The 57671-nt window shown below is 43.2% G+C and carries 57 protein-coding genes, 2 pseudogenes and 1 other annotated feature (1 of these 60 running past the window's edge); of the genes and pseudogenes, 15 read left to right on the top strand and 44 right to left on the bottom strand.

What is annotated here, in order from left to right; all coding sequences use genetic code 11:
- The 21 genes from leuB to polA form a co-directional block, all read right to left on the bottom strand.
- Positions 1-499, bottom strand: partial view of a 3-isopropylmalate dehydrogenase gene (gene leuB / locus BEP19_RS06470; protein WP_120189039.1) — the 5' end (the start) only. 581 nt of this gene lie to the left of the window's left edge; 499 of the gene's 1080 nt are visible here — the first part of the coding sequence; its start codon is at positions 497-499; the stop codon falls past the left edge of the window.
- A gap of 24 nt (positions 500-523) precedes the next feature.
- Positions 524-2083, bottom strand: a complete 1560-nt coding sequence (locus BEP19_RS06465; protein ID WP_120189038.1) for a 2-isopropylmalate synthase — start codon at positions 2081-2083, stop codon at positions 524-526.
- Between the two features lie 27 nt (positions 2084-2110).
- Positions 2111-3100, bottom strand: a complete 990-nt coding sequence (gene ilvC, locus BEP19_RS06460; protein ID WP_120189037.1) for a ketol-acid reductoisomerase — start codon at positions 3098-3100, stop codon at positions 2111-2113.
- Positions 3101-3165: 65 nt separating this feature from the next.
- On the bottom strand, positions 3166-3669 hold the full coding sequence (ilvN, locus tag BEP19_RS06455) for an acetolactate synthase small subunit (protein WP_120189036.1): 504 nt from the start codon (positions 3667-3669) through the stop codon (positions 3166-3168).
- Position 3670: 1 nt separating this feature from the next.
- Positions 3671-5407, bottom strand: a complete 1737-nt coding sequence (gene ilvB, locus BEP19_RS06450) for a biosynthetic-type acetolactate synthase large subunit (RefSeq protein WP_120189035.1) — start codon at positions 5405-5407, stop codon at positions 3671-3673.
- A 520-nt stretch (positions 5408-5927) separates the two neighbouring features.
- Positions 5928-7079 (bottom strand): sulfate adenylyltransferase, encoded by a 1152-nt coding sequence (gene sat / locus BEP19_RS06445; RefSeq protein ID WP_281269285.1) that lies wholly within the window; start codon positions 7077-7079, stop codon positions 5928-5930.
- Positions 7076-7792 carry a phosphoadenylyl-sulfate reductase gene (locus tag BEP19_RS06440; RefSeq protein ID WP_245983408.1) on the bottom strand — a complete coding sequence of 239 codons (717 nt, stop codon included), beginning with the start codon at positions 7790-7792 and terminating at the stop codon, positions 7076-7078. Before BEP19_RS06440 ends, sat begins: the two co-directional genes overlap by 4 nt.
- Positions 7793-8025: 233 nt before the next feature.
- Positions 8026-8385: a 50S ribosomal protein L20 gene (gene rplT, locus BEP19_RS06435; protein ID WP_120189032.1), complete on the bottom strand. Its 360-nt coding sequence runs from the start codon at positions 8383-8385 to the stop codon at positions 8026-8028.
- A 35-nt stretch (positions 8386-8420) separates the two neighbouring features.
- Positions 8421-8621 carry a 50S ribosomal protein L35 gene (rpmI, locus tag BEP19_RS06430; RefSeq protein ID WP_120189031.1) on the bottom strand — a complete coding sequence of 67 codons (201 nt, stop codon included), beginning with the start codon at positions 8619-8621 and terminating at the stop codon, positions 8421-8423.
- Between the two features lie 71 nt (positions 8622-8692).
- The gene (gene infC, locus BEP19_RS06425; RefSeq protein ID WP_211329339.1) at positions 8693-9226 is read right to left on the bottom strand and encodes a translation initiation factor IF-3; all 534 of its coding nucleotides are present in this window, start codon (positions 9224-9226) and stop codon (positions 8693-8695) included.
- 58 nt (positions 9227-9284) lie between these two features.
- Positions 9285-9414, bottom strand: a sequence feature (ribosomal protein L20 leader region).
- A 77-nt stretch (positions 9415-9491) separates the two neighbouring features.
- Positions 9492-10376, bottom strand: a complete 885-nt coding sequence (ytxC, locus tag BEP19_RS06420; protein WP_120189029.1) for a putative sporulation protein YtxC — start codon at positions 10374-10376, stop codon at positions 9492-9494.
- Positions 10377-10842: 466 nt separating this feature from the next.
- Positions 10843-11952: a cyclic dehypoxanthinyl futalosine synthase gene (gene mqnC, locus BEP19_RS06415; protein WP_120189028.1), complete on the bottom strand. Its 1110-nt coding sequence runs from the start codon at positions 11950-11952 to the stop codon at positions 10843-10845.
- Positions 11939-12907, bottom strand: a complete 969-nt coding sequence (dnaI, locus tag BEP19_RS06410; RefSeq protein ID WP_120189027.1) for a primosomal protein DnaI — start codon at positions 12905-12907, stop codon at positions 11939-11941. Before dnaI ends, mqnC begins: the two co-directional genes overlap by 14 nt.
- 16 nt (positions 12908-12923) lie before the next feature.
- Complete coding sequence (locus BEP19_RS06405) at positions 12924-14375, bottom strand: replication initiation and membrane attachment family protein (RefSeq protein WP_120189026.1); 1452 nt, start codon at positions 14373-14375, stop codon at positions 12924-12926.
- Between the two features lie 93 nt (positions 14376-14468).
- Complete coding sequence (nrdR, locus tag BEP19_RS06400) at positions 14469-14942, bottom strand: transcriptional regulator NrdR (RefSeq protein ID WP_120189025.1); 474 nt, start codon at positions 14940-14942, stop codon at positions 14469-14471.
- A 138-nt stretch (positions 14943-15080) separates the two neighbouring features.
- The gene (locus tag BEP19_RS06395; RefSeq protein WP_245983405.1) at positions 15081-16112 is read right to left on the bottom strand and encodes a glyceraldehyde-3-phosphate dehydrogenase; all 1032 of its coding nucleotides are present in this window, start codon (positions 16110-16112) and stop codon (positions 15081-15083) included.
- A gap of 150 nt (positions 16113-16262) precedes the next feature.
- Positions 16263-16817, bottom strand: a complete 555-nt coding sequence (locus tag BEP19_RS06390) for a lytic transglycosylase domain-containing protein (protein WP_120189023.1) — start codon at positions 16815-16817, stop codon at positions 16263-16265.
- Positions 16795-17418 (bottom strand): dephospho-CoA kinase, encoded by a 624-nt coding sequence (gene coaE, locus BEP19_RS06385; protein WP_120189022.1) that lies wholly within the window; start codon positions 17416-17418, stop codon positions 16795-16797. Before coaE ends, BEP19_RS06390 begins: the two co-directional genes overlap by 23 nt.
- A gap of 29 nt (positions 17419-17447) precedes the next feature.
- Positions 17448-18113: a sporulation membrane protein YtaF gene (ytaF, locus tag BEP19_RS06380; RefSeq protein ID WP_120189021.1), complete on the bottom strand. Its 666-nt coding sequence runs from the start codon at positions 18111-18113 to the stop codon at positions 17448-17450.
- A 77-nt stretch (positions 18114-18190) separates the two neighbouring features.
- Complete coding sequence (gene mutM, locus BEP19_RS06375; RefSeq protein ID WP_120189020.1) at positions 18191-19024, bottom strand: DNA-formamidopyrimidine glycosylase; 834 nt, start codon at positions 19022-19024, stop codon at positions 18191-18193.
- A 12-nt stretch (positions 19025-19036) separates the two neighbouring features.
- Positions 19037-21679, bottom strand: coding sequence for a DNA polymerase I (polA, locus tag BEP19_RS06370; RefSeq protein ID WP_120189019.1), 2643 nt, complete (start codon positions 21677-21679; stop codon positions 19037-19039).
- Positions 21680-21825: 146 nt separating this feature from the next.
- Here polA and BEP19_RS06365 point away from each other — a divergent pair, with 146 nt between their 5' ends.
- The gene (locus tag BEP19_RS06365) at positions 21826-22665 is read left to right on the top strand and encodes a prohibitin family protein (RefSeq protein ID WP_120189018.1); all 840 of its coding nucleotides are present in this window, start codon (positions 21826-21828) and stop codon (positions 22663-22665) included.
- Between the two features lie 48 nt (positions 22666-22713).
- Here the strand turns inward: BEP19_RS06365 and pnpS are convergent, their stop codons facing one another.
- The 6 genes from pnpS to citZ all read right to left on the bottom strand — a co-directional run bounded on the left by pnpS (position 22714) and on the right by citZ (position 29264).
- Positions 22714-24486: a two-component system histidine kinase PnpS gene (gene pnpS, locus BEP19_RS06360; protein ID WP_120189017.1), complete on the bottom strand. Its 1773-nt coding sequence runs from the start codon at positions 24484-24486 to the stop codon at positions 22714-22716.
- Between the two features lies 1 nt (position 24487).
- Entirely contained in the window at positions 24488-25183 is a 696-nt protein-coding gene (locus BEP19_RS06355) for a response regulator transcription factor (RefSeq protein WP_120189016.1), read from the bottom strand.
- Between the two features lie 11 nt (positions 25184-25194).
- Positions 25195-25731, bottom strand: a complete 537-nt coding sequence (locus BEP19_RS06350) for a hypothetical protein (protein ID WP_120189015.1) — start codon at positions 25729-25731, stop codon at positions 25195-25197.
- 66 nt (positions 25732-25797) lie between these two features.
- Positions 25798-26736 carry a malate dehydrogenase gene (mdh, locus tag BEP19_RS06345; RefSeq protein WP_120189014.1) on the bottom strand — a complete coding sequence of 313 codons (939 nt, stop codon included), beginning with the start codon at positions 26734-26736 and terminating at the stop codon, positions 25798-25800.
- A gap of 33 nt (positions 26737-26769) precedes the next feature.
- A complete protein-coding gene (gene icd / locus BEP19_RS06340) occupies positions 26770-28041 on the bottom strand; it encodes an NADP-dependent isocitrate dehydrogenase (RefSeq protein ID WP_120189948.1) in 1272 nt (423 codons plus the stop codon).
- Between the two features lie 113 nt (positions 28042-28154).
- On the bottom strand, positions 28155-29264 hold the full coding sequence (gene citZ / locus BEP19_RS06335; RefSeq protein ID WP_120189013.1) for a citrate synthase: 1110 nt from the start codon (positions 29262-29264) through the stop codon (positions 28155-28157).
- 281 nt (positions 29265-29545) lie between these two features.
- Between citZ and ytvI the strand changes: the two genes are divergently transcribed.
- Positions 29546-30679 (top strand): sporulation integral membrane protein YtvI, encoded by a 1134-nt coding sequence (gene ytvI / locus BEP19_RS06330; RefSeq protein WP_120189012.1) that lies wholly within the window; start codon positions 29546-29548, stop codon positions 30677-30679.
- A gap of 79 nt (positions 30680-30758) precedes the next feature.
- Positions 30759-30965: a DUF1657 domain-containing protein gene (locus tag BEP19_RS06325; protein WP_120189011.1), complete on the top strand. Its 207-nt coding sequence runs from the start codon at positions 30759-30761 to the stop codon at positions 30963-30965.
- Between the two features lie 34 nt (positions 30966-30999).
- Here BEP19_RS06325 and BEP19_RS06320 read toward each other — a convergent pair whose 3' ends face one another.
- From BEP19_RS06320 to BEP19_RS06290, 7 genes are all read right to left on the bottom strand, one after another.
- Positions 31000-31431 carry an acyl-CoA thioesterase gene (locus BEP19_RS06320; RefSeq protein WP_120189010.1) on the bottom strand — a complete coding sequence of 144 codons (432 nt, stop codon included), beginning with the start codon at positions 31429-31431 and terminating at the stop codon, positions 31000-31002.
- Positions 31432-31452: 21 nt separating this feature from the next.
- Complete coding sequence (gene accA / locus BEP19_RS06315; protein WP_120189009.1) at positions 31453-32475, bottom strand: acetyl-CoA carboxylase carboxyl transferase subunit alpha; 1023 nt, start codon at positions 32473-32475, stop codon at positions 31453-31455.
- 2 nt (positions 32476-32477) lie between these two features.
- Positions 32478-33353: an acetyl-CoA carboxylase, carboxyltransferase subunit beta gene (gene accD, locus BEP19_RS06310; RefSeq protein WP_120189008.1), complete on the bottom strand. Its 876-nt coding sequence runs from the start codon at positions 33351-33353 to the stop codon at positions 32478-32480.
- Between the two features lie 63 nt (positions 33354-33416).
- The gene (locus tag BEP19_RS06305) at positions 33417-33602 is read right to left on the bottom strand and encodes a glutamate decarboxylase (RefSeq protein ID WP_120189007.1); all 186 of its coding nucleotides are present in this window, start codon (positions 33600-33602) and stop codon (positions 33417-33419) included.
- Between the two features lie 47 nt (positions 33603-33649).
- Complete coding sequence (locus BEP19_RS06300) at positions 33650-34327, bottom strand: FadR/GntR family transcriptional regulator (RefSeq protein ID WP_120189006.1); 678 nt, start codon at positions 34325-34327, stop codon at positions 33650-33652.
- Positions 34328-34388: 61 nt separating this feature from the next.
- Positions 34389-35621 carry an NAD(P)-dependent malic enzyme gene (locus BEP19_RS06295; protein WP_120189005.1) on the bottom strand — a complete coding sequence of 411 codons (1233 nt, stop codon included), beginning with the start codon at positions 35619-35621 and terminating at the stop codon, positions 34389-34391.
- A gap of 125 nt (positions 35622-35746) precedes the next feature.
- Positions 35747-39169, bottom strand: coding sequence for a DNA polymerase III subunit alpha (locus tag BEP19_RS06290; RefSeq protein WP_120189004.1), 3423 nt, complete (start codon positions 39167-39169; stop codon positions 35747-35749).
- 137 nt (positions 39170-39306) lie between these two features.
- Here BEP19_RS06290 and BEP19_RS06285 point away from each other — a divergent pair, with 137 nt between their 5' ends.
- The 5 genes from BEP19_RS06285 to BEP19_RS06265 all read left to right on the top strand — a co-directional run bounded on the left by BEP19_RS06285 (position 39307) and on the right by BEP19_RS06265 (position 41073).
- Entirely contained in the window at positions 39307-39630 is a 324-nt protein-coding gene (locus BEP19_RS06285) for a YtrH family sporulation protein (RefSeq protein WP_120189003.1), read from the top strand.
- Positions 39631-39704: 74 nt separating this feature from the next.
- The gene (locus BEP19_RS06280) at positions 39705-40124 is read left to right on the top strand and encodes a sporulation membrane protein YtrI (RefSeq protein WP_120189002.1); all 420 of its coding nucleotides are present in this window, start codon (positions 39705-39707) and stop codon (positions 40122-40124) included.
- Positions 40125-40223: 99 nt separating this feature from the next.
- Entirely contained in the window at positions 40224-40505 is a 282-nt protein-coding gene (locus BEP19_RS06275; protein WP_120189001.1) for a YtpI family protein, read from the top strand.
- A 14-nt stretch (positions 40506-40519) separates the two neighbouring features.
- The gene (locus BEP19_RS06270; RefSeq protein ID WP_120189000.1) at positions 40520-40843 is read left to right on the top strand and encodes a YbjQ family protein; all 324 of its coding nucleotides are present in this window, start codon (positions 40520-40522) and stop codon (positions 40841-40843) included.
- The gene (locus BEP19_RS06265; protein WP_120188999.1) at positions 40840-41073 is read left to right on the top strand and encodes a hypothetical protein; all 234 of its coding nucleotides are present in this window, start codon (positions 40840-40842) and stop codon (positions 41071-41073) included. The genes BEP19_RS06270 and BEP19_RS06265 overlap by 4 nt, the downstream gene beginning before the upstream one ends.
- 45 nt (positions 41074-41118) lie before the next feature.
- Here BEP19_RS06265 and BEP19_RS06260 read toward each other — a convergent pair whose 3' ends face one another.
- From BEP19_RS06260 to BEP19_RS06235, 6 genes are all read right to left on the bottom strand, one after another.
- The gene (locus BEP19_RS06260) at positions 41119-42432 is read right to left on the bottom strand and encodes a DRTGG domain-containing protein (RefSeq protein ID WP_120188998.1); all 1314 of its coding nucleotides are present in this window, start codon (positions 42430-42432) and stop codon (positions 41119-41121) included.
- A 139-nt stretch (positions 42433-42571) separates the two neighbouring features.
- Positions 42572-42847 (bottom strand): hypothetical protein, encoded by a 276-nt coding sequence (locus tag BEP19_RS06255; RefSeq protein ID WP_120188997.1) that lies wholly within the window; start codon positions 42845-42847, stop codon positions 42572-42574.
- 85 nt (positions 42848-42932) lie between these two features.
- On the bottom strand, positions 42933-43574 hold the full coding sequence (gene trmB, locus BEP19_RS06250) for a tRNA (guanosine(46)-N7)-methyltransferase TrmB (protein ID WP_120188996.1): 642 nt from the start codon (positions 43572-43574) through the stop codon (positions 42933-42935).
- Positions 43575-43614: 40 nt separating this feature from the next.
- Positions 43615-44871, bottom strand: coding sequence for a M48 family metallopeptidase (locus BEP19_RS06245; RefSeq protein ID WP_170145291.1), 1257 nt, complete (start codon positions 44869-44871; stop codon positions 43615-43617).
- A gap of 228 nt (positions 44872-45099) precedes the next feature.
- Positions 45100-45792, bottom strand: a complete 693-nt coding sequence (locus BEP19_RS06240) for a metal-dependent hydrolase (RefSeq protein WP_120188994.1) — start codon at positions 45790-45792, stop codon at positions 45100-45102.
- 75 nt (positions 45793-45867) lie between these two features.
- Positions 45868-46998: a DUF445 family protein gene (locus BEP19_RS06235; RefSeq protein ID WP_120188993.1), complete on the bottom strand. Its 1131-nt coding sequence runs from the start codon at positions 46996-46998 to the stop codon at positions 45868-45870.
- A 125-nt stretch (positions 46999-47123) separates the two neighbouring features.
- Between BEP19_RS06235 and BEP19_RS06230 the strand changes: the two genes are divergently transcribed.
- From BEP19_RS06230 to BEP19_RS06205, 6 genes are read left to right on the top strand one after another with little or no spacing between them, the layout of a single operon-like run.
- Positions 47124-48569, top strand: coding sequence for a YheC/YheD family endospore coat-associated protein (locus BEP19_RS06230; RefSeq protein ID WP_170145290.1), 1446 nt, complete (start codon positions 47124-47126; stop codon positions 48567-48569).
- Between the two features lie 10 nt (positions 48570-48579).
- Positions 48580-49746 (top strand): YheC/YheD family endospore coat-associated protein, encoded by a 1167-nt coding sequence (locus BEP19_RS06225; RefSeq protein ID WP_120188991.1) that lies wholly within the window; start codon positions 48580-48582, stop codon positions 49744-49746.
- Between the two features lie 40 nt (positions 49747-49786).
- Entirely contained in the window at positions 49787-51154 is a 1368-nt protein-coding gene (locus tag BEP19_RS06220; RefSeq protein ID WP_120188990.1) for a YheC/YheD family endospore coat-associated protein, read from the top strand.
- A gap of 20 nt (positions 51155-51174) precedes the next feature.
- A complete protein-coding gene (locus tag BEP19_RS06215; RefSeq protein ID WP_120188989.1) occupies positions 51175-52506 on the top strand; it encodes a YheC/YheD family endospore coat-associated protein in 1332 nt (443 codons plus the stop codon).
- On the top strand, positions 52481-52939 hold the full coding sequence (locus BEP19_RS06210) for a GNAT family N-acetyltransferase (RefSeq protein ID WP_120188988.1): 459 nt from the start codon (positions 52481-52483) through the stop codon (positions 52937-52939). Before BEP19_RS06215 ends, BEP19_RS06210 begins: the two co-directional genes overlap by 26 nt.
- Position 52940: 1 nt before the next feature.
- Positions 52941-54020, top strand: a complete 1080-nt coding sequence (locus BEP19_RS06205) for a YheC/YheD family endospore coat-associated protein (protein ID WP_120188987.1) — start codon at positions 52941-52943, stop codon at positions 54018-54020.
- Positions 54021-54032: 12 nt separating this feature from the next.
- On the opposite strand, the gene BEP19_RS06200 is transcribed toward BEP19_RS06205, so the two are convergent.
- The 3 genes and pseudogenes from BEP19_RS06200 to BEP19_RS17945 form a co-directional block, all read right to left on the bottom strand.
- On the bottom strand, positions 54033-54620 hold the full coding sequence (locus BEP19_RS06200; RefSeq protein ID WP_147393774.1) for a hypothetical protein: 588 nt from the start codon (positions 54618-54620) through the stop codon (positions 54033-54035).
- A 76-nt stretch (positions 54621-54696) separates the two neighbouring features.
- Complete coding sequence (locus BEP19_RS06195; RefSeq protein WP_120189947.1) at positions 54697-56127, bottom strand: SpoVR family protein; 1431 nt, start codon at positions 56125-56127, stop codon at positions 54697-54699.
- A gap of 166 nt (positions 56128-56293) precedes the next feature.
- Positions 56294-56446, bottom strand: a pseudogene (locus BEP19_RS17945) (sporulation protein YhbH); the annotation flags it as partial.
- 186 nt (positions 56447-56632) lie between these two features.
- On the opposite strand from BEP19_RS17945, the pseudogene BEP19_RS06185 reads away from it, so the two are divergent.
- Positions 56633-56854 (top strand): annotated as a pseudogene (locus tag BEP19_RS06185) (AbrB/MazE/SpoVT family DNA-binding domain-containing protein); the annotation flags it as partial.
- 283 nt (positions 56855-57137) lie between these two features.
- Here the strand turns inward: BEP19_RS06185 and BEP19_RS06175 are convergent.
- The coding region (locus BEP19_RS06175; protein WP_281269281.1) for an exosporium glycoprotein BclB-related protein at positions 57138-57671 on the bottom strand (534 nt) is incomplete at its 5' end.

The following is a 57671-nucleotide window of genomic DNA, read 5'->3' as shown; positions in this document are numbered from 1 at the left end:
CTTCATGGTAAAGCAATGTATCGACGGCGACTTCCTTGCCATTTTGGTCTTCATATCGTTTCTTTTCCCCGAAGTAGATTCCACCCGTCAGTTCGCGCACGACCATGATATCTACTCCCGCAACCAGCTCTTCTTTTAAAGAGGAAGCTTTGGCCATGCATTCGTACATTTGCGCCGGACGTAAGTTTGCATATAGGTCGAGCTCTTTTCGAAGAGCCAATAACCCTGCTTCCGGTCTAAGATGGTTCGGATTCTGATCCCACTTTGGTCCGCCAACCGCTCCTAACAAGATCGCATCCGCGTTTTTCGTAATTTCTAACGTTTGTTCTGGAAGCGGCGTTCCATCCGCATCAATCGCGCAGCCGCCAAGTAATCCATATTCAAAATTGAATTTCACTTTTTCTTGGTGCTCAATGACTTTCAGTATTTTTACGGCCTGTTCCATAACTTCGGGGCCGATTCCATCCCCGGGTAAAACGGCGATTTTAAATTCCTTCATTTGTATTCCATCCTCTTTACATTTCTAGTTCATCGTTGAGGTTAACGGAAGCGGCTCTACCGCATTAGAAGAATCTCTTCTTCTAGCAATTATTTTATTAATCGCCTGGATATAAGCTTTGGCGCTAGCTTCCAATACATCCGTGCTTACGTCGCGTCCTTGCACCGAAATACCATTTTGACTTAGACGAACATAAACTTCTCCTAATGCGTCCTTTCCATGGGTGACAGACACAATCTTATAATCGTCTAATGTGACTTCTTCTTCTGTCACGCGATCAATCGCTTTATAAATCGAGTCAACAGATCCATTCCCCACAGCGGCCTCTTCCACCATCTCGCCGTTTGCTAACGCGATCCGCACGCTCGCTGTCGGAACGGACAAGTTACCATATGCTAACTGAAGCGATTCGAGCACAAATGCTTCTGGCATTTCTAGAATCTTCGAATCGAGCAACGCGACGATATCATCATCCGTTACTTCCTTTTTCCGATCGCACAAGTCTTTAAAGCGAACAAAAGCCTCATTGACTTGCTCTCGCTCAAGACGGTAACCTAATTCCTCCAGCTTATCTTTGAATGCGTGACGACCCGAGTGTTTACCCATCACGAGTTTATTCGATTTAAAGCCGACTGTTTCTGGACGAATGATTTCGTATGTCGTAATTTCCTTCAAGACACCATCCTGGTGAATTCCGGATTCATGGGCAAACGCATTCGCTCCGACAATCGCCTTGTTACCAGGCACAAACATCCCTGTTAAGCGACTGACGAGTTTACTTGTGCGCGCAATCTCGTCAAGCTTAATATCTGTCTTTGCTTGATAAATGCCTTTTCGCGTATCAAGGGCAAGCGCCACTTCTTCTAGAGCCGCATTCCCCGCGCGTTCGCCAATTCCATTCACCGTACATTCAACCTGTGTCGCTCCGCCTTCAATCGCCGCAAGCGAATTCGCTACCGCCATTCCCAAATCATCATGGCAATGACTACTTAGCTTCACATTTTCGATTCCCGGCACACGCTCACGCAACTGTCTGAATATGTTTCCATATTCAACCGGCGTCATATACCCCACCGTATCAGGTAAGTTGATTACCTTGGCTCCTGCTTTTACGACAGCCGCAACCACTTCTGACAAAAAGTCAATTTCTGTTCTAGCCGCGTCTTCACACGAAAACTGAATTTCAGAAAAGTACTTTTTTGCATAGGTCACCGCCGCTACCGCCTGCTCGACAACTTGTTCCTTCGTCATTTGAAGCTTGTGTTGCCGATGAATCGGAGAAGTCGCTAAAAAGACATGCACGCAAGCATTTTCCGCGTTTTTTAGCGCTTCCCATGATTTATCGATATCCCCTTCTAAAGAACGAGACAGGCTGACAACGGTTGTGTTTTTCACACGTTTTGCTACTTCTTGAATGGCTCTAATTTCACCAGGAGAAGCAGCAGCAAACCCAACCTCCATCCTTGTCACACCGAGTCTCTCTAACTGTAAGGCAATCTCGATCTTTTCATCGATGGTTAGATTCACTCCCGGTGACTGTTCACCGTCACGCAGCGTTGTATCAAAGATCTCAATTTTCCTCATCAGCTGCCACCTCCTGATTAATCTGCCTTACTTTTTGATCCAAGCCATCATTTCGCGTAGTTGCTTTCCTACTGTCTCTAACTGATGTTCCTTTTCTAAGCGACGACGAGCTGTGAAGCCCGCGCGACCAGATTGGTTCTCCAAGATAAAGTTGCGAGCAAAAGTCCCATCTTGAATTTCGCCAAGAATCTTTTTCATTTCTACTTTTGTATCATCATTAATAATTCGATTTCCTGAGCTATAATCACCGTACTCGGCTGTATCACTGATTGAATATCTCATATAATCCAATCCGCCTTCATACATCAAGTCAACGATCAATTTTAATTCATGCAAGCACTCGAAATAAGCAATTTCAGGCTTATATCCCGCTTCAACCAGCGTTTCAAAACCAGCCTTTACAAGCTCAGATGTTCCGCCGCACAATACTGCCTGCTCACCAAACAGGTCAGTTTCCGTTTCTTCACGGAATGTTGTCTCAATAACACCCGCGCGCGTCGCTCCCACGCCACTTGCGTAAGCCAATCCGATTTCCATCGCTTTTCCAGTCGCGTTTTGCTCGATTGCAATTAGACCCGGAACTCCGAATCCTTCAACATACACGCGACGAACTAAGTGGCCAGGCCCTTTTGGCGCAACCATTACAACGTCTACATTCGCTGGCGGTTGGATTTGTCCATAGTGAATATTAAAACCATGCGAGAAGAATAGAGCCGCTCCGTCCTTCAAGTTCGGTTCAATTTCTTCCTCATAAACTTTACGTTGCAACTCATCAGGAAGCAAAATTTGCACGACATCCGCTTGAGCTGTCGCTTCTGCAACACTGTAAACAGTGAAACCATCTTCTTCAGCTTGGTTCCAAGATCCACCTTTACGAAGTCCAATAATGACATTGAATCCACTGTCTCGTAAGTTTTGAGCTTGTGAATGTCCCTGACTTCCATACCCGATTACTGCAATTGTTTTCCCCTCTAGAGCTGCGCGATTTACGTCTTTTTCGTAATACATAGTTACCATTGACTTGTTTCCTCCTAGTCGTTATCCATAGATATTTTATATTTTATATTTTATAGAAAAATGGTTTAGGCTTGTAGTTTTAAAGCGGGAACCATCCCTCTGGACATCGCTGTTACACCTGTGCGGGACAATTCTCTAATCCCATAAGGACGAAGCAGTTCGATTAACGCTTCAATTTTTTCGGAATCGCCTGTCGACTGGACAATCACTGACGATGGCCCGACGTCTACGATTGTTGCTCGAAACGGCTCGATAACACCTGTAATTTCAGAACGAACCGCAGGCGCCGCGTCAACTTTCATCAAGACGATTTCTCTTGAAACCATCGGAGCGTCGCTAAGCTGATGAACTTTGATCACGTCGATCAATTTGTGCAACTGCTTAGTCACCTGCTCCAACGTTTTTTCATCTCCCTCGGTGACAATAATCATTCGAGAGAGTCCTTTTTCTTCCGAATTACCTACGGAAATACTATCGATGTTAAAACCTCGTCGACCAAATAGATTTGCAACTCTTGCAAGCACACCGGGCTGATCATTAACTAATACAGATATCGTATGCTTCTGCATTTTATTTCTCATCCCCCATTACCATCTCATCTAAAGTAGAGCCTGACGCAACCATTGGATAGACATTCTCATTCTTATCGATAACAAATTCAACGACAACAGGTCCATCATGCGCCAACGCCTCCGCCCAAACTTGTTGAGCTTCCTCGTCTGTTTCCGCTCGCAATCCTTTAACACCATACGCTTCCGCTAATTTCACGAAGTCAGGACTATGCGTTAAATCAATTTCACTCAAGCGGTTCTCATAGAACAATTCTTGCCACTGTCTAACCATACCGAGACTCTTATTATTGATGATCACGACTTTCACTGGGATGTTCATACCCGATAAAATCGCTAGTTCCTGCGAGTTCATCTGGAACCCGCCATCACCATTGACGGAAATAACAGTCCGATCAGGGAAAGCTAACTGAGCGCCCATCGCCGCTGGCAATCCAAAGCCCATCGTGCCCAATCCACCTGAGGAGATGAGTGAACGCGGTTGATTAAACTTGTAATATTGGGTCACCCACATTTGGTGTTGCCCAACATCCGTCGTCACAATCGCATCGCCGTTTGTTGTCTCGTAAAACATTTCAATAACAGCTTGCGGCTTTAATTTTCCATTTTGTTGATAAGCAAAAGGATATTCTTCTTGCCAAGCGTCGATCTGTTCAATCCATTCCTTGCTCTTGGCTGGTTGCGCTTTCGGCAAAGCCGCCTCAAGCGACAATTTCACATCGCCAACGATAGGAATGAAGGTGTCCACATTCTTGCCAATTTCGGCAGGATCGATATCAATATGAACAATCTTTGCATTTGGAGCAAATTCTTTCGTTCGACCCATCGTAATCCGGTCATCGAATCGATTTCCAATTCCAATTAATAAGTCACATTGCATCAAGGCTTGGTTCGAGGCATAGTTACCGTGCATTCCTGGCCAACCAACAGCTAATGGATGCGTTCCAGGAAATCCACCTAACCCCATAAACGTGCAAACCACTGGGATCTGTGTTTTTTCAGCAAATTCTAACAGCTCTTTCTCGGCCCCTGAGGCAATGACACCGCCTCCTGCAATAATGACAGGTTTCTCAGCTTCAGAAATGGCCTTGATCAAACGCTCAACCTGCATTTTGTTCGGTCGAACCGTTGGGTTATATCCACGCAAGCTCACTGTTTCAGGATAATAAAACGGTGATAAAGCAATGTTTACATCCTTCGGGATATCAACAAGCACCGGTCCTGGTCTGCCTGTCGTCGCAATGTAGAAAGCTTCCTTCATGACACGCGGTAGTTCTTCCGCGCTACGCACGAAGAAGTTATGCTTCGTGATCGGCAACGTAATTCCTGTGATGTCCGCTTCTTGGAAAGCGTCTGTTCCGATCATATCTTGCGAAACGTTACCAGTGATAACGACCATAGGGATGGAGTCCATTTGAGCTGTGGCAATCCCTGTCACTAAGTTTGTCGCGCCAGGTCCTGAAGTGGCGATAACGACGCCCGGTTTGCCAGTCGCTCGAGCATATCCGTCTGCCGCATGGATTGCTCCTTGCTCGTGTCTTGTTAAAACGTGCTGAAGATGGCTGCCATAAATCGAGTCATAAATCGGAAGAACTGCCCCTCCAGGGTATCCGAATATAAACTCAACCTCTTCTAAAAGCAAACATCTTAGCAAAGCATCCGCACCTGATATTACTTCACCTTGAACGATCGGTGGCACCTCTGGTTTGCCAGCAACCAAAGCCGAATCTCTGCTCATTTTCTCTCCTCCAATTTATTAAGTATTTACATTAAGTAAATTTAGTCTTGCGCCTAAATAAAAAAAGAAAGCCTTTTCACCCCACACATAGATCTATGCGCTGATTGGGGCGAAAAGGTTCGCGTACCACCCAAATTCACAATCGCCTCACGACGATTGCCTCGGTAGGTGCTGATTGCACCTTAACACGTAACGCGTGTCAAACGTCCAAACTTACTCAGCCATAGTCCTTTCAGTCGGAAGCTCAGAGGTGAGTCGACTAAGGGCCTGTTATTCGGTTTCCACCATCCCGAACTCTCTAAAAACAGAAATCCTTCTTCTTGGTCCTCTTCAAAGCCACTCTATTATAAAAATTATCTAAATACTCAAAACCAATTATTGATGTTAGCTGTTATTATAGATTAGCGTGACGAATTTCGTCAACCGTTTTCGGTGTTATTATCTGTTATTTCTTTGCCAGTTATTCTCTAGAACTAAAAAACCCGCGTTTTTAACAATTTTCGCAGGTTTTTAACAATTTTTAACTGTCCCGTGAGCGTAATGCATCAATTAAAATATCCGCCACTTCAGGTCTGGAGAATTCAGCGGGAGGCTTGATCCCCTCTCTTAACATTTTTCTCACTTTCGTTCCTGATAAGACGACATGCTCGCTTGACGAATGCGGACATGTTTTATAAGAGGCCATGCCCGAACAACGGTTACAATAGAAACTATTTTCAAAAAACAGTAATGAAATCCCTAATTGCTCCGCGTTAAATTGATTAAATATTTCTTGCGCTTCGTATGTCCCGTAGTAATCTCCAACTCCCGCATGGTCCCTGCCAACGATAAAGTGACTGCAACCGTAGTTCTTCCTGACAAGGGCATGAAAAACAGCTTCCCTTGGACCCGCGTAACGCATTGCAGCTGGAAACACACCCATTAACACCCGTTCCTGTGGATAATAATGTTTCAACAATGTCTTGTAACTATCCATTCTGACTTGCGCGGGCACATCGTCCGCTTTCGTTTCCCCTACGAGGGGATGTAAAAACAAACCGTCCACCATCTCTAGAGCCGTCTTTTGAATGTATTCATGAGCTCGATGAATCGGGTTCCTCGTTTGAAAACCTACAATCGTTTTCCATCCTTGCTTATGAAAAAAGGCTCTCGCTTGTCTAGGAGTATAATAGTCGGCGTTAAAAGGGCCGCCACGCGGTTCCTCCACAATTGAGATCGGTCCGCCTAAATAAAACGCGCCTCGTTCATACAGCTTTTGAACGCCAGGATGGGCGATCTCTGTTGTTTTATACACTTGTTGGGCTTCAATCCTTTTATTCGGCCTATAAACACTTTCGACCCGCATCACGGCGCGAGCCACCCCTTCTGCGCAACACAAAGCGATTCGTTCGCCTAATCGGACACGCGCAGCCTCCTCCTCAGAAACAGCCAGCGTGATCGGCAGACTCCAAATCGTCCCATCCGCTAGTTTCATGTTAGATACTACAGATTCATAGTCCGCTTCATTCATAAAACCAGTCAAAGGCGAAAAGGCGCCAATGCCGATGCACTGAATATCCGCGTATGCCCATGCATCAAGCGTCACAGTCGGTAGTCTTTCTGCTTGCAGCCTGTTTTTCTCGGCTTCTGTCATCAATTGGTTAACAAGTAAGCCCCCGTGTGGAGTGATCAATCCGAACCCTCCTTCGCGCCTTTGTGCAATCCACATTCTGTTTTCATAGAGCCGGCCCATCTGCCCGCTCGTTGATCCTCTCCTGGCTGGACAGGTCGGGTGCAAACATCGCAGCCGATGCTTGGATAATTTTGATCATGTAGTGGATTATACGGGATTTGATTGTCTTTAATGTAGTTCCACACGTCAGTAGATGTCCAAGAGACGAGCGGATTTATTTTAAATAGACCAAACTGATTATCCCATTCAATTCGTTGAGCATTTGCTCTTGTATGCGATTGGTCGCGACGAATCCCTGTTATCCAAGCTTTTGCTTGACGCAAAACGCCTTGCAACGGTTCAACTTTGCGAATAAAACAACACTGATTTGGATCGGTTTCCCACAGTCGATCCCCATATCGCTCAGCCTGCTCATCTAAACTTATTTCGGGCTTGACTTGAATAAAGCGGACACCGTACTTTTCAGTCAATTGATCCCTCGTGTCGTAAGTCTCTTGAAAATGTTTATCGGTGTCTAAATAGAAAATTTGTGGAGTTATCGTCGAGCGACTGTACATCTCAACGAGCGCTACATCCTCCGCTCCAAAACTGCATGCTAACAACAGCTCTCTTCCGAATTTTTCATGGGCCCAACGCAACACCTGTTCCGCTGACTGATTTTCAAAGCGCTTATTTAGCTCGCCCACATTTAAACCAACCGCAGTTTCTTTCAAAGCAAGAATCCTCCTTTTAAAAATCCCTTACAAAGCCCCTTATCGAACGCCTTTTCGCTTTCAGTTTATGCGCGAGCATTGGTAGGTTGATACCTAGATTTAATGTGAACGCCGTCTAAATAAGCCCAATTTAAGCGATCTGCGCTCGTTTACTTGATAATTTGAAGCAACAGAATTGAAACAACAAAAAAGGACGAGAGCCCTGCTGGGTCTCTCGTCCTTGCCGCTTACAACTATGCGTTTACTTTTTGTTTAGCTACATTCGCTAATTCAGCAAACGCGGCTTTATCATTAACAGCTAAATCAGCTAACATCTTACGGTTGACATCAATGCCAGCCTCTTTTAAACCAAACATAAATTTGCTGTATGACAAACCATTGATACGCGCAGCCGCATTAATACGCGTGATCCACAATTTGCGGAAATCGCGCTTGCGCTGACGACGGTCACGGTATGCATAAAGCAATGACTTCATGACCTGATTTTTTGCAGTTCTAAATAAACGGTGTTTTGAACCGAAATAACCTTTAGCTAATTTTAATACCTTTTTACGGCGCTTACGCGTAACGCTGCTACCCTTAACTCTTGGCATAATATTTCCCTCCTAAAATCTGTTGCAGTTGCTGCTTATTTCATGTAAGTTAATAATTGTTCCATACGCTTCTGATCGCCTTTGCTAACCATGCCGCCCTTGCGAAGCTTGCGTTTACGCTTTGCGCTTTTACCTTCTAATAAGTGGCTCGTATATGCGTGATGACGCTTTAGTTTACCGCTTGCGGTCCTCTTAAAACGTTTCTGAGCTCCTTTATGGGTCTTCATTTTTGCCATTGCTCGTTTCCTCCTAACAAGCCATCCTTATGTATCGCAGGATCGCCAATTAAATTGATATTTTTCAACCCTTATTTTTCGGTTTTCGGGGCTAAAATCATAAACATACTTCTGCCTTCCATCCGCGGATGTCGTTCAACGACACACTGGTCTTTCACTTCTTCGCCCACTTTTTCGAGCACTTTTCTTCCGATATCCGAGTGAGTGATCGCCCGACCTCGAAAGCGAATAGACAATTTTACTTTATCACCTTGTTCTAAAAACTTTTGAACATGGCGCAATTTAGTTTGAAGGTCATGCTCCTCAATCGTTGGCGATAAGCGCACTTCTTTGATGCTGATCACCTTCTGGTTTTTACGGGCTTCCTTTTCCCTTTTGCTTTGCTCATACCTGTACTTTCCATAATCCATAATCCGACAAACAGGCGGCTTCGCCGTTGGCGCGACCGCAACTAAATCCAAGTTAGCCTCCTGTGCCTTCTGCAAAGCTTCCCTAATCGGGAGAATACCTTCTTGTTCACCGCCAGCACCAACCACACGCACTTCTTTCGCTCGAATCGCCTCATTGATTAAATGTTCCTTACTAATTGCCTGCCACCTCCATATTTTTTACAACAAGCGCCACAAAACCAGTGTCTACACAAACAACAGCTACTTAACAGAGCCAACACAAAAAATGCAGACACCATGGGCATCCGCATTAGATTCTCAGTTCATATTTAAACGAGATTCATAACCTGGCAACAGCTCACAGCGTCAACACAGGTGAGAAGCGGATGCTTCTACTTTAATAGCCGTTATTTTAACCTAACATCCTTTATTATAAGCGAGCTGCAAGCAATTGTCAAGCTAGCTGACTCTTGGAAAATCATTATTTCGCTGTTTTTTTTACCCCGCATTCTTTACACCCCGAGCAAACATCAGCTCGCGAAGCAAAGACCCTTTTGATTGTATATACGATGTGATGACTTTCCTGATTCGTATGGATCTTCACATGATTAGGGGCTAAAGAGATGATCACATTAACGACGACATCTTCGTATTTCACCTTGCGCCCAGCCAATTCTATGCTAATTCCATTGACAAGGTACGGGTATAATCGATTCCAGTCTTCATCGTACAAGTAAAGATTGCGATCATCAAAGTGAATAATGTGTAATCGATTGAGCTTTATTTCTTGTTTTAAAGCAAATCTTTTTAGCGTCTCGATCTGAGCGCTCAGCTCTTTTTCAATCAAATATTCATCCCATGCGTAATCAATTAAACGCAGCAGATCATCTTTATATTTCTTCAAACGAAAACGAACAAATCCATCTAAATCCAATTGATCTTGAACAAGCAGGTACTTTTTGGCTTGACTAGCAATCCACTTCACCTTTTCTCGCTTACTCCGCTCATCACTACTCTCTATCAGCATAGAAATGTGTTCCATCAAATTGGATAATTGCTCTTCTATAAAAAAACCTGGCTCACACCTAAGCGCTTCTTCACAAATCTCTTTTTCTTTATAATCAATGATATATTCAGCAATTGAGAGACTAACCGCATCTATAATTTTGTCCGTTCGAACCGAGTTTAATGGTTGGTCAGACCAGAATAAACAATCGACTGCATGACGCTTCGTTTCCTGATTAAAATATGTATGAAGATTAACCTTAATATTAGATATTGATTTGGTCTTTTCGTATAAGATGCGGTTAAATTCTTGAAGATTTTCTTGGTTCGCTTGTTTCAAACAAATTGTTAATGATCCCATCCCACACCTCCTTTACCGCGCTAACAGACCTTGTACTACCCTATTATATGAATGGTATAACCCTTTATACATAACAGGCGTTAAATGAGACTTGCGAAAAAAGAAAAAAGCTATTCTTTAAGAAGAACAGCTTCATCGTTTAACGTCCCGGCGGAATCACTGCTAGATTTCTGCGAGCGGGTCTGGAAGACTCTCTAAAAATCAACATTATCCGCCAAAGACGAAGGGAGGGAGAAGACATTCAGGTGAACCATAAAACATCTTAACTTTATAATTACCTGCTCCCACCTTGTTTAAACATTATTTTTTTTGCATCTGCATAATCACTGCTCGGACGATGACGTAAACGGACCACCCGGCTAAACCGACGATGGTGATCGCTAAAACAATTTGTGTAAAAACCATAAAGCCCCAGTTCATTCTTACACCTACCTCCCGTCCAATTCAAGCCGTTCTAAATCAGTTTTTAATTTTGCATCACAAAATCATTTTCCGCAGTTTCTCCGGCTTTAAAGACACGTAACATATCGTAATTCGTATTCCGTTGCGCGGGAATTTTACCCGCCTCACGTATCAACTGTAAGATCTGGTTTGTGTTTACTTTATGAGTGCATGCGGCAGCTGAAACGACGTTCTCCTCCATCATCGTTGAGCCAAAGTCGTTGCAACCGTAACTTAAAGATTGCTTGCCAACTTCCGGCCCCATCGTAACCCAGGAGGATTGGAAGTTGGCAATATTATCAAGCATCAGACGGCTAATCGCAACCGTTTTTAAATATTCTTCAGCGGTCACGGGTTCCGCTTTTAAATTTGTGTTGTCAGACTGAAAAGTCCACGAAATAAACGCCTTAAAGCCTTTTGTCTCGTCTTGAGCCTCGCGAATTCTTAACATGTGTAAGATGCGCTCTTCATAGCTTTCTCCAAAACCGATTACCATCGTTGCCGTCGTTGACATCCCGACACGGTTCGCCATTTTCATGACATCAATCCACTCTTGCCAAGATCCCTTTAAACGGCTAATTTTCTGCCTCGTGCGGTCATCCAGAATCTCAGCGCCAGCCCCGGGTAAAGAGTCTAAGCCCGCTTGGTGCAATTCCTCTAAAACGGTTTGAACAGGTAATTCGGACACCTCGGCAATCTTCACGATCTCCGCGACAGACAGTGAATGCATATGGATTTGTGGAAAATGACGCTTAATTTTTCGCAGCAGATTCGTGTAGTAATCGAGTTTCAAACCCGGATGCGTTCCGCCTTGCATCAAAATCTCAGTCCCGCTGACATCGACCGTCTCTTGAATCTTTTGCAAGATCTCATCATCGGACAGAACGTATCCTTCTTCATGTCCAGGTGGTCGGTAAAAGGCGCAGAAGCGACAATACGTGTCACATACATTTGTATAATTTACATTCCGTCCAATCACAAAGGATGTGATTGGTTCCGGGTGCCACTTTTTCGTAATCTCATTTGCCGCCTGACCTATTTTCTCGGTTTCATCGCTTTCATATAGTTGAATACCATCTTCTAAGTTAAGACGTTCGCCTCGTAAAGCTCGGTCTAAAATATTATCGATGCTCATCGGTATTCTCCCCTCCACTCTCTCTGCGGTTTATCCCATCAACAAAAAAGCATTCTGAATAATGGACGATTCTCTCCATTATTCTTTTCGCTTTCATTTCTTCAATCCCTCCTCTGGAGGAATGCGATAAGTGTTCTTCTAGCATTTTGTAATCGTAATTCGATGTAAATAAAGTCGGTAAATTCTCAGAAATGCGATATTGCAAAATCGCTCCAAGTATTTCATCGCGAGCCCATGGGGATAGTGTCTCAGCCCCGATATCGTCTAAGCAGAGCACCGGCACTTTCTTTAATGTATCCACTTTTTGTTGAAGCGTATTATCCTGTAACGACTCTTTAATTTCTCTGAAGAAATCTGGAGTATAAACCAGTAACGACGAGATGTTTCGATCTGCCAATTTACGGGCGGTCGCAGCCATCAGATAACTCTTTCCGACGCCAAGCGGACCGTACAGATAGATCCCTTTCATCCTTTTCTTTTTGCTGCCCGGTTCAACTGCTAGGCAAAAATCCATTAGCGCGTGGAAGGCCCGAAACCTGGACGGTTCCTGTTTAAAATCTTGAAACGTCGCCGCCATCACATCACGCGGAATGTAATGCGATCGGATCAGTTGTTCGCGACCTCTTTGCTCTTGATCGTGTTTCCATTTCGAACATGGGGTGATCACCGTCTCGATATAAGACATAGACCAAGTTAATTCCGCTTTATGTCCTTGAACCAGGTTTGGACAAGTGTCTAACGAAGCGCACTTTGCGCAATTTTTCTCTTCTTGGATCGCTTGATCCAATTTTACAAGAGATCGTTCAAGCGTGTCATCCGTTATTTCTGGATATTGCGCTCGAAACTGTTCGATGAGCGGATCGAGCATCACGCGCTGTTGTAACTCCTCTAAAGACGGCATGCCTGCGGGCTTTCTGAATTTCAGTTCAGACAAAGCTTGATTGATCGATTGCATGACGATATCCCCCTTTCTATGACTTTAATTCTCCAAGCGCCCGCAACAGTTCTTCCGCCTGTCTTTTTTGCTCTTCCGTTAGTTCCTCATTATTGGCGGGTGTCGAACCTTGTCGCGCGACCCATTCTGGAACATCTGTCTTTGTCGTCGCTGGTCTTCTTGGGTTCGATCTTTGTTGTCGGGCTGGATTTGCTTTATTTGCCTTTGGTTGATTTGTTTCTTGGTACAATTGCTTCGCTTGCCCCAACGCCTGTTCAACGTCTTCAATCTTTAATCGTTTCCAATGTGATGCGATTTTAAATATTAAAGCCCTTGGCAACTGCTTATTATTTGTCATCATGACATACTCAAGCAGAACATTGATGACGCCAGAGGGTAGCCTATAAGATTGCGTCAGTTCCTCCACAATTTTAACATCTGCGGGGGAAACTTTACTTCCCGCCTGATACTGTTCAATTAAGGTCAGCGGCGATACCGTTGCCAGCGCTTGCTTATGCGCGTCCTCTTTTGTTAATGAAGCCTCAGCAATGGGTTGTGACTTTTCTTTAGGCGGCGGAGTAGGTTCCGATATCATTGGGTTTCCCTGGTGTTCTCGTTGATACCAATCATAGACGACTTTTTTCAAACGTCCGGGATGAATTTCATTATCATCCCCGCAAATATACGGATCCTGAAGAAAGTAGGAAAGCTGTAGATCATTCAAATTATATAAGAAAGCCAATTTCTGAATCACTTGCCTAATTTCTAAAGAAAGTTTCCGATCCTTAATCCATGTCTTTGGAAGAGCCGCCTCTAAAAAGGAAAAATCCGGATTTGTCTCAGTTAAACGCAAGCGCTTGTCCCCATCCACAACAGGAAGAGGGGCTGGATCCGTCGGGAATTGCCCCTCCACCTCAGCTAAAAATTGATCCGTTTCCGATCCAGGCGTAATGAGTAATTCAGAAGGGATAATCGCGCGGAAAATTTGATCAAAACTTTTCGTTAAGTCTGTTCGCTCTCCATCAGGTAAGGCGGCTTTGCTCTTACCTAACAACCTTTCACGCAGTTGGCGATATTTTTGTTTCCCGACTCGATTAAGTAACATAATATTCAACATATCATCATCAAAAAACTGAGATGGCGGCATGGGGGAAAGCAGCTCATATTCATAGTAGTGATTGCCGGCTTCTACACCTTCTACTTTGATCGTTTTTAGTAGCCCCACAGCCTCAAGCTTCTCGCGAGCATCAATAATTTTATGAAGCGAAGTTCCCATCATACTCATTAAGCCACGATGATTCCCCATCGATGATTCCGATATTTCTAAACGACATTCGTGATAAAAAGTAACGTATAAGCTTGTCGACAGCGGACCAATCAACGGTTGATAAAGTTGCGTAATGTAGATGAGTTCTGATGAATTCATTTTTTCCGCCGCCCGCAAGCAGTAATGATCATTAGGAACAATTTCTTTCCAAGTAAATCCCATTGATCTTAAACTCCCTTACCATTAAATCCATTATTAAAAGGCAAACACACGCTTTTTGTCCTGTACCTCGTATATAAAGAGATTGATTTCGTCTTAAAGAGTGGTCTTATTTTTATTGCTACTCAACAATTCTTCGAGTTCCTCGATAAAAACATTAATATCTTTGAACTGGCGATAAACTGAAGCAAAACGGACATAAGAAACTTCATCAACATCATATAAAGCGCGCATAACCAATTCTCCAACGTCCTGACTATTCACTTCACCGCGCCCTAAGCTCCTTAGTTCTTGACCAATTTTATCCACGATATTTTCCAACGTCTCGATTGGAACAGGTCTTTTCTCACAGGCCCTAACAAGTCCATGCAAAACCTTTTCCCTGTTAAATTCCTCCCGAGTTCCGTCTTTTTTGACGACTAACAGAGGTGTCTCCTCTACCATTTCAAATGTAGTAAATCGATTTCCGCAATCTTCACATTCTCTTCTGCGGCGTACCGACCTAGCATCATTAACGGGGCGCGAGTCTAGCACCCGCGTTCCATTATATTGACAAAGAGGGCAACGCATATTTACCAACTCCTAAAAGCATTCATTCCCATAAGCCTAAGCTTTTCTCTATTGTAGCAAATTTCTCATGGACATGTCGCTGTAAACAAAAACTAGAACGCGCTTATTGTTCAAAAAAAAGAACCGCATTAAGCGGTTCTAAGCTGTAATTCCTTGATTTCTTTTAATATGGGCCGCTTCTGATACATGCTTTACAAGATCAAGCACACGGCAAGAATAGCCCCATTCATTATCATACCAAACCATCACTTTTACTTGCTTATCCCCCATCACCATCGTGGATAACCCGTCAACGATCGAGGAATGTTCATTGCCATTAAAATCAATGGACACAAGCGGCGCTTCAGTAAATTCAATGTATTTGCTCATTGACACGTCAGCCGCTTCTTTGAGAACCCGATTTACCTCATCAACGGTAACCGACTTGTTCGTATTGATCACAAGGTCAACAATTGATACATTCGGGGTTGGCACACGCAAAGCCAGTCCGTTCAACTTTCCTTGCAATTGCGGCAATACTTGCGCCACCGCTTTAGCGGCGCCTGTCGAGGTCGGAATAATCGATTGCGCGCAAGCTCTTGCTCGCCTCAAATCTTTATGCGGGTTATCTAGATTTTTCTGGTCATTCGTATAAGCGTGAACCGTTGTCATCATCCCATATTCAATCCCAAACGCTTCGTCCAGCACCTTGGCAACTGGAGCCAAGCAATTTGTTGTGCAAGACGCGTTGGAAACAATATGGTGATTTTGATGATCGTAATCCGCTTCATTTACACCCATCACAATGGTAACATCCTCATCTTTTCCAGGCGCGGTAATCACCACTTTTTTTGCTCCCGCGGCGATATGCTTACCCGCTCCCTCACGGCTCGTAAACTTTCCTGTCGCTTCAACGACGATTTCAACCCCAAGTTCGGCCCACGGCAGATTCTCCGGGTTACGGTCGCTCAATAATTGGGTCGGCTTACCATTTATAATAATTTGATTATCTTTCACTTCAACATGATCGGAAATAGTTCCGTGGATGCTATCATACTTTATAAGATGAGCAAGGGTTTCCGCAGGGTAACTAGCGTTGATTGCTACAACTTCTACATTTGGATCCTCTATGGCTTTTCTAAAAACCATTCTTCCAATCCGTCCAAATCCGTTAATCCCTATTTTTGTCATAAGTTTGTTCCCCTCTCGCATTTATCACATACTATTACTCTCTTTAATTATAATAAGTATGACACATATTGCAATTGTTTCTTAATAAAATATATTTTTAAAAATGCGCGTTACCCATAAACTTCCATTCCCTGCTTTTCTGATTCACCTTTACTCATAAATATCGCGGAATTTCCCATAAAAGTAAAGCACGCGTTGCAAATAATGTCTCGTCTCCCCAAATGGAATATCCGCCATATTTCGATAAGTGCCGTCCCATTGATCTTCTTTCAACCATCGTTCAACATTGCCTGGTCCAGCGTTATAAGCGGCGATCACCGCAAAATGATTTTGATGAAATTTTCTTTCTAAAAAGGAGATATACCAAGATCCAATGGCAATATTTACCTCCGGATCATCGATTTTAGTCAAAAGTTCCGAGGGAAGTTGAGCTTGCTCAATCACCCATTCCGCCGTTTCTGGCATAATCTGCATCAAACCTTTTGCGCCTTTATTCGACGTGCGCATATGTTTAAAGTTGCTTTCGATTTGAATGATTGAAAAAACTAAATAGGGATCAACATTGTATTGCGACGACGCCTCCGCTACCTCATTTTTAAAATAAACGGGATAAATCGCCTTCCAAAATAATTGACTGTTCAACAAAAAGAACAAGGCAAGAAGCAAGCACAATAAAGTGATTTTACGATTTGTCTTTATTTCCATCGTTTCCTTTGATCCTACTCAATTGATTAAATATTTTTTCGACCTGCCGTCGTGTGTTTTCCAGTGAACCATCATTGTCAATCACATAATCAGCTCGCTTCCTTTTCTCCTCAATATCCATCTGGGAAGCGATCCGTTTTTTGGCCTCTTGCGCGCTAAAGCCATCCCTTTGCATCAATCTGTCCAGTTGAACATGCTCAGGGATATATACGACAACGACGTAATCAACCGTCGTCTCATGCTCGTTTTCATATAACAAAGGGATATCCATAATCACAAATGGGGAGTCTGATTGAAGCGCCTCTTCCTTTTTTTCTTGCATTCTCTGCCGAATTAACGGGTGAAGAATAGCATTCAAATCTGCGCGCGCCGCAGGTTCGTCAAAAATAATTTTTCCTAACGCCTTGCGATTCAATGTTCCATCCTCTGCTAGTACGTCAGCTCCAAATCTTTCCGAGACAAGTTGCAGTCCCCGTTCACCCGGCATAACCACTTCTCTGGCAACGAGGTCCGCATCGACAATCGGGCAACCCATCTCTTTAAACATATTTGCTACCGTTGTTTTTCCACAGGCAATGCTACCCGTTAATCCAACAATCATCCGCGCATTCTCCCTCTATCGTATTTGGCTTACCAAATTCTAGATATTCCGAACAAGATTAAGATCACCCCGGGGATAAAGGAAAGACGCTTAACCCATGCGATATTCGAATACATAAACCCAATTCTTAAACCCAACAGAATAAACAAGGTGCATAAAGCGGAAACAACCAATCCGGTTGACCATGGGGAAAAACCCATCAACGCGGCGCCAAATCCCGCGCCAAACGCATCCATCGATAAGGCAAATCCTAATAAAGTTGCTTCTCCAGCCGTTATTTCTCCCGACTTATCCATGTCCGCAATCGTTGGTTTCTTTAAAATATGAACGACAAGCCCAAGTATCTTAATTTCTAGCTTGAGGACTTGTTTGGGACTCTGTTCCACCTCAACCGCCTCTGCTTCGCTGCGGCCAGGCTGTGTTTCTTTATTTTGATACAAATTGAAAATCGACCAACACCCGACCCCGATCAACACCCAAGCCCCGATTAGATTCGCCGCTTCTAAATCTATATATTCAGCTAACAATTGACCTAAGTTCATGGAGCCAACAATCACAACCGCCGTACAAAATGTGATGATTAAGATTGATGATAACGGAATCTTAATCCTTCTCAAGCCATAGCTAATTCCTACGCCAAATCCATCCAAACTTACCGCGAAAGCAATAGCCAACAATGAAACAAGATGTAGCAAGTAACTCCCTCCTAACCAACAGCTTCTACCACTATGATATGGAGGAAGAAAATAGGCTGTGCCTAGTTATGCTATTTCTATTTCATTTGTTTTTGACATCGCGGACAAAAGTGGGTGCCCCGACCCGCCACAACGGTTCTTTCGAGCGTATTTCCACAGCGCGAACAAGGCTCCCCGTTTCTTCCATAGGCTTGCAATTGCTGTTGAAACATACCCATTTCCCCTTGACCGTTTACATAAGACTTGATTGAGCTGCCGCCTTGCTCAACTGCTGCTTGCAACGTGTCTCGAATCGCCTGATAGAGCTCGGCCAGTTTATTGGCGGAAAGTTGATCCGCCGCTGTCTCTGGATGAATCCGCGCTGCATACAAAGCCTCATCCACATAGATATTACCTAAACCAACAATAAATTCTTGGTTTAACAATAAAGGTTTAATTTTTCCGCTCCTTCCTTTCATGAGCGTTCTAAATTGAGATAGCGTAAATTCATCGGCTAACGGCTCGGGACCTAACTTGGCAAGGGACGGAAAGTGATCAACTTCCCCTTTTAATAGAACGTCCATCGTGCCAAACTGCCTTACATCCCTATACCTTAGTTCCGTCCCATCGGTAAAATGAAAAATAACGTGCGTATGTTTTTCAAGCGGTTCATTCGCCTGGTATACACCGTAACGTCCCTCCATACGTAAATGGGATACTAACACGATTTCATCCATGATCACCTTTAAAAACTTACCTCTTCTTTCCACATCTTGAATCGTTTCTCCTTCTAAAAGAGAACAAAATTGCATCAAATCAGAAGGAGAGCGAGCGATCCGTGGCAGTGAAACAGTTACACGCTCAATCTTTTTGCCGCAAACGAGGGTTTGTAACGTTCTTTTTACAGTTTCTACCTCAGGCAACTCCGGCACTGCGCATCCCCCTTATTTTGTATCGTACCAAGTATCTCCCCAACTCACTTCCACCTTCAACGGCACGCGCAATGTTATGGCTTGTTCCATCGTTTCCGCAACGAGTTGTTTCATCTGCTCTAACTCTTCCTTTGGAACTTCAAAGACGAGTTCGTCATGCACCTGCAATAGCATGCGACTGCGCAGCTTCTTTTCTGTTAACGCTCGACTCATATTAACCATCGCTAACTTGATAATATCCGCGGCTGAACCTTGGATCGGCGTATTCATCGCGGTACGCTCGGCAAAACTACGAATATTAAAATTCCGATGCGTAATCTCAGGCAAGTATCTTCTTCGATTCAACAATGTCGTTACGTACCCATCTTGTTTGGCTTTTTCCACAATGTCTTTCATGTATTCCTGCACACCTTGAAACACGTCGAAGTACCGTTCGATAAAACTTGCGGCTTCTTTACGCGTAATATTTAAGTTTTGCGATAATCCATAGTCGCTAATGCCATAAATAATCCCAAAGTTAACTGCCTTAGCCTGTCTTCTCATATCCGAGGTTACGTCATCGGCTAAGACCCCGAACACATTCATCGCCGTTTTCGTATGGATGTCCGCCCCTTGTAAGAAGGCCTCCACTAGATTTTCATCTCCCGCAATATGAGCAAGCACTCTAAGTTCAATTTGTGAATAATCCGCGGATAAAATAACCCAACTATCCTCTGAAGGAACGAATGATTGACGGATTCTTCTCCCTTCTTCCAAACGAATCGGGATGTTTTGTAAATTTGGCTCGACGCTGCTTAACCGTCCCGTTGCCGTCGTTGCTTGATTATATGATGTATGGAGTCGTCCTGTTTGGGGATGGATCTCTTTGATTAACCCCTCTATATAGGTTGAATACAGTTTACCTAATTGCCTATAATGTAAAATCTGCGGAATGATCTCGTGTTGACCTTGTAGTTTATCAAGCACGTCCGCATTCGTGGAATAACCGGTCTTCGTCTTTTTGATGACTGGCAATCCTAATTTATCAAACAAGATTTCTCCTAGTTGTTTAGGTGAGTTAATATTAAATTGTTGACCAGCCTGTTGATGGATCTCATTCGTTAAATCGGACAACTGGCCCTCTAACTGTTGACCCATCCCCTTAAGTTGTTGTAAATCAACGTTAATTCCCGTATATTCCATTTCAGCCAGCACACTAGCAAGCGGCATCTCAAGGTCATGGAACAAAGCGGACATATCCGCTTCTTGCAATTGCTCGCTTAGCGCCTGTTGAGATTTTCGAATCAATGTTACTTTCTTCGCAACATGGGCCCCTACTTGTTCGGCGTCCAGCTTATTTTTAACCGCCTTTTTACCGTAAACCTCCTCATCAGACAAAATGGTTTGTCCACTGGCCCGTTTTACGACTTCTTGCAGATCGAATTTTGACTCGGAAGGGTTAATTAAATAAGAAGCCAACATAATATCAAGAGCCACACCTTCAATCCGCAGGTCATGCCAAGCTAGCGCGACCTTTGCCTGCTTCAAATCGTGGACGACCTTCCCGTTATCCGCTTGTAACCACTCTTGAAAGCCTGTCCATTGTTTTGCCGTTTGATAGGGAATGTAGACAACTTTTTCATCATGTTCTAAGCCAAATCCGATTAGCTCGGCGCGATGAACATTCGTTCCATCTAACTCAACATATAAACAACAGTCATCGCAAAGCATTGTTTCGAAGTCATCCCAGTTCTCTTCCGTTACGATTGTGAAATCGACCTCGGCTAAACTCTTATCTTCAACCGTTGCTTCTTGACCGACCCGTTCCATTAATGAGTTAAACTCAAATTTTTCAAAAATCTTGCCAACTTCCTCAGATTCATAGCCAGTATAAAGCAGCGAATCGATTGGAAGTTCAATCGGAACCGACCGATGAATCGTCGCTAACTCTTTACTCATTACCGCATCGTCGCGGTATTTTTCAAGATTTTCTTTTAACCGTTTACCCGACACCTCGTCGATACTGTCCAAAACACGTTCCATCGAATCAAATTGATGCAGTAGCTTTAACGCGGTTTTCTCGCCCACGCCTGGCACGCCGGGTATGTTATCCGATGTATCACCCATCAATCCTTTTAAGTCGATAATTTGGTTAGGAGCAAGACCATATTCTTCTTTAATCGTCGCGGGCGTATACCACTCTACCTCGCTAATTCCTCTTCTGATTAACGCTACTTGGACATACTCTGAAACGAGCTGCAACATATCCTTATCACCTGTTACGATTACAGTCGGAATTGCTTCTTGATCCGCCTGTAACGTAAGGGTGCCGATAATATCATCCGCTTCGTACCCTTCTTGCTCAATATGCTTTATCTTAAAATGATCCAAAAGTTCTCTAATATAAGGAAACTGCTCTGATAATTCACCGGGGGTTCTTGCTCTGCCAGCTTTATAATCTTGATAATCTTCATGTCTAAACACAACTTTCCCAGCGTCAAAGGCGACAAGGAGATGCGTTGGCTTTTGTTCCTCTAATATTTTCAATAGCATCGTCGTAAATCCATAAACTGCATTTGTATGCAGACCGCTTGCATTATTTAATAGAGGCAGAGCATAGAACGCGCGATAAGCAATACTATTCCCATCCAAAATAATGAATTTTTTATTGTTCATTTATATGTCCCCTCTCAGTGAACCTTCATTTCTTCATATTATCACAGCTTAATTCGGCTTAGCAAAAAGCGATCTTCGCATTTTTATGAAACTCCTTGTATCTGTTTTTCGTATATAATAGAGAGATAAAACTACAGGAGGTTAACATGGACGATAAAAAAGTAGTGCAATACCCAAATCCAAAAAATCTATCTAAAGGAATTATTGGTATCGTTATATTAGGCCTAGTCGCGTTACTTGCCTTTCAATCATTTACGATCATCCCGGCCGGACACCGTGGCGTTGTTTTGCAACTTGGGGCGGTTCAACCCAAAGTCCTTGATGAAGGTTTACACCTCATCGTTCCTTTTATTCAAACCGTTGTCCCGATTGAAGTCCGCGTCCAGAAGACAGAGTCGGATCAAATCTCGGCCAGCCGCGATTTACAAACGATCACGACGACGATTGCCGTAAACTATCGCCTGGATAGTCATAACGTCAATACACTTTATCAAAATGTCGGACTTGAATATCCATCGCGGATTGTTGACCCCGCCATCGGGGAAGCTTTAAAGGCTGTTACAGCCCAATATACCGCTGAAGAACTCATTTCCAAACGTTCCGAGGTAAGCGCGAAGGTCAAAGAAGTGCTGGCGGCAAAGCTGAGCGTCTATAATATGAACTTGAACGAAATAAACATTACGGAGTTTAAATTTTCGGAAGATTTCAACCGAGCGATTGAACAGAAACAAATCGCGGAACAACAAGCTTTGAAATCGAAACTTGACCTTGAGCGGATTAAGATTGAAAAAGAGCAAGAAATTACACGGGCCCAAGCTCAAGCCGAAGCTTTACGATTACAAAAGCAAGAAGTCACATCGGAGTTAATCAAATTACGAGAAATTGAAGCTCAAATCAAAGCAATCGAAAAATGGGACGGTAAACTGCCAAATGTAACAGGCGGGGCGACTCCGTTTATCGATGTTAATAACGTAAGAAATCAATAAAGCCTTCAAGCAAGCAAACGGGATTGTCCAGCAGACAGTCCCGTTTGTTTAGTTATGGGGTTGCGCTTTTGGAAATTGGAGAATAAAAACACTCCCTTGACCTTCTTCACTTTCAATTCGAATCGTTCCATGATGCGATTCCACCAAGTGTTTTACAATCGCTAATCCCAATCCAGTTCCACCCGAATTTCGAGATCGACCTTTGTCCACACGATAGAAGCGCTCAAAAATACGGTCACGATCCGCATGCGGGATACCAATCCCGTTATCCCTTACTTTTAGAACAACTTGATCTGACAACTCTTCGACCTCAACTGTAATTCTCCCCTTTTCCGCTGTATAGGAGATGGCATTATCGATCAAATTAATAATAATTTGTCTCAGCCGATCACAGTCACCTTCCATGTAAATCGGTGTATCGTCAATCGGGCGTTCATAAACCAACTCTTTACGATTCATCTTCTCTTGCAAACTTTGCACAATATCTTCAATAAGTTTAAAAATATCAACACGTTCGATTCTAAGCGGAAGTTTCTTTTGTTCTATTTGTGATAAGTCTAAAATATCATTAATCAAACGATGGAAACGATCACTTTCATTGTAGATGATTTCCAAAAACTGCTTTGAAATATCTGGATCATCAATGGCCCCATCCAACAAAGTTTCCGCGAAACCCTTAATAGAAGTGATCGGCGTTTTTAGCTCGTGGGAGACGTTGGCAACAAAATCACTGCGGATTTTCTCCAATCGTCTGATCGCTGTAATGTCATGGAGAACGATCACAACTCCTTTTACCTCGCCATGTTCCGTCGTATAAGGCGCCAAACTGGCATCGACGATGAGCTCATTTGGAAAATAAATATGCGCTTCATCCCTAATTTTTTCCCCCGTTTGGAAACAACGCGCGATCAATTTGCTCAAACCAAGATTCATACCGGCTTCTGTGTGAAGTTTACCGATCAGCGACTGTTCGGAATAGCCAAGAAATTGCCCAATCGCGGAATTAACGAATAAAACCCGTCGCGATTCCCCGATCAAAATCACACCGCTCGTCATGTTATTGAGCACACCAAATAGTTTTTCTTCATTTTGTTTAATTTCAATCATTTGCGACTCCAAACTCGAAGCCATAAAATTAAGGGCATCCGCTAGTTGTCCAATTTCCCCTTTTGAGCGGATATGGACGCGCGTGTCAAATTTCTTTTCCGTTATCTTTCGGGCAACAGCCGTAATTTTTTCAAGAGGCTTCGTCACGTATCTTGAAACAAACAAACTCACAATAATTGTTAATAAGAGCGCTGAACCAATCCCAAACGTTAAACTAAACCAAAGATTGTGAATAAAATCATCAATCTTTTGAATCGACATAGAAAGTCTTACAACACCAATTGGGTCCCCTCTCGAATTGTTTAAAACATGAGCGACATAAACCATTCTTTGATCAAGTGTATTACTGTATCGAATCGCTTGACCGTCCCCGCTATTTAACGCTTCAATAATTTCCTCGCGATCACGGTGATTGTTCATCTCTTGCGGTTCTGCTTCTGTATCAGCAAGCACATTCCCTTCAATATCTATCAGCGTAATGCGGGAATGTTCATCAGAGGCAAACCGTTCAACTTGCTGATCAATTTGCCCCCTATTAAAGGGTTGGTTTTCCAAATAAACACCAATCACAGTCGCTTCGCGAAACAATTGAGTCGCCAACGTGTCTGTATAAACTTTTTTCACTAAATCAGCTACATACAATCCGACAAACAATAGAGTAATGGACATTAATGAGATGATGATAATATTTAACCGAAAGCTTAATGACCTCATCTTAAACCTCAAACTTGTAGCCTAAACCTCTGACTGTTTTGATATATTTAGGGTTCCTGGTGTCCTCTTCTAATTTTTCTCTGAGGTGTGAAATATGGACATCGACAATTCGTGAATCACCTAGGTAATCGTAATTCCAAACAGCATTCAATAGATGGTCCCTCGTCAATACTTTGCTTTGATTTTTTGCTAAGTATAAAAGTAATTCAAATTCCTTCGGCGTCAATTCTATTCTTGTCCCCGCATAGGTAGTTTCATATTTCTCCGAATCAATAATGAACGGTCCAATCCTTGTCGTTTTCTCTTCTTCTGGTGAAACAACTTCCTGCATTTGTTTACTTCTGCGTAAAATAGCTTTCACTCTGGCTACAAGTTCTCTTGGACTAAACGGCTTCGTTAAATAATCATCCGCGCCAAGTTCAAGACCAACGATCTTGTCGTGCTCTCCATCCCTAGCCGTTAACATTAAAATGGGTGTATGATTTTTTTCCGTTCTTAATGTCTTGCAAATTTCCATTCCATCCATACTCGGCAACATTAAATCGAGCAGGATGAGATCTGGACTTTCGCTGCGCGCCAGCTCCAATCCTTCCTTTCCATCTAAGGAAGTGATAACTGCATAACCCGCTTTTTCTAAATTAAACTTTAGCAAAGTTGAGATAGATAGCTCGTCTTCGACAACTAAAATTCTCTCCATTATCTGATCCCCTATTTTCTAAACGCTTCAATTTGTTGCTGCGCCTCTTGAAACATCTCCAACGATTCCTTTAACAGAGCTTCTCCGCTATCCTTATATTTTTCATCCATAAAATCATAATAACGAAACAGTTCATTGTATGCTTCGATCCGCTTGTCCAAGGATTCCATCCACAATTCGCGAACAGGTTCCCACTCCGCTGGAATTCGAGCTCTGATCACGTCCGCTTTAATCGCCTTAGCAATATCTGTCCCGTCAGACAACGTGTTGAGGACTTTTGTTTTCTTTAACCCTTCATGGTCCACTTTATAACGAATTTCAGCTAAAACTTTTTGGCCGTTTTCCGCCTCAATTACTGCCTCATCGGCCATCTTAATAAACGCTGCCTCATACTCTTCCACTTCTTCAGGAGAGGCCTGGAACAAGGAACACCCTCCCAAACCGACAGCTAAGATTAAAAGCATGATATTCTGTGTAATATATTTCATCGCGACATCCCCCGCTTTTATAGCTTCCATGTTAATAATAACACAATTCAATCTGCGCATTGCTTAAACATCCCTAAAAAATAAGCGCAGGGTCCAGGCCCCTGCGCTTACATATTAGATCGACTTTTATTTTAGAATTGACATTACTTTGCGAACAGAATCAGCGGATTTATCCAACGCCGCTTTTTCTTCCGCCGTTAATTCCAGTTCAATTACTCTCTCGATTCCGTTTCCGCCAAGAACCGTGGGCACACCTAAGTAGAGGTCTTGATAACCGTATTCGCCCTCCAAATAAGCAATCGAAGGTAAAATTCTCTTCTTATCTTTTATAATGGCCTCTGCCATCTGAACAAGGGAGGCTGCTGGAGCGTAATATGCGCTGCCATTGCCTAATAAATTTACGATTTCCCCCCCGCCTGTACGGGTGCGAGCGACAATCGCCTCTAATCTTTCCGCGGATATCAGCTTTTCTAACGGAATTCCGCCTGCATGAGAATAGCGTACGAGCGGAACCATGTCATCGCCATGTCCACCGAGCACAAAGCCAGCTACATCTTCTACAGAGACATTCAATTCCTGGGCGACGAACGTGTTAAAACGGGCGGTGTCAAGCACCCCGGATTGACCGATCACTCGATTTTTAGGAAAGCCTGTCGTCTTAAAACATACATATGTCATGGCATCAACAGGATTGCTAAGCACAATGATATAGCTATCCGGAGCAACTTTTGCCACATTTTCCGCAACAGATTTCATAATCCCCGCGTTCGTATTAATCAAATCATCGCGGCTCATCCCCGGTCTACGGGCAATCCCCGCAGTAATGATGACCATATCTGCGCCTCGAATATCTCCATAATCCGATGTACCGATGATCGCGGAATCAAAGCCTTGCACTGGACTTGCTTGTAACATATCCAGCGCTTTCCCTTTTGTAGGGTCTTCCATTTGCGGAATGTCTAACAAAACAACATCCCCTAATTCTTTTTGAGCCAAAAGGAGGGCAGTGGTTGCCCCAGTAAAGCCCGCGCCAACAACAGCAATTTTTCGTCGCTTGAACGCCACTTTGCACCACATCCTTCTAATTTCAGAGTAGGATTACATATTTTCAATTAGAACATTTGCGAATTCAGAAGTTTTTAATTCTGTAGCCCCTTCTAGTTCACGCGAAAAATCATATGTAACTTGTTTGCTGGCGATCGTTTTCGCAATAGAGTTAATGATTAGATCCGCCGCTTCATTCCATCCCAAATGACGTAACATCATTTCACCGGATAAAATAACAGAGGATGGATTCATTCTGTCTTGACCCGCATATCTTGGCGCTGTGCCGTGCGTCGCTTCGAAGATCGCATGCCCAGTCACATAGTTGATATTCGCTCCCGGCGCAATTCCGATCCCGCCTACTTGCGCAGCTAAAGCGTCAGATAAGTAATCCCCGTTAAGATTTAGTGTCGCTACTACATCATATTCAGCTGGACGCAATAAAATTTGTTGGAAAAACGCGTCGGCAATCACATCTTTTACGATAATCTTTCCAGCCGCTTCCGCGTCAGCTTGGGCCTTGTTTGCCGCATCTCTTCCTTGAGCCTCCTCAATCCGATCGTATTCAGCCCAAGTAAAGACCTTATCAGCAAATTCCGTTTCAGCTACTTCATAACCCCAATCTTTAAATGCGCCCTCTGTAAATTTCATAATGTTCCCTTTATGAACCAATGTGACGCTTTTGCGGTTATTTTCAACCGCATACTGAATCGCGGCGCGAACTAAACGAGCGCTTCCTTCTTTCGAAACAGGCTTAATACCGATTGCTGAGGACTCTGGAAAGCGAATGTTTTTAACTTTCATTTCGTCCTGAAGGAAAGAGATGACCTTTTTCGCATCATCAGACTGCTCTTCCCACTCAATACCCGCATAAATATCTTCCGTGTTTTCACGGAAAATCACCATATCTGTATCTTGCGGGCGCTTGACTGGCGATGGCACACCTTCAAAATATTGCACAGGTCGAACACACGCGTAAAGATCTAAACCTTGACGCAAGGCAACGTTGATTGAACGGATCCCGCCGCCAACCGGAGTAGTCAAAGGTCCTTTAATTGAAACAAGATATTCTTCGATCGCTTTCACTGTATCGTTAGGCAACCACTCGCCATACTTATCGAATGCTTTTTCGCCAGCAAATACTTCAAACCAAGCAATTTTCTTCTTTCCGCCATACGCTTTCTCTACAGCTGCGTCTAACACACGCACAGACGCGTTCCAAATATCTGGACCTGTCCCATCTCCTTCGATGAAAGGAATGATTGGATTGTCAGGCACAACTACTTTTCCGTTTTCTAATTTAATTTTCTCTCCGTTGGCAGGCATTTCATATTTTTCAAACAATGACACCTGTACCCCTCCTATTTAAGTTCGGAATTTTAAACATATATCAAGAGCATCACGTCTAAAGGCGCAATGATTCTTCGTAATACACGCGGTTAACGCTGGTCAATCGGAATGTAATGTCTCTTTTTAGGTCCTACGTATTCAGCCCGTGGTCGAATTAAACGGTTATTTGCATACTGTTCTAAAATATGGGCTGTCCATCCGGATGTCCGACTGACAGCAAAAATAGGCGTAAACAAATCCCGTTGAATCCCAAGACTATGATATACAGAAGCCGAATAAAAATCAACGTTGGGCGGCAACGCTTTTTCAGCCTCTAAAATGTCGTGTATTTTAATCGACATGTCATACAACTTCGGCTGCCCTGTTAAAGCCGTCAGTTTTTTAGACATCTCTTTTAAGTGTTTGGCTCGCGGATCTCCCGTCTTATAAACGCGATGACCAAAACCCATGATCTTCTTCTTTTCCGCTAACGCTTGATGGATGTAGGGTTCCACTTTATCCACTTCGCCAATCTCCTCCAACATATGCATAACGGCTTCGTTTGCCCCGCCATGCAATGGTCCACCTAGCGTGCCAATGGCAGACACAACACCCGAATAAAGATCAGACAACGTAGCCACTGTCACTCTCGCGGCAAAGGTAGAAGCATTTAATTCATGGTCAGCATGTAACACCAGCGCCTTGTCCAATGCTTCCACAGCGATTTGATCTGGTTTTTGCCCAGTTAACATATACAGGAAGTTTTCCGCATATCCATAGTCGGGATTAGCCATTAAAATCTCTTTCCCTTCTCGAACTCTCTGGATCGCGGCGACGATTGAACTTATTTTCGCTTGCGTTTTTAGCGCCTTGCGTTGGTTGTCCTCTAAAGACATATTTCGCGCCTCAGGATCAAGCAAACCTAACACGGATACAGCAGTCCGCAATGTAGCCATCGGATGAGCATTCTCCGGAAGGGATTTCATTAATGTAATAATCTCAGCAGGGATCGCAGCATGGGCAGCTAAATCTTGCCTTAATTCAGCAAGTTGACTGGAATTCGGAAGTTCTCCATTCCAGAGTAAATATATGACTTCTTCAAAACTCGCTTGATCAGCTAATTCGTCGATATCGATCCCGCGATAGGTTAAAACACCGTCAATGATTGAGCTAATAGAAGATTGTGTGGCAACGATACCTTCTAAACCAGCAGTTGACATAGCTACCTCTCCTGTCTTTATGTATTTTTAAATCTACCATTCCATAGTAAACAAGTTCATTATAAAGGGGATAGTTACTTTTGTGAATTGTTATCGTAGAAAAAACTCAAAAAATCCCGATTATAAATTTTTTTCTGACATGAAAAAGTCCGTATTTATTTGCATTGTTGCGCATTTTTCGGTATAAGAAGTCTATAATGCGCAATCCTTATTCATAGAATTCATTTTAACATACTTTTATGACAATGAACTAGAAAGCCATCTTTGAAAGGAGTTCCGTTATGGATCCAGAATGGTTGAAAAACCTTGGACGTTTTTTTCGATTTGCGTGGGTCAGTACGCTCATTATTATATCCGTTTGGTTTATCAAATTCGCTTTGCCGCTGCTTTACCCCTTTATTCTTGCATTGATCATTGCTTTTCTAATCAATCGCCCTGTAAACTGGTTGGAAGCGCGCGCTAAATTGCCAAGATGGGCGGCAACCCTGATTGCGCTATCTTTCGTATTATCCATAGTCGCCGGGCTGTTCATTCTCCTAATTAGTCAACTTGTCATTGAGACAGCCCACTTAATTGCGGTGTTGCCATCTCAAATTCAAGAAGCCACTGATTATATCAATCGATACATATCAACAGAAATTATCACGAATTTTTATGATAACATCCATTACTACTACTCCTCATTGAATGAGGGTTATAAAACATCGATTGAAAATTATGTAAGTGAAGGATTGTCTAGAATTGCGAAAACAGGCACATTTCTCATTCAAGCGCTCCTTAATGGATTACAAGCGTTCCTGACTTCACTTCCTAACGCGGCAACGGCGATTGTCATTTCAACCTTAGCGTCATTCTTTATTAGTAAGGATTTTTATAAAATAAAGGACCGCGCATTTAGAATGATGCCTCCTTTTATCGAAGGTCGCATTACAGGGGTTGCCCAAGATTTAAAAAAGGCGCTGTTCGGATTTATCAAAGCGCAAGTGACATTGGTTAGTATTACAGGTTTCATCGTCGTCGTTGGACTGCTTATCTTGCGTGTCGAGTATGCTTTTACCGTCGGCGTCATTACAGGAATTGTGGATCTACTGCCATTGCTCGGAACCGGCTTCGTGTTCGTTCCATGGATCGTATACCTGTTCATTCAAGGCAACTACAACTTAGTGATCGGTTTGTCCATTTTATATGCGGTCATTGTCATCCAACGTCAAATCATGGAACCTAAGATTGTTGCGGATAATATCGGCCTTGATCCTTTAATCACACTGATGGCCATCTTTGTCGGTCTAAGATTGTTCGGTGTGCTTGGCCTGATCATTGGACCGATCTCCGTTGTCATTCTAAACGCGTTAATTAATGCTCATATTTTCCAAGACTTATGGACCTATGTGGTGGGAAAAAAAGCAAACGATTAAATTGAATAATCATGCTTTGTTTCGAGCACCATAGGTAACGGGTTCTTTTGAACTACATCAAAATTCGGAGGGATTGCTGATGACAGTCGGAACGCAACTCCATCAAACACTTGCCAGCGCTGAGGGTTTAAAAGCAAGTTTCAAAACATTTTCATTGGAAACAGATGACCAACAGGCGAAACAAATGTTTAGTCAATTGGCTGAAACAATGACGAATGTTGTAAACTCTTTGCAAGAGCGAGTGACTTATGTAGAACAACAAGAACCCCAATACAAAATGCCTTAATTTTAAAGGGCTTGCGCAATAAAGAAGAGGGAACCTACACGGTTCCCTCTTTCTTTTTCACTTTTTCAAATAACTCATGCAGTTCAAGCAAGTGGTTTTTCAAACGAATCGGCTTAAATGTATCTTTAGGAACAATCACATGAGAACTAAATCCTTCGACGCAAAGCTCGTTGCTTTTATTTAAAACTTGATAAGAAAATCGAATACGCAATCCATCGTAATGATCTAAACTTGTTTTCACAATCGCTGTTTCCCCGTATCTAAGCGGTTTTTTATACGTTGCATGCACATCCAAAACAGGTAAAATAAAACCCTGTTCTTCCACACTCGCATAGGAAATACCTAATTCATCAATGAAATCTGTTCTCCCCACCTCAAACCAAATAATGTAGGATGAATGATGAACAATTTCCATCGCGTCTGTTTCCGCATATCTCACTTTTAGTTCTGATTCCGACACAAACATAATACGAGATGGGCTCCTTTCCTATGTCTCGACTTCTTCTGTCGCGATCTCCTCTATTTCGGCCTGCTCCGTTTCCATTTCTTCAGTGACGAAGCTCGTAAACTGACCAATCGCCGCAAACTTATCGTATCGATCTTGTTTCAATTGCTCTACGCTGAAGCCGCTCAGTTCTTGCAAATGTTCAACGAGCGCTTGGCGCATGAGCAAAGCTTGTTTCTCTAAATCTTTGTGCGCTCCGCCAAAAGGTTCCGCAATAATATCGTCAATAATGCGAAGTTCTTTCAGATCATGAGCCGTAATTTTCAATCTTTCCGCCGCCCGCTGGGCTAAACCCGCGTCTTTCCATAATAAAGCCGCAGCGCCTTCAGGGGAGATCACCGAGTAAAAGGAATTCTCTAACATGAGCATCCGATTCCCGGCTCCAAGCGCAAGCGCCCCGCCGCTGCCTCCCTCGCCAGTCACGATACTAATAATCGGCACTTCAAACGTTGCCATCTCTCTGAGGTTCCGAGCAATCGCTTCACTCTGTCCGCGTTCTTCTGCCGCGATCCCCGGATAGGCTCCTGGCGTATTGATTAGACAAATGATCGGCCGACCGAATTTATTCGCCTGTTGCATTAAGCGCAACGCTTTTCGATAGCCTTCAGGGTGAGGCATCCCAAAATTGCGAGCAATATTATCTTTTGTATCTTTTCCCTTTTGATGGCCAATCACCGTGACGGGTTGGCCGTTAAATTTAGCGATTCCGCCGACAATCGCCGCATCGTCTCCAAACACGCGATCACCGTGAAGCTCTAGAAAATCAGTAAACACCAACTCGATATAGTCCAGTGTCGTCGGCCGCTCGGCATGTCGAGCAATTTGGACACGTTGCCACGGCGTTAAATTGCCGTATATTTCCGTCTGCAAATCTTTGGCCTTTTCCTCTAGTTTTATGATCTCTTCCGTGAAATCAATTCCTTTTTCTTCTGTAAACTTACGCAGTTCCGCTATTTTTGTCTGTAATTCAATGAGGGGTTTTTCAAATTGAAGATCACCGCCCATATTTACTCACCCCTCACTTGATGGATATCCAAAATGGTCCCTAGCACATCGCGCATCTCTCTGCGGTGCACCACTTTATCTAATTGCCCATGTTCAAGCAAAAACTCTGACGTTTGAAAATTTTTAGGCAACTCCTGTCGAATCGTTTGTTCAATAATTCGTCGACCGGCAAAACCGATCAACGCTCCAGGCTCCGCCAAATTATAATCGCCTAGTGTAGCGAAACTAGCCGAAACTCCGCCCGTCGTTGGATTTGTCATCACCGATATAAATAATCCTTTGTTTTCACTAAGTCGAGCCAAAGCGGCGCTTGTCTTCGCCATTTGCATTAAACTAAGCACACCTTCCTGCATCCTTGCTCCCCCAGACGCGCAGAACAACACAAGCGGATATTGCTTTTCCAATGCTTGCTCTATCGCTCTAAAGATTTTCTCGCCGACGACGGAGCCCATGCTCCCCATTCGAAATCGTGAATCCATTACACCAATGACAACGGGGTGACCGTGGATCGCGCCTTCCCCTGTGACAACAGCCTCATTCAAATCTGTTTTTTCTCGATCCTTTTCTACTTTGTCGATGTAGTCCGGGAAATCCAACGGATCTGTTGAGATCAAGTCACTGTCATATTCAAGGAACTCGCCATCATCCAGTGTAGCTTCAATTCGTTCAAAGGCACTCATCGGAAAATGAAACTCGCATGACGGACAAATTTTGAGATTCTTATCCACTTCTTTTGTGTAACAAATTTCAGCGCATCGATTACATTTCACCATTAAACCCTCTGGTATTTCCTTCTTTTCCGTTGGAGCGGATGACGGGTTCGTTGGACTGTTAATCGTTGCGTATTTACGCCGCTTATAAAAAATATCTTTAAACAAAACATACACCTCTTATGGAAACGAACTCTCATTCGTTCGATTTGATTTCATTGCGCCTTTTGGCTATTGAATCATTGTATTTAAAATTTCCTGAATCTCATCCAATTCCGATTCTGGAACTAAAATTTCAAATTGTTGTTTAGAGCCTTTGGCCTGTCTAATGTTAATTAAGAAGCCCTCAGCAGTAAGCTTAGTTTGAATCGCTTCAGCCATTCTTTTACTATGCGCGATAAAAATCACTGTCCACATTTTTGGCCTCCTAGTTCACAAGGTAATCAACCGATTGTATCACGGTATCATAACTGTTCAGACAAGCCGCGAGCTTTTAGCAGATGTTGCTGGAGCAGTAATATCGCTTGCTCCTCATTCCTGTTACATATTGCGGCTAAAATGGCTCGATGTTCTTCGACGCTTGCGCTCGAGTCAGTTACGTTTTCCTTTTTCAAAACTTTACTATAATCAACAACTGGAAGCCAGATCCGATGTAAGACGGAGTTTTTACTCGCCCTTACGATCGCTCGATGAAACTCATCGTCCTCTTCCAACGGTTCAATGCCTAATTCAATTTTTTGGTCAGCCGCAGCGATCGTTTGCTCCATAATTTGAATGTACTTAGGAGTAATTCGTTTGCACGCTAATCGAACCGCGTCCAGCTCTAACAGCACCCTCATCTCTAGTAAATCTTTCTTAGGCTTCCGATCCCTAAGTAGATAGTAACTTAATATGTCAAACAGTTTATTGTGTCGGTAATGCTCAATAAAGGTGCCTTCTCCTCTTCGGGTTGTGATTAAACCTAGTAACTCAAGAGCCCGCAACGCTTCTCTTACTGACGAACGCCCTACCTGTAAACGTTCAGATAGTTCTCGTTCTGACGGCAACTTGTCCCCGGCCCGAAGTTTATCCGCTTCAATGATGCGATTTAATTCTAAGAGAATTCCGTGATAGACCTTTTCATTTATAGAGGAGTTGAACATCAGCCACCTCACCTTTTCATTCTAAAAACAAAAAGAAGGTAGTTAGAAACCCCTTCTTCTTTTATGAAAGAACAGATAATCTCTTCGTTCGTTCCTTTATTTCATCCGGACAAACATCCACTCGGGCGACACCCGTTTCGATCGCCGCTCGAGCCACTGCCGCTGCCACGCTTGGAGCAACCCTTGGATCAAAAGCTTTAGGAATCACGTACTCCTCAGCTCGCTCCGCTTCAACGACTAAATTAGCGATTGCGTAAACTGCGGCAATCTTCATTTGCTCATTGATTTCTGAAGCCCTTACATCCAGCGCCCCTCGAAAGATACCAGGAAAGGCCAACACATTGTTCACCTGATTCGGATAGTCGGAACGTCCAGTTCCCACGATCCGCGCGCCCGCTCGCTTAGCTTCCTCTGGCAACATTTCAGGATCTGGATTAGCCATCGCAAAGATAATCGGATCGCGTTTCATAGATTGAATCATCGGAGCATCAATGACTCCCGGCGCAGACACGCCAATAAACACATCCGCCCCAACGAGCGCGTCCCTGATTGTCCCTTGCTCGCGTTTCAGATTCGTGATTGCGGCAATCTTTTCCTTCATCTTATTCATCCCATCGGGACGATCGGAATAAATCATCCCTCTCGTATCACACAAAATGATATCTTTAATCCCAAGACTCAATAATAGTTTAATGATTGCAATACCCGCTGCTCCAGCGCCGTTCACAACCACCTTTATGTCTTCCAACTTCTTGTCCACAATTCTAAGCGCGTTGATGAGGCCAGCCGCAGTTACAATGGCTGTTCCATGCTGATCGTCATGAAAAATGGGAATATCACATTCCCGCTTCAACCGTTCCTCAATTTCAAAGCAAGCTGGGGCCGCTATATCCTCTAGATTAATCCCGCCAAACGTAGGAACGAGCGCTTTAATCGTTCGCGCCAACTCTTCCGTATCAGTACAATCCAAACAGATTGGAAAAGCATCGATTCCCGCAAACTTTTTGAACAGGACCGCTTTACCCTCCATGACCGGCAATGCTGCTTGCGGACCAATATTGCCGAGTCCAAGCACAGCTGTTCCATTCGTTACAACCGCCACCAAATTTCCTTTCATCGTGTAATCGTACACACTGCTCTCATTGGCTACGATTTCTTTGCAAGGTTCCGCAACACCTGGTGAATAAGCGAGACTTAAATCTTGCGCATTTCGGACTTCGATCTTTGCCTGAACCGCAAGCTTTCCTTGGTTCTTCTTATGCAATCTCAATGCCGCATCGCGTAATGTGGACAAGTAAATCCATCTCCTTCAGCAGAGTGGTCAGACCACTATTATCTTTAGATCATTATAACAGATGTTATATCCAAGTAAACCCAAAATTAGTCGTTATTTTATGAGCATTCTCGTCATTATTCTATTTACTCTCTGACAATTATTGACCCTTTTCCGACAATCGTTTCAAGTTCGACTAGCAATTTGCCGTTTAATTGAACATGGTAACGATCTTGTAGCTTTCTTGTGACCTTCTTCGTTTCATAGTAAAGGTAAACAGGGGTTGTACCTTGGTGTTTCAACAACTGTTGTTGCAGACCTACGAGCTTTCCAGAATGTTCGATTGTTTCGGTTACTTTAATAAATAAACCATTCGTTGATTTTTTCCGCCTTTCTTTGGAAACCGAAACGAGATCCCATATCTTGGCTGCAATGACCTTTGCCTTTTCTTCCTTCTTATCGACTCTCCCTTGCGCAATCACTAAATTCTCCCGCTTTAGAAAAGAGGAAAAGCGCGCATAGACGGATGGAAACACGACTAACTCGATCTGGGCAAACCTACCTTCCAATGAAACAAAAGCCATCGTTTCCCCTTTGCGTGTTGTAATCACCTTCACTTCATCGACCATCCCCGCCATCATCACGGGTGATTGATCTTGGCAATTTGCTAATTCAGCCTCAGACAAAAATTCTTTTCGCTGTAATAGAGAGGAGAATTCATCTAATGGATGCCCCGTGACATAAACACCTAACAGTTCCCGCTCCATATTCAAACATTCTTTCGGCGTAAAGGGCGGAACTTGTGGAAACTTTAATGTTTGCCCCGAATCTGCCCCTTTGTTCTCTCCATCAAACAAACTCGTTTGTCCCGCCGTTAAATCTTCTTTCATCGCCGCGCCCTTCTCAATCGCTTCATCTAAGACAGACAACTTTTCCGCTCGATGTCCCGGCAGTTCATCCATCGCTCCGCTTTGAATCAAGGCCTCGATCACTCTTCGATTACACATCCGCAAATCAACCCGACTGCAAAAATCGATTAAATCTTTGAAGGGGCCGCCTTCATGTCGTTCTTCAACGATCATTCGAATCGCCTGAAACCCTACATTTTTGATCGCTGAAAGAGCAAACAAAATTGCGTTCTGCTTAATCGCGAAGACTACTTCACTTTGATTCAGCGCAGGGGGCTGTGTCTCGATCCCCATCTTTCTCGCTTCCTCAATGTATTCCGCAATTTTTGGCGCGTTACCAATCGACATCGAAAGGAGCGCCGTCATAAACTCTCCGGGATAGTTCGCCTTTAAATAAGCCATTTGATAGGCAATTTGACTGTATGCGGCGCTATGACTGCGGTTAAAACCATAATCCGCAAAGCGAACGATTAAATTATAAAGTTCGTCAGCCAAACGATGATCATACCCTTGAACCACACATCCGTTAACGAAAGCTTGTCGCTGTTCTTCTAGCGTTTCTCTTTTTTTCTTCGAAATCGCTCTACGCAAAATATCCGCCTCTCCAAGCGTATATCCAGCCATTTTCGAAGCGATTTGCATAATCTGTTCTTGGTAAATAATAAAGCCATACGTGTCAGCTAAAATCGGTTCAAGATCTGGATGTAAGTAAGCAACGCGTTTCTTTCCATTTTTCGCCGCGGCATAGTCAGGAATGATTTCCATCGGACCTGGACGATAAAGAGCTAAGATCGCGATGATATCTTCCATCGAAGTTGGCTTTACTTCTTTCAACGCGTTTCGCATCCCAGCAGATTCAAGTTGAAAAACCCCTGTCGTATCCCCTTTGGATAGCATCTCAAACGTGTTGCGGTCATCATCAGGAATCCGCTTCAAATCAATCTCTAGCTGTTGATGTTCATGGATAAAACGCAACGTTTGGTCCAGGATCGTCAGATTTCTTAGCCCTAGGAAATCCATTTTTAACAAACCGATTTCCTCCAGGTGCTCCATCGAAAATTGGGTTAATGAAACCCCTTCATTTCCTTTTTGCAGCGGAACATAATGTGTTAACGGTTCCTTTGAGATGACAATGCCTGCCGCATGAGTGCTTGCGTGACGCGGCAACCCCTCCACTCTCCGAGCCGTGTCGATCAAATATTGAGCTTGTTCATCTTGTTCGTACAGTTGTTTTAGTTCTGTAATGGAACGAATCGCCTCCTGTAGGCTTGCTCTATTTGGAATCCTTTTCGCAATTTGATCGATCAAATGACCCGGATAGTTTAACGCCCTGCCAACATCTCGAATCGCAGCCCTCGCGGCCATCGTCCCGAATGTAATAATTTGAGCGACTCGCTCCTTACCATACTTGTCCGTGACATATTGGATCACTTCCGAACGTCTTTCAACCTCAAAGTCGATATCAATATCTGGCATGCTAATTCGCTCTGGATTTAAGAACCTCTCAAACAACAATTTATATTTTAACGGATCAATATCCGTAATAAATAACACATAAGCAACCAAGCTTCCCGCCGCGGAACCGCGCCCAGGACCCGTTACAATTTTTTGTTGATGCGCAAATCGCATAAAATCCCAAACAATTAAGAAATAATCACAAAAACCCATCTGCTCGATGACTGTTAGCTCATACTCTAGCCGCTGTTTTGCTTCATCAGATGGCGCTTCATATCTTTCATTTAAACCGCTTATCGCCAAGTTCCGTAAATAAGCAGACGCCGATTGTTCGTGAGACGGCAAAGGAAACTCGGGTAAAATATAGTTACCGAACGTTAACTCGACTTGACAGCGTTCAGCAATCCGCATCGTATTTTGCATCGCTTTAACAGCATAGGGAAATAACCGCGCCATTTCTTCGCCGCTTTTTAAGTAAAATTGATCGTTAGGAAACCGACTTCGATCTTGGTCCGTAACCGCCTTCCCTGATTCAATACAAAGCAACACATCGTGAATGGACGCATCTTGTTTCGACACATAGCGCACATTATTGGTAACAATTAAGGGGACAGCATATTCTTCAGAAAACGGAAGCAACCTTTGATTCAAAATGCGCTGCTCTTCTAAACCTTGATCTTGTAACCCGAGGTAGTAATTGTCTTTTCCGAAAATTTGTTGATATTGCGCGACAAGCTGTCCTGCCTGAACAAAGTTCCGTTGCATGACATGCTGCTGAACTTCTGCTTCCTGCCCTGCGCTGATCACAATTACGCCTGTTGCATACCTCTTTAATAATCCTATATTCACTTTCGGCTTTCCCCAAACCGTTTGTTGCTGAGAATCACTCACAAGGGCCATCAAATTACGATAACCCTCTTTCGTTTCAGCGAGTAACACGAGCGGAAAACGCGCTTGTTCGTTTCCTTTAATTCGATCGGCGAGATCTCCGTCAACAACATCCACGGTAACGCCAAGGATTGGCTTGATCCCCGCCTTTTTACACGTTTTATAAAAAGGAATAACCCCGTACATGGTAGCATGATCCGTAATGGCTAAGGCTTCCATTCCAAATTGGCTTGCCTGCGAAACAACTTCATGAATTCTGCAGGCTCCTTCCAATAAGCTATATTCACTGTGCATTTGTAAATGAACAAACTGCTCCATGTGTGATCCCTCTTCCTTTCTCTCCTCTAAAAATATTATACACCTCGTTTCTCGATCATTCACCTACCGACATCATAATCAGCTGAACAAGCCCATATAATGTTGTGACGGATATTAAACGGGGATGTGGTCTAACCATGCATTTATTAGAGAGAATTATTCTAAATTTTTTCGTAGCCTTTGGAATTGTCATTGGCGGTTCTTTACTTGCCGCTTTAGGATCGTTTCTCGTTAGAAAGCCCCCAATGGTTACGATGACAGACTATGCCGAACAACTAAAAATATGGGGACTAGTCGGAGCGTTGGGAGGCACTTTTGATTCCTTTATGCAAATTGATCGCGTATTTAACGACGGGCAACTCCACACAATCTTGCGTCAAATCATTTTAATCGTCAGCGCTTTTGCCGGCGCTCACACCGGTTTCAAATTGATGTTCATAATCGGTATGATGGAAAGATGAGGATTCCCAACCCGAACACTTACCGACGCTGGTTTCGATACTTAATGGTGTTTTTTCTAGGTGTTGTCTTAGGAGTGTTGATTCAACTTCTTTTCGTTGGGAAAGAGTTGGACAGACTTCATTTACAAATAGACAGTTTAAAAAATGAGAATATATCGCTTCTTGATGATGTCAAAAGATTTGAAGAAGAAAGAGCTAAAGCGCGCAAATCACAAAACTTAGTCGTTGAGCATCTCGAAGTCCACATTATGGATCCAAAACCCGATCAATTTACAGAGACAGAGTTGATTCGCTTAGTTAAAGAAGACACCAAATACTTAATAGGAAAGAAGCTAGAAACGATCAACGATTTGCACCTTTCCGTGCGTCAGCAGTTTAAAGGAAGAACTTATGAGGTAAAGGATGCTCTTGTCCAAACAGAATTACGAGCGATGACAATATACACAACCGTCCATTTACACATCTACGCCAAGCCTTTGCCACAAACTCCGTAGCTGCCATGATTTAGGTCGCGGGGTTTTTTTTATGCGCGCAAAACTGTATAATTGAACTACTTTAAGGATAATTGATAATATAAGGTAGGTTTGTAGACAATGATTCTAACCGGACTCACTCTTACGTCATTATTTTTAACCGTTTTCTTTGGCATCCAATATCGGATGGTAAAACAACCGTTAGCAAGGAAGATCGGGCAAGCGATTATGAATATATTTATGGGCGTAACCTTAATCTTGTTTGCCTTTGATCGGTTTATGCTTGAACTGACAACGATCAGAATGATCATGGCCATCATCTTGCTTGCCCTTGGTTTCGTTAATCTCGTAATGGGCATTAAAAACTATCGGTATTTTAAAAACTACTCAAATAACAAATAATGGAGGTTATTGATGTGTTGGTTGTGACAACGGAAAACATTCCTGGCCATCAAATTACAGAAGTAAAAGGTTCTGTATATGGCATTATTGTCCGAAGCAGAGGTTTAGGCGGAGATATTATGGCGGGTTTAAAAGGATTGGTTGGAGGTGAAATTAAGCAATACACGGCTATGTTAGAAGATTCAAGAAAAGCCGCTCTAGATCGCATGATTAAAAACGCCCATCAGATGGGCGCAAATGCAGTTGTTATGATGCGTTACGATTCTGGCTCTATTGGCAACAACATGAGCGAGATCGTCGCCTACGGGACAGCCGTCATCACGGAGAGAACGGAATGATTGACTTCGTTCTCGGTTTCTCCGTCTTACAAATTTTATTTGCTGTCGCCTGTATTTTACTTGGCTATTTCATATATGACAAACGATTTAATAGGAACCACGGCAATGAAGTTCCAAATGGTTTTATAGCCACACAAGAAGTGAATATCGATCCCGTAACAGGCATCAAAACAACCGTTTACTACAACCCCAAAACGGGAGAACGTTTTTACAAACAGGAAAAACCATAACAAACAGACCAAATCGCAACGCGAGATGGTCTGCCTGTAGCCTGTCTATCTTTCCACGACCTGGGTCGTCATCATCGCCTTTGAGACAAGAATGCCTTGGTGGAAAATCTCCACCTCTACTTTACCAAATTTACGACTAATCTCCATCACTTTCGGTCTCACTTCAATTTCGCTCTCGATTTGGAGTGGCTTTAAAAAATAAACAGTTATATTTTCAGGAACCATATCCCCTCTGCGCTGCTGCTTTAAAGCCCGACTGCCCGCTTCACAAATGATCGTCGTCAACACGCCACTTGAAATCGTTCCTAAGTGATTGGTCATTTGCGGAGTCACTTCCCCTCGAAACAGAATCTGTCCCCCGTCTAGTTTTTCCTCCCCAAATCGCGATATAATTTGATCGGCAAACGTATCGCCATTTTGCGGTTGCTTCTGAATATACTGCATCGCTTTTAACACATCTTGTCTACTGATGATCCCGAGCAGCTTTTTATGGTTATCAACGACTGGCAATAATTCAATCCCTTCCCAGACCATCATGTGAGCCGCAGAAGCAACCGACACGCGCGGCATCGTCGTAATCGGATGTTTTGTCATGACCTTTTCAATCATGACAGCTTCGTCTATGCCCATTACATCTTTAGGCGTTACAACCCCATGAATGCGCAACTGATCATCAACGACAGGAAACCGACCATGACCAACGTCTTTGACGAGTTCATGCCAATCCTTCACCTTATGACTCATATTCAAATAGAATGTTGCATTCGCGGGAGTTAGAATATCCTCGACCATTACGATCTCCTTTTTAATCAATCGATCATAGATCGCCCGATTGATTAAAGAGGCTACGGTAAATGAATCATAACTTGTGGAAATAATCGGAAGTTGCAACTCATCGGATAATTTCTTCACATCTTCGCTCGTATCGAACCCGCCTGTAATCAGCACGGCCGCCCCATTTTGTAAAGACAATTTGTGAGCCTGGTACCGGTTTCCGATAATTAATAGACTGCCCGGCTCCACATATCTCATCATCGCTTCCAGCTTCATCGCGCCGATGACAAATTTGTTTAGCGTTTTATGAAGTCCTTCTCTTCCCCCGATTACATGGCCATCAACAATGTTAACCACTTCAGCAAAAGTAAGCCGCTCAATATTCTTTTTTTGCTTCTTTTCGATACGGACAGTTCCGACCCGCTCAATGGTGCTAACCATCCCTTGCGTTTCCGCTTCTTTAATCGCTCGATAGGCTGTCCCTTCGCTCACTTCTAAATCTTTAGCCACTTGTCTTACGGAAATCTTGGACCCTACCTCCAACGTTTCGATATGCCGAATGATTTGTTCATGCTTCGTAGCCACGTGTATCACCTATACTTTTTATTTGTTGTTCTATTAAATTTCTCCCCATCTGTACCAGTCTGTTACATTAGATTATAGTCACAACTGATCTTATTAAGCAACAATTAAAAAAACAAGAGAGTTCACTGAACCCCCTTGTTTACAAATCAATCGACACTCTTCTTTTTTTTGAAGCAACACGAGCGTTTGGCTGTTCCTGTTTAAAGGAAACGGATTTAGATCTTCTTCGCGTCCTTCGCCCATCCCTAAGGACATATTGTAAATTGCCTCCAATTACAAGCAACGCAAAGGATGTCCAAATTAAGCTAAACCCTGTCGCCATTTCAGAGAACCCTTCGATCGGCAATCGAGGCGCCGCATAAAATAACAGACCGAGGGCAAGAATGAAGCAACTTAGCGCCCGAACTTTTTTCATCCTTTTTCCGCCTTTCATCAATTTTAGCCATGCTATAGAGATATATGAAGGCAAGCTATGAAAGATACCTTTTCGTTTTTTTTAATTAAACAACCGCCTCAAATCGATAAATTTTCAATCCTTGCTTAACAAACCTCTGTTCATATTCAGTCATAACCTTCTTTGCTTCTTCAAAACGACTGTTGTGGAGATCAAAGGTAATGTTACGCAATTGAAATCCTTGCTCGCTAAATTCATTAAGCGAGAACTCAAATAACGGCTCATTGTCTGTTTTAAGATGAATTTGGCCGCCTTTATTTAGGATCTTTTTATATTTCTCCAAGAAACCGCGATGCGTTAACCTTCGCTTTGCATGGCGATTTTTTGGCCACGGATCACTAAAGTTCAGATAAATTCTGGACACCTCATCTTTAGCGAAAACGTCCTCTATGTCATTAATATTAAACCACAGGAACGCGATATTTTTCAGCCCTTTTTCCACGGATTTTCTCACCGCGGCGATCAACACTTCCTCCTTTATCTCGACGCCGATAAAATTACAATCAGCGTGCTTCTCGGCAAGTGTAACGACGAAGTTCCCTTTTCCAGTACCTAGTTCCAAATGAATTGGCGCCTTATTTTGAAACCATTCATCCCACCTACCTCTGTATTCGTTCGGTTCATTGACCACCCATCGATCGTACGTGATGATCTCATCTTTAATCCACGGCTTTTTACGTAATCTCATTGCCTGCTTCTCCTTTATAAAATAGTACGCCTTCCTGATCTTATTTTGATCGTTGGAACTGCTGGGCGAACAGGATCCGCTCATACAACGTCGGGTGCGTATACAGAACATATTTAACTAAACGCGGCGGATTGACCTCAGATAGTCCTTCTACTGCTAGTCTTTGAAACGTACGAACAGCGGCATCGTGATCCTCTAACATGTCCATCGCATAGACGTCAGCCGCTTGCTCATAATGTCTAGACACACCGTTTTGAATCGGCATCGACACGAACGAAAACACGGAAAACAATAACAATATAATCGGCAAAGAGGCGAGCTCTTGCGGATGTTGAATCCCCCAAAAGGGACCAAAGCGATCCACCGTCCAGCGGAATGTTAGCGACAGTAAATAAAGGGCGACCAGCTGCGCAAAAATGGTTCCGAAAAACAACCAAGTCATGTGATGTAATGCGTAATGACCGATTTCGTGCGCCATGATGAACAATACTTCATCCTTTTTCAACTTTTGCAGTGTCGTATCCCAAAGCACAATTCTTGTATTTGAGCCCACACCCGTTACGTACGCGTTCAGCGCATTTGTTTTCTTCGACATGTCCACTTCATACACTTGATGAGTCGGAACTTGCGCCTGTTCTGCTAATTGCAAAATGTCATGCTTTAGCTGTTGATCTTGCAACGGCGAAAATTCATTGAAGATCGGGTCCAAGATGACGGGCTTGGCATACATAGAAAACAAGATGAGCGGGATCGAACATCCCCATAGCCAGAGCCACCAACGTTTCGGTGACTTTCGTAAAATGAAATAAAACAGCCAAACTATCGGGGTCATCATCACTAACGAAATTCCAAACGATTTCATTCGATCGAAAATCCAATTTGAAAACGGTTGGGTGGAGATGCCATATTCATGCCTCAACTGGAACAAATAATAATCCAGCGGGAACTGCAAGATCGTCGTCGTTAATGTGAGCAACAACAAAAACAAAAAAATGTTGACTATGTTCCATTTGAAAATCCTCTTTATCCCTCTTGCATAGGCTGCGGATAACCCAATTCCAAGAATAAGCAAATAGATCGCCCATTTGATCGGACCTGAAATAAACGTAATGATATTCTTTTCTCTTGAAAAAGAGACCGATTGCTGTAATTGTTCCTCCGTCATAAAGGTCGCGGGATCGGCTGCGGATCCTTGCCATTCCAACGGGAGAGAACTGGGGGCGTTGATTAGATAAACAGTGATCACGGCAATATAAACGATCAACGCCGCGGTAAAGAATATATAAAACTTTCTCAATCTCATCTTCTCCTCACCTTCCTGCTCTATACGACCATCTTCTCCAATCTGATTCATTTCAAGCCAGCGCCGCATCATTTTAACGACTAAAACATTCACCTATGTGAGGTGATCGAAAATGAAGAGTTATCGTCAGCGCGCTTCAGCAATCAAGAAAGAGGCTGCGCCAAAGAAGGTCCCTCCTCCTTTTAGTACAGCCTCTATCATCAATGAATGCTCATGACGCTATTAAATGAACGTGATGCTTTCCCCTGGTTGAATCACTTGTCCGCCAATCCCATACTCTTTCAACTTTTCGATATAAGCGGCGCCATCTTGTTTAATAAAATCAAATGTATTGTAATGAATCGGTAAAACTTGCTTAGCCTGTAACCACTGCGCCGCATGAACGGCATCTTCGGGTCCCATCGTGAATAAATCTCCGATTGGTAAAAAAGCAAGGTCAATGTCGTGAAGTTCGCCAATCATTTTCATGTCTCCAAATAAAGCGGTATCTCCAGCATGGTACAATGTTTTGCCTTCGATTGTTAGCAACAAACCTGTTGGCATCCCCATGTAGATGATTTCCTGCTTGTCATTCTCGATTAAACCTGAGCTGTGAAAAGCTTGAGTCAGTTTTACACTGCCAAACGGGAGCGGAAATGTCCCCCCTATATTTAGTGGTTGTGTCTTACAACCCTGCCACCCAAAATAATTAGCAAGTTCATACGTGGCGATAATGGTTGCATCATTGTTCTTCGCAATCGATGCGGCATCCTCGATATGGTCTGCATGTCCATGAGTCAGCAAAATATAATCTACTTTTATGTCTGCCGCTTTTGCCTTGGCAGCTGGGTTGTTTTCCAAAAATGGATCGATAATGATTGAATGATCCTGCGTCGTAATTTGAACTGTTGAATGTCCATGAAAAATAATTTTCATACTTTCCCCTCCGCTTTCATTTCTTCAAAATATCTACCCATATTTTGCCACACCAGTCCCTGCTTGTATATAGACCTAACTAAGCCACAGCACAAGCAATGCTTGAATCGCCCCGATCACCCCTCCTAACAACGCTCCCAGCACCGTAATCATTTTAAGTTCCTTCCCTGTGATGCTAACGATCATCCGCTCCAACATATGGACAGGAAAGTTTTCAACCTGACGGGCCGCGATCGCTGTGAGGTTGATTTTTTTCAACCCTTGTTCCAAATGGGACTCAGCCCAATCAAATAAGCGGTTTATAACGCTAGGGACTTTTGCGCGCAGCAACGGCAGCATAGCGCTCAACAATTGATTGACTTTCAGATTCCGAAGCTGATCAAACGCAACGACTTTGTCAACCGCAAACTGAATGCCATCGGCTACCCTCTCTTTTCCAATCCACTCAACGACCTCGTCCACATTCCGTTTATATGCCTTTTGAATTTCCTGTTGAATCAAACCAGACAACTTGGCCTGAAGCTCTTTATTCTCAAATGCGTCAACGAGCGAATGCCTTACCTTGTTAACAACCTTTTCATCCGACAAAAGCATCGAAGCGAGTCCCCCAAGCATACCGAGCCCGCCAGCCAGCTGACCTAACATCTGCCGAATAAAGACCGTTCCTTCATCAGATGCAAGGAACCCGCCAAACTTCTTTAATAGAATGGGAGAGATTTCTCCTAGCTTCAATTCGAGTTGCTGTTTGATCCCATACGGTAAAACCTCTTCAAGCGGGCGATCCGCATGATCAGCAAGTTGCTTCATGATCAACGCTTTAAGTTGTTGCTTTGTCGCCTCTTCTAATTGGCTATCTAAGGAAATGCCCCATTTAGCTAACACCACTTCCACCGTATCTTCTGAATCCTCTAGTTCATCCATTTTACGCAACAGCCACTCAATAACTTCCTGCTTTACTTCTCCCTTTTCTAACATACTTCGAACGCCATCCGGCGTAATTAAAAAGTTCTCTACCAATTTCCCCATCTGAAAAGCGAGCTCTTCATGCCGTTTTGGAATTAACCCTGGTGTAAAAGGCACTCTCCACTTGCCAATATAGTACGCTTTATACGGACGAAAAAGCATCCGAATCGCCAATTCATTAGTCAGTCCCCCGATCAACGCCCCGATCGTAATCTGTATTAAAAACAAAATAGGCCACGCCATTCAATCACCTCTGTAACAGTAGTTTACTCGCTATAGCTGCCTAAGCCCACTCTTATCACCAAGCTCCAAACGCCCTCATACTATACAGTAGTGTATAAGAAAGCCTAATGGGAAGGGGAATAAGCATGTCAAAAGTTTGCGCCGGAATACAAGTGGATGAACATTCGGACTTCCCTTCTGGGACGAACCTACTGATTAGTTCAAAGCTTCAACATTTGCTGCAACTCCCGCGTTCCCCCCTTACAATTCACCTGGGACAAAGAAAGAGCTCAAGCAGAGTTCAAACATTCACAAGTCAATCTTTTTTAATTCGGATACGTAAGGATCTGGCAGAACAGTTATGTATTCCGAATGGAATTCAGCTAAATATTCAGTATGAACCAAAAAGTAGGAGAATTTACCTTGGTCCGGTTTTCGGTGTTCTGATCACAAGTTTAATTCGTACCCCCGAAGGGATCTTCGGGTCCGCCTCTTTATTTTGCAAGGAACTTGTTCAGGAGGCGAAGTCAAAAGGAATTCTAGCTTATATCTTTACATTAAACGATGTTGACCAACAAAATCAAACCGTTAACGGATGGACGTGGATGAATGGAAAGTGGGTACAACGACGCTTACCCTCACCAGACAGTATCTATAATCGACTTGCCTCAAGGAAATCAGAAAACAAACCCGAAAATCAAGCAATTATTGAATCTTTCAAGAAAAAAGGGATCCATTACTTCAATGAACACTTCCTTAATAAGTGGCAAGTGCATGAGGCGCTTTCCAAAAATCCGCAAGTATCCGCTTATTTGCCGGGCACCACGTTATTTAAAGGATTTAGCACGATAAAAGAAGCCGTTTCGCGCTATCCTCAAGTGTATCTAAAACCGGCAAACGGCAGTCTGGGCAAAGGGATTTACCGCATTTCAAGAACTGGAAAGGGTTTTACGTGCCAGTATTCCACAATGGCCGGCACTGTTCAAAAAACGTATTCTAGCCTTGCCAAACTACACGCGTCGATCGGTCCGCGTATTTCTAAGTTCCCTTATTTGGTTCAACAAGGATTGCGACTGATTCGCATTAATGGAAACCCGCTTGATTTTAGATCGCTCGCTCAAAAAGATCGTACGGGTAAGTGGATCGTGACCTCGATTGTCGGTCGGATTGGGCAAAGTCAAAGCATCGTCTCTAACCTTGCGCGCGGCGGAACGATCATGTCTGTAGGGGAAGCTTTAGCGGCAGCGGGACCGTGGAGCGGAACGAGGCCGACACGAAATCAACTTTCCCAAACTTCCAGGTTGCTTGCCGAAGGGCTGGAAGCTGAATTAGAAGGACATTTCGGTGAGTTAGGGATCGATCTCGCTGTCGATACGAGCGGACGAATTTGGTTGTTAGAAATCAATGCGAAACCGTCCAAAAATGATGATCAAGTACTTTCAGAACAAACAAAAACGAGACCTTCCGTAAAGAAGTTGCTCGATTATAGCCTATTTTTAAAAAACATGACAAAATCTACTTCCAATGCGAATAAAGCAAGCCTGATTGCGTTGCGACGGAAACGTAATCAAAAAAAACGGAGGAAAAGGTGAGTGACGGGTCATGAACAATACTTGGCTAGGAATTATGACCGTATATGCGCCAACTCAACCGCCCTTTCCCGAAAAAGCCTTTTTTAGAACCCTGATTCAAGCTGGAACGCGAGAAGGAATCTCTGTTATCGTCTTCCATCCCAATCAAGTCGATTTTCAGTCACGAACAGTCCGTGGGTACACATGGGATGATACGAGCAAATGGAGCACAGTCACCGCTCCGATCCCGAATTACATTTATGACCGCTGTTTTTATTCTGGCAGAACGTACAACCAACAACATAAACCAGCCGTCGCAAAATTGTTACAAGATCCATCTATTCGTTTTTTGGGCGTTGGCTTAAAAGGAAAACTACAAATGTTTAACACCTTGAAGGAGCATCCATCACTTCGCCAATTTCTCCCGCCAACAGAAGTCTACTCCTCTTCAGCTCAACTCGTAGAATGGTTGGAACGGTTCCCATCTATCATTTTAAAACCGATTAACGGTTCTCTTGGGATTGGCGTATTAAAAGTAGCCCGAACCGCTCAATCACTCCGTGTTGAAGGGAGAGGGAGACGGAATGCGCTCATCCGTAGAAGCTTCCCTTCTATCCAACAATTCAGCTCATTTTTCCACTCTTATGCGCGTAGCTGGAAATATCTAATCCAACCCTACCTTACCCTCCGCAACAAAGAAGAGGTTCCCTTTGACATTCGCCTATTAACGCAAAAAGATGGATCGGGACAGTGGGCGACAACGGGCAAGGCGATTCGGGTTGGCGCCAAGCAGAGTATCACTTCTAATCTCCACGGCGGCGGCAAAGCCTTACCTTTCAACGAATTTATGCTCGCTAACTATACTTCGACTCAAATAAAAACCATTAAGGAACAATTGCATATTATAGAAACAATGTTACCCGCCTATTTAGAACGACAACACGGACCTTTAGTTGAATTAGGAATCGATGTTGGGATCGACCGCGAGCATAAGGTCTGGTTAATTGAAGTCAATTCAAAACCCGGCCGGGAAATTTTTGATCGCTTAAACGAAAAAGAAACAGCATTACTTTCAAAGCTAAATCCGCTGTTTTACACTAAATATTTAATGGATTCACGCGGGCATTTACAGCGTGTTTCGCAACGTTCAAAAACACGACAACGTCGCAAGAGAAACACGGGTAGAAAAAGGACCTAAACGCAATCCCATTACAAATATAAAGGAGCGTTATTCGGAGATGGAGTCAAAGCGAAGTCGAGTCCAGTTTCTCAAAAAGGATTATCCTGGCATTGTCATTTCACATACCTTGTGCAGAGAATTGGGCATTGAAAATCGTAAGCAGGTTTATGTGCAGTTAGGTCAACGGAAAGTCCTTACTCGTCTGTTAAAGGCGAAACAAGGTGAGCGGGACATTTGGTTCCCCCCTACTCTTCGCAAAGAACTTGTTGTCCCATTTAGCGGACAAATGCATGTCAAGTTTGAGGGGGACACGATCCGCATTGGACCTTTAGTTGGAATCTTAACAACTGGAGTTAGTCTAGTCGGAAATCGGCTCGTTAGTCAACGCGCCTCGTTCTTCCGACACCTGTTATCCGCGCAGCGAGGCGCGGGAATGTATTATTTTTTATTTACGCCCGGAAGCGTAGATTGGGAAACCAAAACCGCGCGCGGATATTTCCTTGTGGAAACAAATAATCGGGTTCATTGGCAGCAAGCCCCTGTACCCTTTCCTGATGTGATTTATAATCGAATCCCTAATCGTAGCTCAGAGCAATCACGCTCCGTAAAACTATTTAAAGAAAAGATGAACGCGCTATCTAATTGCTCGATGTTTAATCCAACATTTTTTAATAAATGGTCGATTCATCAACGACTGCAAGGTCATCTTTTCGCAACGAAACATATGCCTGAAACACACATTGCTCCTACTGTCAGCCGAATAGAAAACATGCTGCAAAAATACGGTATGGTCTATCTAAAACCCGGCAGCGGCAGCTTAGGTTTAGGGATTATTAAAATTTTTTATAGACCCGGCAACGGCTTTTTCTGTCGGTATAACCAAAAAGGTCAAAACGTCGTTAGACGTTATCGCACTTTAGCCCCTTTGCTCCAAGAACGCATCCCCCGTTCCAGATTCGGCTCCTATTTAGCCCAACAAGGAATCCGACTTATTAAGTACAATGGCAGACCGCTGGATTTTCGCGTGCATGCTCATAAAAATAGTAAAAACGAATGGGTTGTTGCCGCAATTGCCGCAAAGATCGCGGGTCAAGGGAGTGTCACGACCCATGTGCGCACAGGCGGCACGGTTATTTCAGGAGAAGATTTATTGCAACGAGTCTTCCAACATCGCGCCAAAGAAATGGAAGCGGCGCTGAAAGACACGGCGGTTCGATTAGCCGAAGCGATAGAATCGAGAGTACAGCAAAACATTGGTGAACTCGGCTTTGACCTTGGCATTGATGAAACAGGGCATATTTGGATGTTTGAAGCAAATTCACGACCAGGTCGTTCGGTCTTTAGACATGATGGATTAAGGGAAGCCGATAAGAAATCAATTAATCTAATCGTAGATTACAGTCGGTATTTAGCCAATTTCAACTAATAAATAGGAGCGTGTTACATTTGAATCAGATCCGAACAACAACCCTCTCTTTCCAACCATCCGCCAATCAATGGACGCTCCACGTTCCGGTTTCAACACTTAAAAAACTTGTTAAACAAAATAAGATGGTTCACCTAGGAAGAAAAGAGAAGGGAAGGGAACTGGCGCTCTCCTCATCGCCTCCTAAATACAATTCATTTTCCACCAAGATCAAGGTGGCCCAGCATCAGCAAACATTAACCGCTGGACCTCTCATCGGAATTTTAACCGTCAGACGTGGAGCTGGATTTAAAGGGAACAAGCGAAATTTCATTGACATTATGCGTATGGGGAAGCAGCTAGGCGCGCTCGTTTACGTGTTTGCCGCTGAAGATATTGATTGGTCAACCAATACGGTCGGCGCCTTTTTATATGATGAAACCAAGAATAGCTGGAAGCGCGCTTCTGAAATGCCGCTGCCAGATGTCGTCTATAATCGAATTCCTTATCGAGCCGATGAGGAAAAAGAGTTCGCGCAAAGGGCAATCAACCGATTAACATCGATGCCTTCGCTCCGTCTCTTCAATAGCCACTTTTTCAATAAATGGCATCTTTATGAAAAGTTAAGCAAAGATCCGAAGGTAGGGAAGTATGTTCCAGATACCATCAAATTTGAAACCTCAAAAGATTTATTAGCGATGGTAAATAAACACCCATTCCTCTATTTAAAGCCGATTGACGGTAAGGCAGGGCAAGGAATTATGACAGTGGAAACAAGCGGGGAGCGCCATATTCTAAAGCAACGCATCGGTTCTAAACTCGTTGTCAGAGCCGACCTAAGCCAACAGAAGCTCTGGGAACTGATCAAGGAAACACGGCAAAAAGGGTATGTTTTACAACAAGGCGTTCACTTAGCGACCTACAATCAACGTCCGTTTGACATCCGCGTCTTAATTCAGAAGGATCGAACCGGAACATTTCAACTATCTGGCATCGGAATCCGAGTCGCAGGTAAGAACAGCATTACCACCCACGTGCCTCGCGGCGGATCGATTGCCGCTCCCGATATCGTTTTGCGACACGCCAGACCAGCTGACCATGAGCAGATGATAAAGCGAATACAGCAAGTCGCTTTAGGGCTTGCAACCGCTTTAGAAGACCGTTATCCAGGGTTAGCTGAAATGTCGATGGATATTGGACTTGATACAAAAGGACAGCTCTGGTTTTTTGAAGCCAATGCTAAACCAATGAAATTCGATGAACCCCACATTCGAAAATTGTCTTTGGAGCGAATCATTGAATATTCCCAATACCTGTCGAAATTTACTGCAAAGGAGGAGCGTTCTCATGCAAGTAAAACAAATAACGCCTGAGACTCTCCCTGCGGTAAGGCCGAAATTAATCCGCTTCCTTAATTTACACGGCGATAAACGCATTACAAGACAAGGGATTCGCTGGTTAGAAAGATTGCAAGCAGAAAAGTTAAATCAAAAAGGCGACGTGATCCTCGTTGCGGTCGAACAAAAAAAATTAACGGGACTACTTGCCATCTCAGATTATGGGAGAAAAGAGTCGATTGTCGTCGTGCATCGACAACACCGCCAGAAAAAAACAGGAATTAACTTAATCTCTGAAATACTCAAGCGTGTTGACAAATGCTATGGACGCGTTGCCTTAGACAATGTCCCGAGCTTAAAGATGTGTTTCGCAATGGGGATGGTTGGCTTTAAAATTATAGAAGGGCCGACAGGTAAACCGACGCTATGGTTAGGATTAGGTAATTGGAAGAAAGAAGACGTGGAATAAAATGAAGAAGATGCGACTCGGTATTCTGACCTGGCGAACGAAACGTTATGTTGAGGAACGAACTTACTTTACTCACCTGGCGAAGGCGGCTAATCAATTAAATACCGATGTGTTTTTATTTTCGCCGCTCGACTTGCTTCAATCTGGGGAAGTCCGCTGCCTCCTATATACACGAGAAAAAGGTTGGATTGAACAACGTTGCCAACCGCCTGACGTCGTCTATGATCGATTTCGGAACATGCAACCGAATGCGTTTCGAACGTTCCTGCGCTTCAGAGAACAAAGCAACTGGACTTTCTTAAACTCACGAATGGCTCATAAGTGGAATCTGCACCGTTTTCTGCTCCAAAATAAAGAGTTGAATCAATGGTTACCCGAAACGATCTTTCTAGAACAGTCCCGAGAAGCCCTTCAATTACTAAAAAGGTACGATTCCATCTACGTAAAGCCCGTGAACGGCACTGGCGGCAAAGGGATCCTCTCCATCTCTAAGAGGAATGGGGCGTTTCGCCTCTTAGGACGCGATCTGCAACGAAAAGTAGTTAAAAAGAATACAACTTCTCCTCTAGAACTCACCAGATTTATCACGCATTGGACAAAAAAATCGAAATATATTGCGCAACAAGGATTGGATTTAGAATGGGGGACGGGTTTGATCACAGATTTTCGTTTATTAGTTCAAAAAGATGGGGATGGTCAGTGGACGATTACCGGTCTAGGCGGAAAAGTTGGCGGAAAAAATAGCGCCACTTCAAATTTGCACGGTGGCGGAAAAGCGATTCAGCCCGAGCGCTTTTTCCGCCAACACTTTTCAGAAGAAAAGAGTAAAGCGATTGAAGCTGAATGTGAAAAGCTAGGCTTAGCCGTAGCTGAATATATTGAAAACAAATTCGGGCGTTTGCTTGAACTTGGCATCGATCTTGGGATTGATACAGCAGGAAATGTATGGATTATTGAAGTCAACAACAAACCAGGCCGCGACATTTTTAAGCAGATGGGCGATTTGGATCGCTACCGAACAGCCGTCCGCCGACCAGTTGAATACGCCCGCTATATTTATGAAAGGAAAGGGGTCGATTAGCTCCTTTCCTTTTTATTTGACTGCTTCCAAATAATCTAAGATGGGTTCAAGCTGGGAGCTTAATGTCCAGTTTTTTTGTTTGAGTTTTGCTTGATGAACAACTTCAAAAGCGCGAACTTCTTCCCTAATTTGGCGAACACGATGACTCAGTTCAGAACACTGCTGATCCGTGAGCTGTTCTTCAATCGTTGAACAAATAAACGATCTGCACGTACTCGTCTTGTACGCGGGATGTAAGCTGCACCCTTTTCCTTCCACAAAAAAACGACAGACTGAAAAGCTTAATTTTAAGTCAGCTTGTTCCAGGTTTGATAATTCTTTCTCTTGCAAAGCCTCCATATACAACGGATGAACATAGGCGTGAACCGTTATCGTATAATCATCAACCACACTCTGTTCATGACGATAGATCTGTTCGTAAAAGAAGGCGCGATCGCCCGCCTTTAGCATCTTGTGTATCTCAAACAGCCCGAATACGGGACTGTGGCTGCAACAGCCAACATGAAGCAGTTGACGATGATAAGGAGCAAAATAAGGGTCAGGGCATTGCCGACATTGGGCAGATAGCAGTTGTTTAAAAGTTGGGTCCCATTCTATCATCTTTCATCACCTGTCCCTATCGTACAAGCGAAAAAAAGACGAGTCAATCTATTTGACCCGCCTTTTTTGGATATACCTACAATAAACGACGATGCGTCTTTTTTCCGTCATGCGTAAATAACACTTGTCGTCCTTCAATTAATGTTTCCAAATGAATCGTTCTGCCCCATAATTGATACACATAAGGCAATGTCTTCTCGACATATTTAACGTCTAGCTCCATATCCTCAAAGAAGTGTTTAAGATACAACTCGCCATTCTTTAAATAATCCCCGTCCTCAACAGTTATATAAGGAAAACCCCCATTAACCCTAGAAATAACTAATTGATCCCTTACTTGCTCCCAGCTTTTGTCGGTAATGACCCAATCCCGACCTTGTTTCGCATAGATATACATGTCTAGTTCATCGACCAACTCTTTCGTCATATAATTTCGAAGGAAAGAGATATCGGACTCGACTTCACGCGCTTCAAACATCTTTTTTCTTCCTTGGCCTTTCTTGCGACCTAGTTTGATTTGTTCTTCTTCAGTTGGATGATCCCACCTGCGTTCGATATCTTCGAACATCTTCAATCCCAAGTAGTACGGATTAATCGTTGTTGTTGAAGGTTGGACAACACCCGCGTTTAATTTCGCGTATTCAATCGTCTCTTGCTCTGTTAAATCCATTTCTCTCAAAATTCTTTGATGCCAATAGGACGCCCAGCCTTCATTCATTACCTTCGTCTCTAACTGCGGCCAAAAATACAGCATCTCTTCCCTCATAATCGTTAAGATATCTCTTTGCCAATCTTGTAAATAGTGACCGTACTCTTGAATGAACAAAAGCACATCTTTTTCCGACTGCGGCGGGAATTTTTGCGGCTTTCGAGCCGCTTTTAATTTCGCGTCTCTTCTCTCTTGTTCCTCTTTGTCGAGTCCCCACAAGTCGTCGTAAGGTCCATCGAAACCAACGGCCCTTCTCCGATCCTGTTGATCTTGTTCAGTCCAGCGCAACTTTGCGGCGAACAGGCTCGGATCAACATGCTCCTGAATGGCTAAAACCGCGTCGATGAATTGTTCCACCTTTTCTTTTCCATAAATAAGTTCATATCTACGAATCCGTTCCGCGCTGGCCGACATACTTTCAACCATATCTCGATTCGTATTTGAAAACCGCATGTTATTCTTGAAAAAGTCGCAGTGGGCCAAGACGTGGGCCACAATCAGTTTATTTTGAATTAATGAATTCCCGTCCAATAAAAAAGCGTAACAAGGATTAGAGTTTATGACGAGTTCGTAAATCTTGCTTAAACCAAGATCGTATTGCAACTTCATCTTGTGAAATGCTTTTCCAAAACTCCAGTGGGCGAAACGGGTAGGCATTCCATAGGCCCCGAATGTATAAATGATATCTGCCGGACAAATTTCATACCGCATCGGGAAAAAGTCAAGACCGAACCCTTTGGCAATCTCCGTGATCTCATAAATCGCTCTTTCTAATTGGCGTTTCTCATCCGGTGTCATCTTTTCACCTCGCATATCAAAAATGAGAGTCTCCTTTATTTACTATATGAAGGACAAAGACTTGTTTATGCTAAAAGTGAAGTTTTCATCTACAATAGATGAGCTTTGCTCAACTGAACACTCATTTTATCTTAGTGTGAAAAATAAGGCACTCCCTCAGGAGCGCCTATAATTTTATTCCTTCTTCCTTTTTAAAGAATGTCGTTAACGCCTTATACACTTCACCCTTTTCCCGAATTACGCAATGCTTAAATTTCGGGTCGTTAATGTGCTTATAGGCTGACATTAATGTGGAATGACGATTGTATTGATATAACTCTTTATGATATATACTTAACAAATTATATTTCAAAAAATATTTGTTCCCACCATTGAATATGTGAACTATGTAATATGAGTATACTTTTTGAATTGAGGATAATTTAATGTATTTAAATAAGCTTATAAAATGAAAATAAGCGGGGTTGACTACTTGTCTATAGTTAATGTTTAAAAGTGGGGTAATAATTTAGGTATTTGTACCCCAAAGGATATCGCTGATAAAATAGGCATAGACCAAGGATCCAGAATGGAATTAATTATTATTGGAAATGAAAATGTTATTACATTAAAACCGCAAAGAGAAAGAAATGAATACACATTAGAAGAACTATTATCACAAATTACTCCAGAAAATAGACATGATAAAATTGATTGTGGAGTTGTAGGACGTGAATTAATTTATTGATAACAACAGCTATCCAATAACAGGAGTAGTCCTAAGTGATCAAATTAAGTCCTTAGATTGGGCAGCTCGAAAACTAAAAGTATTAAAAAATATGATTCGGACAATTCACACTTTAACGAGATCGACAATATAATTAATGAGTGTTTATCTAAAATCTCGACATACCTCAAATAATCATCTTCTCTCTCAGAATTTGCATTCAGCAAGTACACTTATGCAAAGCTCTTTATTAAGTTATTTAGTAACGCAAACCCATAGGTTTGCGTTACTAAATTGTTAAATATCAACTAATGTCTATACCAGCACTGGCGTATCCCGCAACTGTATTTAATAAAGCTAATCCAGAGGCCGTAGCAGAAAAAACCATTAATAAGCGATCTTGAGGAGAAACTGGAATAGAAAGCCCTGATGTCACTCCATTACTAACTTCTCCAATTGAAATGAGCCCCGTTAGGGCAGGACCTAATGTGACAGCAGCACCCGGAATAGGTGTAAACGTATTATCAGGAGTTGTAGATCTGTATAATTGTGCTGTAATAGTCAATGAAGATCCAACTAAGCTAAGAGCAGCTGTTACACTAAAATAAGCAGCCATAGAAGTAATTGTTCCTTCTCTTGGCACTGAGAAGGCAAAGTTTAGAAGAGTTCCAGCAGCTCCAGTCAAATCAATTGCTCCGCTCCCTAGTAAACTTACACCAACTGCACTGTTTCCAAATCCCACCAGACTTGTCGTTCCCGCTAGTCCACCAGCAATTGTAGTAAGCGCAGTTGGTAAACCTGAGGCAAATGGGATAATAGCTCCAGCTCCAGCTTCTCC

The organism is Ammoniphilus oxalaticus (genome assembly GCF_003609605.1).
Taxonomy (GTDB): domain Bacteria; phylum Bacillota; class Bacilli; order Aneurinibacillales; family RAOX-1; genus Ammoniphilus; species Ammoniphilus oxalaticus.
Note: the sequence above shows the minus strand (reverse complement) of the source record. Positions and strands in the feature narration are given on the sequence as shown.

Excerpts from the sequence above, each read along its gene's own strand:
- BEP19_RS06290 (WP_120189004.1), bottom strand. The coding sequence starts at position 39,169 with ATGGAGCAGTTTGTTCATTTACAAATGCACAGTGAATATAGCTTATTG.
- BEP19_RS06235 (WP_120188993.1), bottom strand. The coding sequence starts at position 46,998 with ATGGCGTGGCCTATTTTGTTTTTAATACAGATTACGATCGGGGCGTTG.
- BEP19_RS06405 (WP_120189026.1), bottom strand. The coding sequence starts at position 14,375 with ATGGGATTTACTTGGAAAGAAATTGTTCCTAATGATCATTACTGCTTG.
- BEP19_RS06300 (WP_120189006.1), bottom strand. The coding sequence starts at position 34,327 with ATGTTCAACTCCTCTATAAATGAAAAGGTCTATCACGGAATTCTCTTA.
- BEP19_RS06200 (WP_147393774.1), bottom strand. The coding sequence starts at position 54,620 with ATGATAGAATGGGACCCAACTTTTAAACAACTGCTATCTGCCCAATGT.
- BEP19_RS06355 (WP_120189016.1), bottom strand. The coding sequence starts at position 25,183 with ATGGAGAGAATTTTAGTTGTCGAAGACGAGCTATCTATCTCAACTTTG.
- rpmI (WP_120189031.1), bottom strand. The coding sequence starts at position 8,621 with ATGGCAAAAATGAAGACCCATAAAGGAGCTCAGAAACGTTTTAAGAGG.
- BEP19_RS06255 (WP_120188997.1), bottom strand. The coding sequence starts at position 42,847 with ATGAAAAAAGTTCGGGCGCTAAGTTGCTTCATTCTTGCCCTCGGTCTG.
- ilvN (WP_120189036.1), bottom strand. The coding sequence starts at position 3,669 with ATGCAGAAGCATACGATATCTGTATTAGTTAATGATCAGCCCGGTGTG.
- BEP19_RS06265 (WP_120188999.1), top strand. The coding sequence starts at position 40,840 with ATGATTGACTTCGTTCTCGGTTTCTCCGTCTTACAAATTTTATTTGCT.
- BEP19_RS06395 (WP_245983405.1), bottom strand. The coding sequence starts at position 16,112 with ATGACAAAAATAGGGATTAACGGATTTGGACGGATTGGAAGAATGGTT.
- accA (WP_120189009.1), bottom strand. The coding sequence starts at position 32,475 with ATGGGCGGTGATCTTCAATTTGAAAAACCCCTCATTGAATTACAGACA.
- BEP19_RS06230 (WP_170145290.1), top strand. The coding sequence starts at position 47,124 with ATGTCAAAAGTTTGCGCCGGAATACAAGTGGATGAACATTCGGACTTC.
- pnpS (WP_120189017.1), bottom strand. The coding sequence starts at position 24,486 with ATGAGGTCATTAAGCTTTCGGTTAAATATTATCATCATCTCATTAATG.
- BEP19_RS06205 (WP_120188987.1), top strand. The coding sequence starts at position 52,941 with ATGAAGAAGATGCGACTCGGTATTCTGACCTGGCGAACGAAACGTTAT.
- mqnC (WP_120189028.1), bottom strand. The coding sequence starts at position 11,952 with ATGAGCATCGATAATATTTTAGACCGAGCTTTACGAGGCGAACGTCTT.
- trmB (WP_120188996.1), bottom strand. The coding sequence starts at position 43,574 with ATGAGATTACGTAAAAAGCCGTGGATTAAAGATGAGATCATCACGTAC.
- BEP19_RS06240 (WP_120188994.1), bottom strand. The coding sequence starts at position 45,792 with ATGAAAATTATTTTTCATGGACATTCAACAGTTCAAATTACGACGCAG.
- BEP19_RS06195 (WP_120189947.1), bottom strand. The coding sequence starts at position 56,127 with ATGACACCGGATGAGAAACGCCAATTAGAAAGAGCGATTTATGAGATC.
- BEP19_RS06350 (WP_120189015.1), bottom strand. The coding sequence starts at position 25,731 with ATGCGCAGATTGAATTGTGTTATTATTAACATGGAAGCTATAAAAGCG.
- icd (WP_120189948.1), bottom strand. The coding sequence starts at position 28,041 with ATGCCTGCCAACGGAGAGAAAATTAAATTAGAAAACGGAAAAGTAGTT.
- nrdR (WP_120189025.1), bottom strand. The coding sequence starts at position 14,942 with ATGCGTTGCCCTCTTTGTCAATATAATGGAACGCGGGTGCTAGACTCG.
- dnaI (WP_120189027.1), bottom strand. The coding sequence starts at position 12,907 with ATGCAATCGATCAATCAAGCTTTGTCTGAACTGAAATTCAGAAAGCCC.
- BEP19_RS06225 (WP_120188991.1), top strand. The coding sequence starts at position 48,580 with ATGAACAATACTTGGCTAGGAATTATGACCGTATATGCGCCAACTCAA.
- BEP19_RS06275 (WP_120189001.1), top strand. The coding sequence starts at position 40,224 with ATGATTCTAACCGGACTCACTCTTACGTCATTATTTTTAACCGTTTTC.
- ytxC (WP_120189029.1), bottom strand. The coding sequence starts at position 10,376 with ATGGGATCATTAACAATTTGTTTGAAACAAGCGAACCAAGAAAATCTT.
- BEP19_RS06465 (WP_120189038.1), bottom strand. The coding sequence starts at position 2,083 with ATGAGGAAAATTGAGATCTTTGATACAACGCTGCGTGACGGTGAACAG.
- ilvC (WP_120189037.1), bottom strand. The coding sequence starts at position 3,100 with ATGGTAACTATGTATTACGAAAAAGACGTAAATCGCGCAGCTCTAGAG.
- BEP19_RS06365 (WP_120189018.1), top strand. The coding sequence starts at position 21,826 with ATGGACGATAAAAAAGTAGTGCAATACCCAAATCCAAAAAATCTATCT.
- polA (WP_120189019.1), bottom strand. The coding sequence starts at position 21,679 with ATGAACAATAAAAAATTCATTATTTTGGATGGGAATAGTATTGCTTAT.
- coaE (WP_120189022.1), bottom strand. The coding sequence starts at position 17,418 with ATGATTGTTGGATTAACGGGTAGCATTGCCTGTGGAAAAACAACGGTA.
- ilvB (WP_120189035.1), bottom strand. The coding sequence starts at position 5,407 with ATGAGCAGAGATTCGGCTTTGGTTGCTGGCAAACCAGAGGTGCCACCG.
- citZ (WP_120189013.1), bottom strand. The coding sequence starts at position 29,264 with ATGTCAACTGCTGGTTTAGAAGGTATCGTTGCCACACAATCTTCTATT.
- BEP19_RS06305 (WP_120189007.1), bottom strand. The coding sequence starts at position 33,602 with ATGTGGACAGTGATTTTTATCGCGCATAGTAAAAGAATGGCTGAAGCG.
- BEP19_RS06285 (WP_120189003.1), top strand. The coding sequence starts at position 39,307 with ATGCATTTATTAGAGAGAATTATTCTAAATTTTTTCGTAGCCTTTGGA.
- rplT (WP_120189032.1), bottom strand. The coding sequence starts at position 8,385 with ATGCCAAGAGTTAAGGGTAGCAGCGTTACGCGTAAGCGCCGTAAAAAG.
- BEP19_RS06390 (WP_120189023.1), bottom strand. The coding sequence starts at position 16,817 with ATGGAAATAAAGACAAATCGTAAAATCACTTTATTGTGCTTGCTTCTT.
- ytvI (WP_120189012.1), top strand. The coding sequence starts at position 29,546 with ATGGATCCAGAATGGTTGAAAAACCTTGGACGTTTTTTTCGATTTGCG.
- BEP19_RS06320 (WP_120189010.1), bottom strand. The coding sequence starts at position 31,431 with ATGTTTGTGTCGGAATCAGAACTAAAAGTGAGATATGCGGAAACAGAC.
- BEP19_RS06210 (WP_120188988.1), top strand. The coding sequence starts at position 52,481 with ATGCAAGTAAAACAAATAACGCCTGAGACTCTCCCTGCGGTAAGGCCG.
- BEP19_RS06325 (WP_120189011.1), top strand. The coding sequence starts at position 30,759 with ATGACAGTCGGAACGCAACTCCATCAAACACTTGCCAGCGCTGAGGGT.
- BEP19_RS06220 (WP_120188990.1), top strand. The coding sequence starts at position 49,787 with ATGGAGTCAAAGCGAAGTCGAGTCCAGTTTCTCAAAAAGGATTATCCT.